Consider the following 57,671-nt stretch of genomic DNA (forward strand, 5'->3'; position numbering starts at 1 on the left):
AGATCAGACTGATCCTGGTTATCCTCCTGCTGCCGCCGATTGTCGTTTTCCTGGAGCGGAACTACGGCATTGCCTCCGGGATTATCAGCTTCGTCGTGCTGATCGGATTGCAGGCTCTGACGGGAATGCCGGTTGCCGAGTTCTGGCCACGCATCTACGACACGTTGATTGGAGCCGCCGCGGGACTGCTGGCGGCCTGGGTGCTGTTGCCAAGGCGGAGTTCGGATAGCGTTCACCGGCTCGCGATCGATTACATCACTTCCTGTTTTGACTACCTGAAGGGAGAGGGCCGGAGCGAGCAAGAAGAGAAGATGGAATATGCGCATCTGAAGTCGGCGGCAAACGGTCTGGTGACCGCCGCCCAAGACTACCGGGCGGAGCAATCACCCTGGGCCTCGTTTGCGACGTCGATGGACGAATTGGACATCATGGTCCTTGTGTTGGCCGACTATGTCGTTCTCTACCGCCAGGCTCGCATGACAATCGTGACAGAGGTTGGGAGCAATGATTTCGACCCACCACTGTCCCCGATTGTCGCCAGATTGGACAAGCGGATGCTTGATGAGTTCGAAGCCGTGCTGGAGGGGAGGGAAAAGCAGTCCGTTCCTGGTCTGATCGAACAATGGACGGACATGGTACCGCTTGTCGGCACCAGAGGAACGCAATTCATGACCGACTGGGTTGCGATGCTCTACTATGCGCGCAAGATTGTCGGATGCCTCGATGGTTTGAAGCGGGACAAGAAGTGGTCTTCTGCTCTGGCGCTCGATCAGTGATTTTGACAATAATCTTTCCTGGTTCGGGTCTTTTTCTGAACAGGTTCAAAGCTTTGGATTCTTAGGTTCAAGTTCAATCGATGCTTCAACTGTTTCTGCAATCAATCACGCGCGTCATCCGCTACGATCCCGGAGCTATGCGGCTGGTACGTGGCGCCCATTTGATGATGACCGTCGTTATTGCGGGTTTGCTTGCCAATCAGCTAGGACCGTTCGCCGACGGTTTGTCGGGGTTCACCCTTTCAGTGCTGGCCGCAGCCGCGGGTGCACACTGCCTTTTGTTCACGCCAATCTCGACCCGAAAGCAGGAAGTCAGCGATCTTGTTTGGCTTGGGGCTATCATGACCGGCCTTGCTTTCTTCGGGATGGCGGCAGGGCTTGCCGCGGGCAAGAACGCAGCCGTCGTGCTTCAATCCATATGGATTGCGATCATCGCCATCGGGTTTGGGATTGAGGGTTTCGGTCAGTTTTGGCTGCGTGCAGGGCGCATGATTTCGATCTTCTGGCTGTTCGTGATCATGTCGAGTGTCTCCGGTTTGCCCGGAATATGGCTGCCTGCGATGACGATTTTCGGCGTGGTACTGGCCTTTTTGATCCGCATCGGGTTCTGGCGGCCGTCGCCGGAAAAAACCTACGAGAGGGTTGAAAAGGCAAATCGCCAGGCGATGGCCGACTATCTGAAGCTGGCTGCAAACGGGCAATTGTCGATCGACAGGCGCCGCCGGCTAAATGTCTCCGATGTGGCAAGCCTGCGTGCCGAACTGGACCTCAGCATTGATCTGATAGACCCGGAAGCGGCACTCCGGGGCCTGTCTGTTGAATCAGCTGCCATGATGCAGTTGGCGCTGGAGGTCGTGCGTGATGCGATGGCGATGCTATCGCCCGAAAGCCGTACTGAACTGATCGAGAACGCCACCTTTCAAAAGGTCGTGGGCCAGCTGTACGTAAGGATGACGACCGGAGAAGCTCCGGGCGGACAGACACCGTTTGACGTTGACTGGCCGGAACTTGAGGTCGGGTTTGAGAAAGGCGACAAGTTTCAGCTGTTGAGAATCGCGCAGGCCTTCGAGCGGATTTGGAATCTAGCCGAGGGGACATCCCGACTGAGAGCGGACGAGGATGCCGAAGTTGAGGTCAAGTCTGCGTCCTGGTGGCAGCAGATATCCTGGCGGCTTGCCGTGCAGGCAAGTGTGGCTGCGAGCGTGGGCTACGGCATCGGGATCTACTTCAATCTGAGCCACGCCTATTGGGTCACGATCACGGTGATCGTGGTCCTGTGCGGCAGTCTTGGCGCGACGATGAAAAAGACAACACAACGTACCCTTGGCACGGCGGTCGGATTCCTGTTCGCGATCATGCTGGAGCCGGTGCTCTCGGGTTATCCCGATATAAGGGTTGTGCTGATCATCCTCCTGTTGCCCCCGATCATCGTTTTGTTCGAACGCAACTACGGCATCGCCGCCGGAATTATCAGCTTTCTCGTTCTGATTGGGCTTCAAACGCTTACCGGACTGCCTGCCGTTGAATTCTGGGCTCGCCTCTACGACACCTTGATCGGCGCTGCCGTTGGATTGACCGCTGCCTGGGCGCTTTTTCCCAACAGAAGCGGTGACAGTGTTGAGAAGCTGGAGACGTCCTATCTGAACACCTGCTCGGAATACCTGAAGGCGGAGAACGGGCAGGAGGAGGCGGACACTCTCGACTACGCAGAATTGAAAGCGACCGCCCACAAACTGCTGGCGACCGCTCGAACCTATCGAACCGAACGCGCTCCCTGGTCCTCCTTCACCAAGTCTTCCAGCAAGCTGGATACGCTCGTCGTCCTGCTGGCGGACTATGTCGCGCTGTATCGTCAGGCGAGAGCCAATGTGCAGGCGGATGCGGGCAAATACGCCACCGTCGAACCGGTTGAAACGCTGGTTGGCAGAATGGACAAGCGCATCCAGGATGAGATCAGCGCCGTTCTGAATGGAAAGGGCAAACAGACCGTACCGGGACTGGCCGAGGAATGGCGGGCGGCGATGCCGGAAACGACAGAGACCGACACGCATTTCATGACCGATTGGGTTGCGATGCTTTATTACGCCAGGAAGGTTATCCGCTGCCTTGATGGCTTCCGGCAGGATGTCGGCTGAGTTTGGTGAACGGCGGTGCGGGCAGCTGCCAACCGCCATAAACCTTTCACTTATTTAATGTGCAAGCCATTGTCGCGATACAATCTAGGAGGCAGACTGTGTTCTGTGTCACAATCTGAACGGGATGCTCGTGCGAAGTTTGTTTGTCAGCAACCGGGCGCCCGCCATTGCCCGGGAGGAGGTATTTGACGATGAAAAGTTTGAAAATAACTCGCGGAATGATTGTAGGTGCCGGTCTGTTGGCCGGAATAGGAATTGGGACAGCCCACGCGCAGCAGGCGCAGCCGGTCAATGCCGATCCGACACCGCCGCCGACTTACGACTTCGTGCAGCAGGCCGGTGAAATGAAATTCGACGGCAAGACCATGACGCTTACCGGCACGGATGCGGGGGTCTTGTTCTTCAGTGATCGGCCCTACCGCGTTGGCGGTCAGCTTTCAAACAAGGATTTCGCGGGTTTCTGGGAAGTTGAGGACGGGTTCAAGGGAGACCCGCCGAATGCTGTCGTCAGCATCCTGAGCGAGACCGGCAAGGTTCCTGCGCTGGTGGAATTGACGTCGGCCAAGACGGAAGGCTCTTCAATGGTCTATGGCGTCAAGGTATTGCGGGGCGAGCTGCCGGAAAGCGCCAAGGGCGTCGCTCTCTTCATTGATCGCAGTTCCAGGCCGCACCATCATGGCGCAACCTCCACGGCACCCGGATCTGTCGGTTTCGAGCCCTACGGTCCATATTGCTACCACGCGCCACAAGATCCGCGCTGTCGTGCATGGCACCATCCTTATCACCCCTACTATCCGCCTTATTACCCGCCATATCCGCCATATGGCCCGTATTACCATCCGGGCGCCTATGCTGCGGGTGTAGCAACGGGTGCAGCCATTGCCAGCGCGGCCCGTCAACCGACCTATTACTACTATCCGATCCCGACCGGTCCGTTGCCGCCTAACTGCTGGATCAATTCTCAGCACACTCAGATGGTATGTACGGTCCAACTGCAGTAAGGCAGTTGCGCAATCCCCCCAATGCCCGGCCCCGCGTTTGAAACGCGGGGCCTTTTTTTTACTGGAGTTGGTACAGGTGCGATCTGAAACGTTAGAACACCTCCCACTGCAATTCGCACGCGGTTCCTTGATTGGATGCCCGAGCACGGATCATTTTGTTTGATGCTTTTTTCAAAATGATTTGTTGGTCGAAAGGACAAATGCGGCCTACACCTCGGGACGGAAAAACGACAGGAGAATTCCATGACGGAACAGCTTGTACTATTGCCCGAGGAAATGCGCATCACGTCCAAGTTCAAGGTCCCGGGCAAAGTGGAAGGAGTGTTCCGGACTTCTTCGCCTGATGATTTTCAAACCGACGCGGTGGACGCGCTTGAACTGACCTTTGAAGGCGTCCCGGGGGACAGGCACGCCGGTTTTACCCGTCGATCAGGCGGACGTGAACCATGGTATCCACGCGGCACGGAGATGTGCAACGAGCGTCAAATCTCAATTCTCTCGCTCGAAGAACTCTCCTTGGTGGCCGGACGCATGGAGATCGCCGAAATCAAGTCCGAATGGATTGGCGGCAATATTGCGGTGTCGGGCATTCCAAATCTGACCCAGGTTCCTCCGCGCACGAGACTGGTGTTCGAGGGCGGCACCGTCATTCGCGTCGATGGAGACAATCCTCCCTGCCGCTTTTCCGGCGCGGCCATTGCAGCCAACTATCCGGACCGGGAAGGCCTGGATCTCCTGTTCCCGAAGGCGGCTACGCGTTTGCGCGGATTGGTGGGCTATGTCGAAATTCCCGGCTTGATCCGTCAAGGTGAAACTGTCACCGCTCACATTCCGGAACAGTGGATTTACGAACGGCGCTGAACCAAGGGTTCGAACGCTGCATTTCGCAACTCTCCCTGACTCAGGTCTCAGGTTCCTGGTCCAGAGAAACTTCCTTGTTGCAGCCCCAGTTGCGGAGGGTTTCGTTCATCTCCTCCGCAACAAAGTAACGCGCTGCGTCGCGGTCGTATCCCTCTTCTAGCAATGCGTCGTACTCCGTCATCTCATGGCGGATATGGCTGGTCGTCGCCTGCCAGAGCGAAATTGAAGGTGGCAGATGGCGCAAGTGGCCCGCCAGTGCAAGATCAAGAATGGCTTCCGCATCGCGCATGGGAACGCGCGGCAGCAAGGCTCTCAAAGCCTTGCGCAAGTCCTTTTGACGTTTGGTTCCACCGCGCATGTTTTCCCGTTACCACGACCTTGATCAAAAGGGGAGGTGTGGCCACTCGTTTACGCTCTGGATCTGTGCTTTTCCGCAGTTGCATCGAAACCGGCAAGCGGCAACCCGGCGACAGTCCTTGTCGCATGTGCGCTCTCGTGAACCTCATCAAAGGGAAGGGCGGGCGCAAAGAAGAAACCCTGAGCAAGTTTGCATTCAAGGACTTCCAACACCTCAAGCTGGCTGCTCTTTTCAACACCCTCGACAATACAGGACATCTGCATGGACCGGCACAGGTTCACGATTGAAGTGATGACATCTCCCGCGACCTGCTCACTGATGTCGGAGACAAAACTCCGGTCGATCTTCACGCAATCGATTGGCAGGCGGTGAAGATAGCCGAGGCTGGAGTATCCGGTCCCGAAGTCGTCCAGCGCCAGTTTGACACCCGCATTGCGCAACTTGCGCAGGCAGCTTTCTGCGGCTTCATAGCTGCCGATGACAGACGTCTCCGTGATTTCGAAGGTGATCAGTTTCGGGTCGATGCCGTTGCGGAGAATGGTTTCAAGCAGTGTAGCGACCGTCTCAGCAGACGTAATGTCGTGAGCGGAAAGATTGAACGAAAGATAGAGGTCTCCCGGCAGCGATTTGATCTGGCGGACAGCCTTTTCAAAGAGCGATATCGTCAGCCGGTTGATCAGTCCGGTTCGCTCCGCTATGGCGATGAACTGATCAGGTTCGACCTCCTCAAGAACCGGGCTGTGCCAGCGCACAAGTGCTTCGAACCCGACAACCTCCCGCCCGGGCAGCGAGACGACCGGTTGGAAATAGACCTTGAATTCGTTGTCGAGATCAGCGCATTGCAACGCGCTTTCGATCGCACGCTCGGATCTGATCTTGGCCTCATGGCTCTTTGAGTAAATTGTGGTGCGACCGCGTGAATTCGATTTTGAGTTATAGAGGGCGTAGTCGGACCGATCGAAAAGCACATGGGCCGATCTGCCAGCTTCCGGATAAATCGCAATGCCGCAGGACGCGCCGATGGTCAGCTGCAGTTCACCGAATCGATAGGGAGCGCTGATGCGCTCACAAATGGACTGGCTGACAGTCGCGGCATTCGCCGGGTCCCCGGTGAAAAGAATGCCGAATTCGTCGCCCCCCAACCGGCAGACCTCGATGTCGGGATGCTTCAGGGACTTCAACCGGTCTCCGACCTCGGCCAGCAACTGATCGCCGAGTTTGTGTCCATACGTGTCGTTGACCGGTTTGAAGCGGTCCAGATCCAGAACACCGACCGCAAACGTCCGCTCGGTGTTTTCGTCGTCTTCAATCAGGTTCTCCAGCCGATTGAAAAAATATCTGCGGTTCGGCAGCCCGGTAAGCGCATCGGTATGGGCGAGGCGTCGGTTTTCCTCACTGAGACTTTGGGTCTCTCGCTGTTTTGCTGCGAGTGCTTCCTGGGACCGGATCAGCTTGCAAAAGCCGGAATAGCCGTTCAGCAGGACCTTCAGGACAACCAGAAAGACGAGAAAGATGTTGAGTGCGATTGCAAAGTAAACGTCCTGATCGAGGCCTACGTAATAAACGAGGTATGGAACGGTCACGATGAGCATGACCAGGATAGCGGCCTGAGGCAGGTTCATCAGGCAGAAAACGCAGCCGATCACCGTAATTGCAATGAAAAGAGCGATATGACCGCGTTCTTCAGGGCCTCCGTATCCGTCCAGACTGAGAGACCATGCGATGTAGATGACGGCTATGACGCTTCCAAGCAGCACCGTTTGCCGCATCTTTTTGATGGCTTCGTCCGGTCCCGGCGATATTTTGCCTGCGCGTAGCCAGGCCACAAGCCTGAATGACGTGACTGCGAGCATCGGAATGAGCACGCCCACGGTCAAATAGAATGGAGCGATGTCGTAGTGGGTGTAGGACACCGCCACTGCATTGACCATCAGGAGAAAATAGAGAGCCGGAATCTGGGTTTTCAGCGCATTGTACTGTGCCTGAGCCAGTTGAGGATTCCGGGGGTCAATCAGCATCCAGCGTATGAAGCTGTTGACCTTGCTCATGACTTCGCCTGCCAGTGGCCAATGCTGAAAATAGACGCAAAGAATAATTGGCGCATGGATTCAATGATCCGTAGAAATTGTAAATCTTGAGGAAGAAAATAGCTGGTGGGATCTGAAAATCGAGTTAACCGAAGGCTGGCAATGACTGAAGCTTTCTGATGAGGACTACGGCTCCAGTTTGGGAATGGTTAAGACTTCCGTCAAAAACAGGCACAGGGCGTGGGTAGGAAAACAGAGTGGAAACGCCCATCGGGCAGAACAGCCACGGCACAGGCGAGGTGATTAATCGAAGGGTAATAAGGAAAGCTAACTATTTTTTTATGCGTGAATAGCATTATATTGGGGTCATGGCAGATCGAACGCGCACACGGCTATTAAATGCACTCAAGTCTTCCGGCCCGCAAACAGCTGCGGATCTTGCCAAAGGCCTCAATGTCACGTCGGTGGCGGTCAGGCAGCATCTGGATGGACTTCATCAGGATGATCTGGTGGATTTCGAAGACATCAAGGGCTCAGTCGGCCGGCCAAAAAGGGTTTGGGACCTGACAGCCGCCGGGCATCAGCAGTTTCCAGACAATCATTCCAATCTGGTGCTTGGCCTGTTAACCGGTCTCAATGATCTCTTTGGAGACGAAGGGCTCGAGAAATTGATTTCTCACAGGGAAGCTCACAGCCGGAAGTCGTATCAGGAAGCGATCGAGGGCGTGTCTGATCTTGCCGGGCGCGTGGACAAACTTGCTGAACTGCGCAGTCAGGAAGGCTATATGGCTGAGGTTATCGCACAGGACGATGGCTTCTATCTTGTAGAGAACCATTGCTCAATCTGCGCCGCCGCCACGGCCTGTCAGGGTTTTTGCCGGTCAGAACTCAGGTTGTTCAAGGATGTGCTGGGACCGGATGTGACTGTTGAGCGCACGGAGCACCAGTTGTCCGGTGACCGGCGCTGTGTATACCGGATCGAGCCGCGGCCTCAGCATTAACAACCGCGCGGGGCCAACTGGTCAAAAAAGAACTTTTCAGGAGTATTGCGGGTGTCAATCGCCGGACCGCTTTTGGCGCAACTTGTCGACCGTTACTTCCGACCTTTCGAAGCGCATTTGAAGCCGCTGGACCTGCCGGTGGCACCTTTGCCGGATGAAGGGCCGTTGCGCCTTGTGCTGCACTTCGCGCGGATGTTCAGGTGGCAATTGGTGATAGTCTCGATCCTTGCGGTGATTTCGGCAGGGTTGGGGCTCGCCGGCATTTGGGCCATCGCTTTTGTGGTGGACGGTGTGACCGGGCAGGGGGCCCGGATTTTCCTTCAGGAAAACGGCTGGTTGCTGCTCGGATTTTTCGTACTTTTCGTGGTCATCGATCCGCTCGCCTTCCTGTTGCGACAAACCTATGCCTTCCAGACGGTTCGTATTCTGTTGCCTGCCGCTATGCGCTGGCAGGCACACAAGGCGGTCGAAACGCAGGATCTGGCCTTTTTTGAAGACACCTTCGCCGGACAGGTAGCCTCGCGCATAGCGCAGGTAACGATGTCGGTCCACCGCCAGATGATGCTGGCAATCGAGACCATTCCTCGCCTCATCATTCAATTCGGCGGCTCATTCTTTCTCCTGCTGGCAATGGCCTGGCCATTAGCTGTGCCGGTGATGATCTGGATTTTGGCAAACATCCTGGTCGCCTGGTTGGCCATTCCCTCCTATTTGCAACGATCAGCCAAGGTTGCGGCTGCAAACTCCCGTGCAACAGGTGCAATGACAGATGTTTATTCCAACATCGCCATGGTCAAGCTGTTCGCCGCTGAAGATTCTGAAGCTGGGGCCATTCGCAAGGTGATCGGTGAAACCATCGATACAAGGCACAGTGAAAACCGTTCCTACATTTTGACGGACAGCGCGGTTTACTTCCTGAATGTGCTGTTGATCCTGGCGGTCGTGGTGATCGGCTTCATGGGGCTCATGGACGGTTGGGTCACTATCGGGGAATTTGTTGCCGGTCTTACGGTCACCCGCTCCCTTTCAGCGGCATCCTCGAGTTTCATCGGGGTTGGTCAATCGATTACGAGCACCCTCGGCACGATCAGGGATGCCATGCCGATCATGACCAGCCGCCCCGAGATCACCGATCGTCAGAACGCAGTGGTTCTCAAGGTTTCCAAGGGAGAAATTCGCTTCGAGGACGTCTCTTTCTCGTATCAGAAGGATCGGCGGCCGGTTTTGGAAGAGTTCAATCTCCAGATCCAGTCAGGTGAACGGGTCGGCCTTGTAGGGCTTTCGGGCGCCGGCAAATCGACCGTGATTTCTCTGCTCATGCGCTTGCGTGACGTTTCCAGCGGCCGGATTACAATCGATGGCCAGGATGTCCGGGAAGTCACTCAGGCTTCGCTGCGCAGTCAGATCGGTGTGGTCACCCAGGATATTTCACTGTTGAACCGCTCCATACGAGACAATATCCGCTACGGCAAACCGGAAGCTGAGGATGATGAAATCAGAACCATAGCGAAGGCGGCTGAGGCACTCGACTTCATCGAGGAGCAGCAAGACAGCAAGGGCCGCACTGGGCTCGACGCCCACGTAGGCGACCGCGGCGTGAAGCTTTCCGGTGGGCAGAGGCAGCGCATCACCATCGCACGCGTTCTTTTGAAGGACGCACCCATCCTGATCCTGGACGAGGCGACATCGGCTCTGGACAGTGAAGCGGAGCTGGCCATCCAGCAAAATCTTGCCCGCATGATGGAAGGACGGACAACACTTGCCGTTGCACACAGGCTATCGACGATTGCCGCGATGGACCGTCTTGTGGTCATGGACAAGGGCCGGATCATCGAAGAGGGCAGCCACCAGGAACTGCTCAGACGCGGTGGCCTTTACGCCATGCTTTGGGAGCGACAATCGGGTGGATTTCTGGCGCTTGGGGCAGCTGAATGAACGAGTCCCGGTGGAAAGACTGAGATTTCATCCTGAACTTCCACGCACTTATCTTCGCTTCAATATGACCCTGAGGTGCCATTGTTCGAAGGCGAAAGTGTTCGTTTTTTCTTTGTAAAGCTCTTTCATTCGACGGAAAAATTCTGTTTCCAGCCGGTCAATTTCTTCTTTCTTTCCAGAAGAGGAGGGCGCAAAGAGCTGATTTCTCAAGGTTGAGCTGGCAAAGGCATGTGTGAAGCCGCAGTAGCGCCGGGCGTAGTCTGCTGGGTTCTCAATATAGGCACCAAAGACATCCCCCCCTTCGACCTTGTTGCCAACCTTGATCAGTTCGATTTCATAAGCCGTGGCAAGCTCTTCATCCGTTTCAAATGGCTGTCTGGCTTCTTTTTCGCTCAGGAACCAGAAGCTGAAGACAAAATCATCGGCCGTCTTGGCATCAAGAAGGCCGTCTTTTTTCATGCTCGCCGTAACCGCTTGAAAGGCTCGATAAACTCCGCGACCGGAAACGGCCTTGTCGTTGGGATCTCCAGGTGACGGAACCGCACCAAGGGTCGAGACAAAGAGATATCCTCCGCTGTGCAACTCCTTGGCGCGATGCCGCAAGAATGTGGACCAGTCCTGAAGCGCTCTCTCCCGCATTTGCTTGTGCGCCTGTTCCGGCAGGTCGGCGAACCAGACCGTGTCCGGTGCGTTGATCTTGAATGGGGAACTGAGCCAGTGGCTGGCTGCGAAACATGTGGCAAGAGACACAGAAGCGGACGAGGCCATTTGGTTGAAGAAGGTGCCAACGGATGTGTTTACCTGCGGTGCGTCTTCTCCACCTGCATAACCGGACTTGCCGAACACGATGCCCATCAGGGCGTTCCAGTCGTTTCCCGGCTGATCTGCATGGCAGACCGTAACCGGCTTGCCCGGAGCTGATTGTCGCCAGGCTTCTATTGCCGGTTTCACTGTATCGATTGCACTCTGTCCGGGACCGCATCCGTAGTCGGTGATGTTCAGTCCACCCGGCAGATCGGACAACCTGTTTGCCAGTTCGAAAATGACATCCGAGTTTCGAAGCGTATCCTGTCTTTGAGCCAGGGAATTGTCGTCGTAATCGACCATTCCTTCGGTCGCTCTGTCCGGAACCGATTTCTGCGTCATGACAATTCCCACCTCTGCAATTGTAGCGATCTTGCCGATACGTGGCGCTGCGAGATCAAATCCGCTTGAGGATTGCTTTCAGGTGCCACTGTTCGCAGGCATATTCGTTGGTTTTTTCCGCGTAGAGCGCTTCGAAACGCCGGAAAAACTCCGCTTCAATCTCATCTGCGGTTCTCCCGCGGCCTGAAGACGGCTCAAACAGGTTTCGTCTGAGAGTGGTGCCGGCATAAGCACGCGTATAGCCGGAATATCGCCGGGCATATTCCAGCGGGTCCGACAGGCAATCCAGAAACAGATCACCACCATCGTCTACATATTCGGCCTCGATCGTGTCGATTTCATAGAGTTTCGACAACGAGTCACTTCGCTCGATGGTTTGCCGGGCTTCGTCAGCGGTAAGGAACCAAAGGCCGAAGACAAAGTTGTCCGCAACGTCGCGGTCCAGTTCGCCGTCTTCGACCATGGAAGCGACAACCGCCTGCTGAGCGCGGTAGTTTCCTCTTCCTGCCGCCGCGATGCCGTTGATTTCACCTGCTTCCGGCACAGCCCCGAGCGCTGATACAAACAGATAACCACCGGGTTGCAGTTCCTCAGCCCTCAGTTGCAGGAAGTTCACCCAGTCACTTTCCGCCAGCCGCCACATCTTCTTTCGCGCTTCACCGGTCAGATCGGCAAACCAGATGGTTTCAGGAGCATAAAGCCGGACGGATTGGCTGAGCCAGTGGCTGGCAAAAAAGCAGGTTGCGATCGTAACCGAGCTGTCAGGCATCATGCGCTCGTAAAAGGAGCCGACCGACGTGCGTACCAATGGTGCATTGGCATCATTTGCATAACCGTTGTCACCGAACACCAGACCCATCAGGGAGTTCCAGTCGTTTCCAGGCTGATCCGCGTGGCACACGGACAGGTCGGTGTGGGGGCGGGAACTCCAGGCTGAAAGCGCCGGACGAACGGTTTCGATCGCGCTTTGTCCCGGTCCACACCCATAGTCGGTGATGTTCAGCGGAAGGGATTGGGTGGCAACTCTTTTGGCAAGGTCGAAAATGACATCCGAGTTATGCAAGGCATTCTGCTTTTGAGCGCGAGAGTTTGCATCGTAGTCGACCATGCCTTCCGTGGAACGGTCTGGTGCTGTTTCCCGTGTCATGTGACCTCCCTGAAGCGACGGATAGACATGGAGCAAGTGTTTTCTTCAGTTGCAATGGTGACCGAAATAATCGCCACAAGGAAGAGCAGACCAATCAGGTCAAACTGAGCGGAGGCGTTTCTCGTCGATTGAAGGCGTCCGGATTTCTGAAAACTCAGCGCTTGAAGCTTTGAAAATTCATCCTTTCTGACTGCGGATACAGGTGGAGCGACATCGGCTGATCAAGTGAAGGCGAATCCATCGAAGCGTCACGGCATTTTCGACTTCTGAACTCAAGCGCAATTTGGGGTTGGTAGGTATTCATTGCTGGATAAGCAAAAGCTTCTCTGTCGCCTGTTGATTTTACGAAACCCAGCTGACAATACTCCCGCATGGACAAGAGAGATCGTGCCGTACTGTTCAGAGAGCGCCTGTCTGACGCGTTGCGCAGCCGGGACATGAACCGCAGCGACCTGGCTCGCGGAGCCAGATTGGATCGCTCGACAGTGTCTCAACTCCTGTCCGAAGACGCTCCACGACTGCCGAATGGTCAGGCTCTGGCTGCAATCGCCACTGCATTGAGTGTTTCGTCGGACTGGCTTCTGGGCCTTTCCACTCACCGGGGGGCGGCTGCGGAAATTCTCGACCAGGCGGTCCAGGTTGCAGAGACCGATCGTCACCCCGTGGACGAACACCTGCTTGCCTGGTACCGCGATGCCGTCGGGGCCAAGATCCGGCACGTTCCGGCTAACCTTCCTGATGTTCTCAAGACAGAAGCCGTACTCGCCTACGAATACGCCGGAGAAACGCTGCGCACGGCAGATCAGGCCATTACTGGAACGCGTGACCAACGTGCTCTTTTGGGTCGGGCCGATTCCGACATGGAAATTGCCCTCTCCAGAGAAGCGCTTGAAGGTTTTGCGCGCGGCGAAGGCATGTGGACGGGTCTGTCAAAGGATGCCCGGTGCGAGCAACTGGAAGTCATGGGGCACATCCTGGACGACCTTTATCCCTCCTTGCGCCTGCACCTCTTCGGTGCAAGCGATCGGTTTTCGGCCCCGTTTACCGTTTTCGGCCGGAAATGGGCGGCACTTTACATGGGGCAGCGTTATCTGGCCTTTTCGAACACACGCCATGTCCAGCTGTTCTCCGGTCACTTCGATGACCTGGTTCGCCACGCGGTCATTCGCTCCCATGAAGCAGGTGAGTTTGCCGCGGGCCTGGCCAAGGGGATCGAGTAGTCCCAAGCGTAGCCAGCCGCCGCGAATAGCCTCCCGAAGCATGCTCGGACGAGTGGCAGAGCAAGTTGCGTTGCTGGCACCTATGCAACACTTCCGCCAAGCCCGCTCATTCTGGAATTCCAGAACTGAAGACGAAATTGGTGACTGGGCCAGACGTTGATTGATTTTGTGTCTGAGTACAATCTTGTCTTGTGGCGACTAAAACATCACATGAAAACAGATAATTAGCAACGTGACCCACTACTCCTGTGGGTTGTGATGTAGCCATTTTTGTCCTTTTGGTGGCGATTCTGCTTGACAATCATTAACAAATGTCCACATATGTATACGTATCGATACAATTGGTGACATCGGGAAGCTCATGCCAAAAAGCATTCCAATAAGCGTCAGGTTGAACGACGACGACGTTGCGTTCCTGGCCAGCTATGAAGTTCAGGGCGCACGGACGCCGAGTGACAAGTTGCGAGAAATCCTGAGAGCTGCCCGGGAACGGGAAGAGGGTATTCAGGATGTGGCTGCTTGCGAGGATTTGCTGAGAACGATGATCCGTCCGGCGGAGAAAGGGGTTCGGCAATTACAGCGGGAAACAGGGCAAAGGTCTGACTTTGTCATCAAACTGTATGAACGCCTGCCCGAAATGTTCGCCGAGCTGATTGCCTCGGCTCCGGGACCTGGAAAGGACGCACAGGATCTGAAGAAGTTCGAGGCTGCGCTTTCGGCGGAACTGTTTTCGTTGATCGAAGAGATCTTCGATCTCGGATTGACGACGCCAAGTCGAACCTATGATCCGGATCTGATGGATCGAAGGTTGGTCCCGATATTGGAAATCACGCGGCTTCTTGAACAAAGGCGCCGTAGTGGAGACCGGGATGACACCTGAATGAAAAAACCGTCGTTGCGCGAGGAGTGACGTCCGCTGCAGCAACGTAATGAGACGAATTTTATAAGTGAAGCGGAAAGGAAGGAAAACATGGCAGAGGGTCTTGTCACACGCGTGAAGCGTTTAGTCTCCGGTGGCGTCAACCAGCTGGTGGATTCCATCGAAAACACTTCCCCCGAAACCGTGATGGCCGAAGCGATCCGCGAGGTTGACCGTGCCGTCGATCAGGTTCGGGACGAACTTGCCGGAGTTCTGGCGAACAAGCATCTGGCAAATACCCGTTTGGGTGAAACCACCTCACGCCACGAAGAGCTGCAGGGTCAGATTGCTCTGGCGGTAAAGCAGGGAAGGGACGATCTGGCCGAGGCTGCGATCGCTCGTCAGCTGGATCTGGAGGTGCAGATACCGGTTCTGGAATCTGCTGTTGCAGATGCCAACCGCGAAGAGAAGGAACTTGAAGGGTACATCAGCGCTCTCCAGGCAAGAAAACGCGAGATGGAAGCCGAATTGGCGAATTTTCGCAGGTCGCAACAGCAAAGCGCTACCGACGGTGCTGCCGCAGGAACTGCAGCTCCGAAAAACAGTGCAGAAGGCAAAACCCGCAAGGCCGAAGAAGCCTTTGATCGTGTCATGCAAGGGGCAACCGGTTTGCCTGGCGGTGCGTCTGTCGACAAGGCGGATGCCACCAAACTGGCGGAACTGGAAGACCTTGCCCGCAAGAACAGGGTATCTGAACGCCTGGCAGCACTGAAGGCGGCAGCGAGCGACGGTTAAGCATGGTTGACTTCATCTTGGCCAATCAGAACACACCTTTCGCCGTTGCTCTGGGGCTGATGATTGCCATAGCTCTGGCGGAAGGCGTGGGCACGCTGATGGGGCTGGGTCTGTCGAGCATGATCGACAGCCTCTTGCCCGAAGTCGATCTGCCTGACGTCGATGTCCCGGACATCGATGCTCCAGATTTCGATGCGGACATCGCAGGCGGCGCATTGCCGGGCGATCTGGAAGTGATTGGCGCCGGTGCGGATGCAACGGGTGCCGGCCAGGGGATCTTCACTCAGATTCTCGGATGGCTGTGCTTTGGAAAAGTGCCGGCATTGATCATTCTCGTGATCTTTCTGACCGGGTTCGGTCTGGCCGGTTACATCCTGCAGAGCGTGGTTCAATCCCTCAGCGGTTGGTTGCTGCCGGGCGTTGTCGCCTCAGCAGGTGCTTTTGCCGGTGCATTGCCTTTCACCAGGGTGACGGCCCTCGGGCTGTCGAAAATCATGCCCAAGGATGAAAGCGATGCCGTCTCCCGCACAACCTTTGTCGGCAAGCCTGCGCTGATCGTGCAAGGGAACGCGGAAAAGGGGCTGCCTGCTCAGGCAAGGCTGAAGGACATCAACGGCCAGAACCACTACTTGCTGGTCGAGCCGGATGTCGAAGGCGAAGTGCTCGCACAGGGAACAGGTGTCATCATCGTCCGCCAGCTCGGGTCTCGCTACACGGCGATCGAAAACACCAGTGCAGCACTGTCCGGCGCCAGCGAATGAGCGCGGCGCCGGGCCTCTCAAGTTTTACATAATTGATGGAAGGAGAAAGTGGTTATGGACCAGTTCGTAGGCATAATCATTCTCGTGGGTGTCGGGTTTATCGCCCTTCTTGCCGTTGGATTGATCGTTTCGAGACTTTATCGCCGGTCTTCAAAGGAAGTTTCGTTTGTAAGAACCGGCTTCGGCGGGCAACGGGTCGTCATGAACGGCGGAACGCTGGTGCTGCCCGTTTTGCACGACATCATTCCGGTAAACATGAACACGCTTCGCCTCGAAGTGCGCAGGTCCAACGATCAGGCTCTGATCACCAAGGATCGAATGCGTGTGGATGTGCTGGCCGAATTTTACGTTCGCGTACAGCCGACAATTGAATCCATTGCCAACGCAGCACAAACGCTTGGCCAGCGGACAATGAAACCCGAAGCCCTGCGTGAGCTGGTGGAGGGCAAGTTCGTTGACGCCTTGCGCGCGGTCGCAGCCGAGATGGCAATGGAGGAACTGCATGAGCAACGGGTGAATTTCGTTCAGAAAGTGCAGGCGGCGGTATCTGAAGACATCTTGAAAAACGGTCTGGAGCTCGAATCCGTTTCGCTCACCGGGCTCGACCAGACCAACAGGGAGTACTTCAATCCGGAAAACGCCTTCGATGCCGAAGGTCTGACCAAACTCACACAGGCCATCGAGGAGCGCCGCAAGAAGAGGAACGACATCGAGCAGGAGACGGAAGTCCAGATTCAGCGCAAAAACCTGGAAGCCGAGCAGGAGCGTCTTCAGATCAATCGGGATGAGGAATTCGCGAAGCTCGAGCAGCAGCGTGAGGTGGAGATCCGCCGGGCGGAACAGGCTGCGCTGATCGCCAAGCAACAGGCTGATCGTGAGCGTGAAGCCGAGGAAGCCAAGATCCTTGCCGGTCAGAAGGTCAAGGAAAAGGACATTGAATCCAACCAGGTGGTCACCGAGCGTCAGATCGCCATGGACCAGCAGGTGCGTGAGCGGGAAATCGCCAAGGAGCGGACCGTTGAGGCAGCCAATGTCGAAAAGCAGAAGCTGGTCGAATTGGCTGAGCAGGATCGTGACATCGCGGTTGCAGCCAAATCTCGCGAGAAATCGGAAGCTGAGGCTCAGGCTGACGAAGCCAGAGCGATTGCCGCGCGCGCTGCTGAGCAGGTGGCGACAGCTCGTGAAACGGAGGTTGCCGAGCGTGACAAGCAGATCGAGTTGATTGAAGCGCGCAAAGCGGCCGAGATGGATGCCGTGGCCATTACGGTCGGGGCGGAAGCCCAGAAACAGGCCGCGGTCGATCATGCGGAAGCGGTTCGTATTGCTGCGGAAGCTGAAGCTGCCAAACAACGCATCGAGGCCGAAGGTTCGGCTGCAGCCGACAAGCTGCGGGCTGAAGCTGAGAAAGCGCTTTATGAAGTTGAAGCTGCGGGTCAACGTGCGATCAATGAGGCTGCAAATCTGTTGTCGCCTGACCAGATCGCCATGCAGGTTCGCATCAAGCTTCTGGAGCAGCTGCCTGGAATCATTGCGGAAAGCGTCAAGCCGATGGAGCAGATTGACGGTATCAAGATCATCCAGGTGGATGGCATGACCGGTGGCGCCGGTGGTGCAGCGAACGGTTCGCACGCGAACGGCTCTGGTGGCGGCAACCTTGCCGATCAGATGGTGTCTTCTGCGCTGAAGTACCGCTCGCAGGCACCGCTGCTCGATGCAATGATGAAAGAAGTCGGCCTGGACGGCTCCGGTCTCAGTGGCCTTACGGCCAACCTGGGAACAGCCCCGGCAGCGGTTACGGACGAGACAACTGACATTGTCGGTGAAGACGAGCCGAATGGATCCTCTGGCGCGACATCTGTTGAGAACGGCGCCGTCGCTGCAAAGCCGCCAAAGGCAGATAGCGGAGAAAGCTCACTTCCCGCTTGAATGGGGGCGAGCTTCAAAGGTACTGGAGGGCCCGGCGATCAGCCGGGCCGACAAACTCATGTCAGCAACTCTCACGGCGGATTACTGGCCGTTCTATTCTTGCCGCTCTGGCTCTGTTGGACAATCCGATGGAAGGACCACCTGGCATTTGGAACTCGCTCAATGATGTCCCCGGTGATGATGCAGCGCCTTGGCGACTTCGATGGATTTGGCAGCTTCGAAACTGTTGGCAACTGCCATGTCCCAATAGGTTGAATATCCGGGAATGTCGTGAGCCTGATCGAGGAGGGCGCCTTTCTTCAGCCAGGTGAGGGCCGAGCTGGCCGGCATGATGGCCCGCTGGCCCTCCCGAACGAAGAAATGTTCGGGCTTGAACTCGCGTGGATGGCTGAGGCCTGATGCCGCCGTGAACGCCATCAGGGACTTCAGGGTGTTGCGGTGGAAGTTGGCGACGCGTTCAGCCTTGTCCGGCACCACCAGCGCCATCTGACGTTTCGGGTCCTGTGTCGCAACGCCGGTGGGGCATCGGTTGGTGTGACAGCTCTGGCTTTGAATGCAGCCAACCGCGAACATGAACCCACGGGCGGAGTTCACCCAGTCAGCTCCCATCGCTATGATTCCTGCAATGTCAAAGGCGCTGATCAGCTTGCCGCTGGCACCGATCTTGATGTCGTCCCGCAGGCCGGAGCCGACGAGGCAGTTATGGACGAAAGACAATCCCTGGCGAAGTGGAGTGCCCAGCCGATTGGCGAATTCGATCGGTGCGGCGCCGGTGCCCCCTTCTGCACCGTCAACGACGATAAAGTCCGGTTTGATACCCGTTTGCAGCATGGCCTTGATGATGGCCATGAACTCCCAGCGGTGACCGATGCAGAGCTTGAAGCCGACGGGCTTGCCTCCCGACAATTCCCGCAAGGTCTTGATGAAATCGAGGAGCTCCAAGGGCGTGGAAAAGGCGGAATGAGAAGCCGGTGAAATACAGTCCTGTCCGACTGGAACGCCGCGCGCCTCGGCTATTTCCTCCGTCACCTTGGAGCCGGGCAAAACACCACCGTGCCCGGGTTTTGCTCCCTGGCTCATCTTGATTTCGATCATCTTGATTTGCGGATTTGCAGCTTGCTTCTCAAATTTCTCCGGGTCGAAGGAACCGTCAGCCGCGCGGCAGCCAAAATAGCCGCTTCCCAGCTCCCAGACGAGGTCGCCACCACCTTCACGGTGATAGCGTGAAACGCTGCCTTCTCCTGTGTCGTGATAAAAGTTTCCGGCCTTTGCGCCCTTGTTGAGTGCAAGGATTGCATTCGCGGACAGGGAGCCGAAGCTCATGGCCGAGATGTTGTACAGCGATGCGGAGTAGGGGTGCTTGCAATCCGGACCGCCGATGGTCACGCGCAGCTCGTCGTGGTTTTCAGGCTTGGGACATATGGAATGATTTACCCACCCATAGGAACTGGCATAGACGTTCAATTCCGTGCCGAATGGCAGTACATCTTCGATATTCTTGGCCCTGTCGTAGACCATGGATCGGCGTTCTCTGGAGAACGGGCGGCCATCCTGATTGCTTTCAAAGAAGTATTGCCGGATTTCAGGCCTTATCGCCTCGAACATGTACCGGAAGTGCCCGGTAACCGGATAGTTGCGTAGTACGGCATGCTTGTCCTGGTGAAGATCCAGAAAACCGATGATGGAAAGAATGGCAAAAACCAGAAATGGCCAGAAAAAATGGCCGCTCCAGGCGAACATCAAAACAAAGCTGACGAAAGTCAGCGCCTGGCATAAGACAAAAACAAAATAGCGGGCGGGAAACACGGGCAGGTGACTCCTCAAGGTGAAAACCTGATTGCTTGCTTTTCTAGTTGTGTCAGGCCGCAAGCAAAAAGGGAAGGGTCAAGACCTGCAAGTCGGCAATGAAAAGGTGAATTTTTTGCAATGGTTAGCGGTATCGGCAGTCCGAGCGAGCTGTCTTCGGACATCCCTTTCAGGTGTAAAGACCTACGCAGGAACTCGAGTGAACTGATCCAGCAACAGATCGGCTGTTCCCGAAGCGCCCGGTTCCCTGGCAATGATGTCGGCAGCTTTCTCTGCTCCTGACTTGTAGTCCGGATTTTCCAAGTCCTTCAATGCCTTGGCAAGATTGTCTGAAGTCAGTTTCTTCTGTTTTATCGCGGCAGGACCGGCGCCGATCCGGTGAATGCGATCCCCCCAGAACGGTTGGTCACCGAACACGGGACAGACCAGTGAAGGTTTGCCCCAGCGGATCGCTTCATGCGTGGTTCCGGCACCGCCGTGATGCACGACTGCAGCGCAACGTGGAAACAGCCAGCTGTGTGGAGCTTTGTCGAGCAGATGGACACGATCGGCCAGGTTCGCCGGGAGTTTCTCCTTGACCAGGCCGCCCCATCCGGTCGCAAGAATCGCTCGCTTTCCGGTTTTGGACAGCGCCGAGAGCACCGTATCAGTGAGGTGTTGCGGGTCCTTGCTCGGCATGGAGCCGAAGCCAAGATAGGTGGGAGCGGGGCCGGACTGCAGAAACCCTTCTAACGCATCAGATGGCCTGTAGGCGGGGTCTGGCTCGGTAAACCAATAGCCGCATGGAAGGCACTCGGTTGGCCAGTCCTCCGGCGTTGGAACCAGAGCACTGGAGAACGCCTGTAGCGAGAGCGCCTTGCTTCCATCCGGCATATAGCCGTCGATCTGGTCTTGCGGATTGTTGATTTCGGCTGTCGCTTCATCCTGAAGCGACCGGACCAATGGACCGAGGCCTGCCCGCATCAGCCATCTGCCCAGGCCGTAGCTCTTTTTGTTCAGGTACGATCCGAGATCTGGAATACCAAACAGTGCGATCGGAAAGGCTCCGGTTGGAGCCGTAACCGGTTGAAGGGATGTTGGAAGGGCCGGGACGTTCAGTCTTCGCGCAACGAGGGTCAACACGGTAGCCTTCAGATTGAACAGGATCAGGACCGGCTTTTCATCGATTCCGATCTGCCAGAGCTTTCTGGCAACTTCCTTCTGGAGGTTCAGATTCTGCCGGGCAGCCTTGATCATCCCCTTGAGGGAAAACAAGGCTTCGCGGACTTCCGTGGTTTGCAAGAGTTCCTGGTAATTGATCGGAACGGGGCGGGCGCGGGCTCCAGCCGTTTCGATCATGTCTTCAAAACCTTCTCCGGTCGTCAGAACAACCTCGGCATTGCGAGCAGTCAATTCCCGTGCAAGAGCCACATAGGGCTGAACATCTCCACGGGTACCGAGGGAAGCGATCAGGACTTTGGGTCTTATATCGGTCATCGCGGGTGCCAGGAGACGGTTGGGGATAGAACAGAAAGGAAAGACACCCTTCAGATGGCGAGTTTAAATTCAAAATGCAACCGCCATCGCAAAGCCGAGCGCGCGTCTGTGCGAGTCGACGCGTCTCTCACAGGCGCGAGAGACAGCGAGTTTGAAACGTTGACGGAGATCGCCTAAGGCTTTTTCGCAAGCGCACTGACCTCAAGGGAAATCCATGCAAACCACATTTTCGCTTCGGTCAAACGGATCAGGCCTCTACGAGTTTACGCCAAGCGTTGCCGGCTGGCTTGCTGATGAAGGTGCCGACAACGGGTTGCTGACATTGTTCGTTCGGCATACTTCGTGCTCGTTGCTGATCCAGGAAAATGCTGACCCGGATGTTCAGGTGGACCTGCGCGCATTTTTTGAAAGGCTGGTCCCGTCTTCGGATCATCCCTCGATGAGCTACCTCATACACACCTATGAAGGACCGGATGACATGCCCGCCCATATCAAATCGGCTCTATTGCCTGTCTCTCTGTCCATTCCGGTCTCAAACGGTCAGATGGTGCTTGGCACCTGGCAGGGGATCTATCTGGTTGAACACCGCGCAAGGCCTCATCTCCGACAGGTGGCGGCACATTTTCTGAGAGATCGCTAGGCGGGCGACCCACGCATGCATGACCAAACCAGGTCTTTGGTCTTTTGTGCTCAGGCGCTAGGCAAGTGCTTACGTCCTCAGCGCCGGCAATCCAACGCCGGTGCTGTCGAAACCGCCGTCGGAAGCGACGACCTGGCCGGTGACATAGCTGGCCTGCTCAGAACACAGGAACGCGATCACTTCGGCAATTTCCATTTCCGTCCCGTATCTGTTGAGCGGAATGGCATCATGATAGGCGTCGATGATTTTCTGGCTGTGGACCGATTTTGCCATGTTCGTCCAGACAGGACCCGGGCAGACGCAATTGGCACGTATGCCATATTCACCGAGTTCGGCAGCCTGTTGCTTCGTCAGTTGAATGACGGCAGCTTTGGACGTGCCGTAGGCGACCCTCAAGGTTGAAGCTCTTAGCCCAGAGATGGAGCCGATATTGACGATGGAACCGCGTGTTTCCTTCAGTGCTGGAAGCGCTGCCTGTGACACCAGAAAAATGCCATCAAGATTCGTGGCCATCACGCGCCGCCACAAGGCAAAATTCGTCTCTTCGATCGGCCCGAACTCTGCAACCCCAGCGTTGTTTACCACCGCGTCAAGTCTGTCGAATTTCGAAAGAATGGCGGGGAGTGTTTCTTCAACCTGCTCGGCGATTGAAACGTCGCAGACAAATGGGGCAGCTTGATCCAGACCTTCAACTGCCTGAGACAGACCGGCGCTGTCGCGATCCAGCATGGCAACCTGCCACCCGCGTTCGAGCATCAGCTTGGATGTCGCAAGACCAATGCCTCTGGCCGCGCCGGTGATGAGGGCAACTTTTTGAGTCATATTCCACCAACTAAATTGAGAACACGCAATTGAGCGTAAAGGGACTGACGTCACGCTAGCAGTCCGGAGTGGCAATCTCAACGACGAGAAAACTCCGCTCTCTCATGCCTCACGTAAGGTGTCGCCAAGTGGTCTTCTGCGTGCATCGAGCTCTGTTCTCGATGAAACAATCAAAGGCCTCGGGAACAAAGCAAGGCAAGGAAACATAATTAAGTATCTGACAACGCTGCGTCACATTTCTGGAGTGCGGCCGTCGAGTGTTGTACTCTATCCTTTTCGAGGGGAGATGATGCGCGGCGTTTTACTTTTTATCTTTGCGTGTTTTTATGTGAGCACGAGCCATGGTTCGGAGACGGAACGAGTTGCTCTGGTCGTTGGCAACGCAAGTTACGAAAACGTCTCGAATCTCGCCAACCCGACGAATGACGCAGAAAAGATCGCGCTGGCGCTGGAGCGGCTTGGCTTCAAGGTGATCGTTGGCATCAATCTGAACCAGGCCGGTTTTATAGAGAAGATAAAGGAATTTTCCCGCGCAATGAGAGGCGCAAAGATCGCTCTCTTTTATTATGCTGGGCATGGACTGCAGGTGAGGGGACAAAACTATCTGGCGCCGGTCGACACCAGGCTGAATGACGAGGCAGATCTGGAGTTTGGAACGGTCCGCCTGCAGGCGATCATCTCGCAAATGGAAAGAGAACAGCGAACGAGCATTATCCTTCTGGATGCGTGCCGGGATAACCCGCTGACCAGAAATCTGGCGAGTTCGATGGGAACCCGATCAGCAGCCATTGGAAAAGGACTTGCACCGGTAGAAACCGGGATCGGGACGTTGATTGCCTATTCGACCCAACCCGGAAATGTTGCCTATGACGGAACTGACGTTCATAGCCCATTTACGGGTGCACTGCTCAGGTATCTCGAAACGCCCGGTGAGGATATCGCAGTCATCTTGCGCAGGGTGAGGCGTGACGTCCTGCGCGAAACCAAGGGCGTTCAGGTGCCCTGGAGCAATTCGTCGCTGACCGGGCCGGTGATCCTGTCTGTTCCCGACCCTTCAACGAAACCGGCCGTCGACACGATCGAGCTCACCTATTGGGAGAGCATACGCGACAGTGCAAACCTGGAATACTTCAAGTCCTACCTCAACAGATATCCGGAAGGAAATTTTTCCGACATTGCCCGATTGAAGGTTTCGGAATGGGAGCAGGGAACGCCAAACACAAGTCAGTCAGGCGAGCCGGCATCCTCATCAAAAAAAGCGCCTGATGCCGGAGAGTTCTCCGGCGCCGAAGCTGCAACCGAACTCTTCAAACTCGAAAGGGAAACCGCCGAAACCACACGTCGAGACAAACTGGCGTCGCTCGATGTCGCTCTCCTCAACCCAGCTGAAAATCTTGAATCGCTGAAAGAATTGTCCGGGTCAGCGCTCGCGCGGTCGATCCAGGCTGAATTGAATCGGGTTGGCTGCAAAGTCGGAACGGCCGACGGTGTCTGGGGCAAGAACAGCAGGAACGGCTTGAGGCGATTTTCCATCTACGCCAAAGCCGGTCTTCAGGAACTAGAGCCAGACCCGAAAGTGCTCGAAATGCTGAAGGACAAGAGCTTCCGGGTCTGTCCACTGGATTGCCCGGCCGGTTACGTTGAAACCGCCAACAAATGCTACAAGAAAACCGCACCGCGTACAGCCAAAAGCAAATCCCATAAAACCAGATACGGAAAATGTGTCGCCGACCACCGTTGGTACACCAGCTACCTGAAAGAATGCGAATAGCGAGAGGTTTTCAAAGGAGTTCTTTTTCAGAGCTGTGTCAGGGACTTGGACGCCAATATCTCACATGGATATGCAAACCCTGATCGCACCGGCATTGTCCCACAGCGCAATATCCTTGTCATTGATGCGAAAAGCATAAACGCCCGCTGGATCCCGGCTGTTGACTGCAAGGGCCGCAAATTCGGCAAACGGGACGATCCGCCCGACCTGATCTCGTACGAGCATTTCACCGAATGCATAGGACTGATCGAATTTGTAACCGTAAAGCGGTCCGAGATTCTGCGCATCTTGGCCGGAATACCCCCGAGGCCCGACAGGCTTGTACAGACCTGAGATGACACTCCAGCTTCCCGAAAAACTGACTTTCCGGATTTTGCCATCAGGAACGCTCAGGCGTTGCCAGCCTTTCTTTGCCTGTACGTCCACGCAATGGTCGGCTGCAATTGCAGTGGTGGTCGAAAGGATGAAAACAATCAGAAAGAACGGCAGAAAATGCATGACCGGATCCGCTTAATTACCTAAGGGAATTTGGCCGTTAACCGGGACAGAGGTCAAGTCATCGTGTCAAAAGCCATTTCGCCCTCACGCAAGGCTCACGCATTCTTGGCTTGTAAGTATGACGACGTCGCCCCACATCCTATGATGAACGATGAGGGTCGTTCCTCCCCTGACTTGTGCCGGGCTTCACAGAAGGCTCGGCACTTTCTTTTTGGGCTAACTGGGGAGAAACGCAGTCGAAATCCGTTTTCCTGCGGTCGATTACCGGTTTGCATTGGTTTCCTGGTCGCAATGCGTTATCAACGACCGGGCCGTTTGCAAGCGGCTCAGGGCGGAAAAACTGGATATGTCAGCCGTCGCCGGACTTGTTCGGCAGCTGCGATCTAAAGGAGGGCGGCCCGCGCCGTCGGACGGGGACGACGCGGGCTCTAACACCGGCCTGAAAAGGAGGGGCTCAGGTCGCGGTGTTTGCCGCAGCCGCCAGAAGAGCGGCAATCTGATCTTTGAGGTGAAGTCGCTTCTTTTTCAGGTCTTCCAGCACTTCATCTGCCGCCGGTTCCACATTGGTTTCGATACGATGCACTTCACGGTTTATCGTGTGATACTCGTCGGCAAGACGGGAAAAATGCGCATCGCCGGCTTTCAGCGCGCGCAGTGTTTCGGTTGCTTCCGGGAATTCTTCGTGCAGTTCGTGTGGAACGTGACTCATTCGTGCCTCCTTCTGAGATCCACAAAGTGCAACCTCACGATTTGGTGCACCTTGAGAAATATCAATTGGAACAGCTTTTATGACGGCGAGTTTTGTGGTGTCGGAAAGACAACGATTTATCAGGTGTTTGGAGGATTGGAGGCCTGACTGTGCAATCGTGGGGGACGATGAATTCGTGTCCTGATACGGGAAGAGACCGCCTCAAATTGCGAAAGACGGCCTCTGAACCACGTGCACATGTATTTAAATGTTACTCTTATAGATAAAATAGATTCTATATTTCGTGTAAAGACCCGATGTTCAATATAATCCGATTCTTGACGTGGGTTACGTCAACGGAAGTATCTTAATCTCTGTTTGCTCAGTCATTTATTGCTTTTTTAGCGATTTGTTGCTTTTCGGGAAAAAGTTTCTTCTTAGCGCCAGAGTTGCATAAGGGTGACATTCGGTGGCGAAGCCGCGCCAATGTTTGCCTTTGGAGAGCATCTGTCCTTTTCCATGAGACAATAGCGTCAAAGGCTCAATCCTGACTTCATTGAAAGAACGAGGGCAACTCGTCAACACAATGGTTCGGAAGGCACGTGATTGTGTCAGTACAGCCAAAGGTGGAGGCAATCCGGACCGAATTTTGTGAGTGAATTCGATCGTTTATTATTCACTGATTGGAAAGTCTCCTGACAGAAAGCTGTCAGGAGCCGGTTGATAAGGTGATGTTCATCACAGCAACCCTGGAGACTTTCAATGACATTCGCTCCCGATCACTTCACAGTCTGGATGGAGATCCCCGTTTCGGATCTGGATAAGGCGATCAGTTTTTATAATGACGTTTTCAAAACGGAGCTCAAGCTTGTCACCGATATGGGACCAAATCACTTTGCGATGTTTCCGACAAAGGATCCGAACGGAATTGCCGGACACCTGTATCCGGGAAAACCGGCTGAAAAAGGAACAGGCCCGACTGTCCATATTGCCTGTCCTGACAGCCTGGAAGAAACCATGGAGCGGTTCGCCCGGGCAGGAGGAGAGGTCGTTTCCGACCCGGTTCCGATTCCCGCTGGCCGGTTCGCCTATGGCGTTGACCCGGATGGCAACTCGATCGGTATGTTTTCTCCCACCTAGGGAGCAGCTAGGATGCTTTCTCCGTAAGGAGATTGCTTCATGAGACGCGCCGACCGCCTTTTTCAAATCGTGCAGTATTTGCGCGGCGGCCGGCTTGTCCGGGCTCGTCAGCTGTCTGAATGGCTGGAAGTATCCGAACGAACCATCTACCGCGATGTGGCCGATCTGCAGGCCTCTGGCGTCCCGATCGAGGGGGCTGCGGGTGTCGGCTACATCATGCGAGATGGATATGAGTTGCCACCTCTCATGTTTACGCGCGACGAAATCGTAGCCCTCCTTGCCGGTGCGCGGCTGATCCGCGCCTGGGGTGGTGCTGCAATGGCTCGCGCGGCTGAAGAGGCGATGATCAAGATCGATGCCGTCATGCCCGAGAAAATGCGGGTTCGGCAGAACGAAGTCGAGATCCATGCCTTTGCGCCCGAGATGACACCGCAAGTCAGAGGGCATATCGACTTTCTCGAAGCTGCCGCTGATGCTCGCAAACGGTTGTCGATCGCCTATTGTGATAGCAAGGGCGATGCTTCGCAGCGTGTGATCCGGCCGCTGGGGCTCTGGTTCTGGGGCAAGGTCTGGACGCTGGTTGCCTGGTGTGAGCTGCGTCAGGATTTCAGGATGTTCCGGCTCGACAGGATCTCAGAGGTCCGCGAAACCGGTGAAAGATTTCATGCCGAACCTGGCAAAACGCTCAAGGATTTTTATCGGCAGATGGAACATACCGAAGACGGAAAGTCGGGCGCATAGCCGCCCGGTCTTCGTCCTTTGCGGTCTGTTGCTTCTTCAGATCAGCTTTGGAATGTTCATCGGAGTGACGATCTGGATGTCACTTTCCGAAGTGAGAGGGGGATCCCCCAGTCCGTGAAATGCAAGTATGTGCCGAAAGGCGGAACGCATGTCGGCACGCAGGTCGTGATGCAGGACGAAGGTCAGCCGGTCGCCACGCAGCAGGTCCAGATTGTCTTCGTCAAGATCGTGGGCGATGAACACGGAAGGACTGTGACCGGCATCTTCCAGCGCTTTCAAGACAGCCATGTTTCCGCCACCCATTGAGTAAACGCCGGCAATTTTCATGCCGGTTCGAGTGTTTTCGCCGACCTCATGGCCTGTGGCCGGGTTCAACCCGCCGCCACCGCTGGCGTCGATGAGTTTCAAGTTTGGCTTGTGACGTAAGAGTTCGGACTTGAAGGCCTGGAAACGATCCTCTTCCCCCTGAAAAGCGTGCTGACTTAGCGTTGTGAGCACAGCCTCGTCACCTGACCGCAGGAATGTTGCCATCAGGTATGCAGCGGTCTGACCTGCATGAGTGTTGTTCAACCCGGCATAGGCAAGACGGTCAGAACCGGGAATATCCGTAAAGACCGTCAGGACAGGTATATTCTTCGCGGTCAGCGCGGCAATCGCGCGTCGTGTTTCAGGTGTGTCGCGAGCTTTCAGGCAGACACCCTGCGAACCGCGCTTTCGAAGCCTTTCAAGAATGGCAACACAGTCTTCCTCGCTCATGGTTTCAGCCACGGTAAAGCGCGGACGGATTGCAGCAGGTCGGAAGTCGGCGAGGATATCATCGACGGCGTGCCGGATTTCTCTGGTGAAACGGGTCGGCGCTTCCACGACGATGTCGATGAAGATGCGTCTTCCCTTCGCGGCAAGCTGGCTTTCCTGCCGTGTCAGTTCTTCGATTGCATCCTCTACGCGGCGTCTGGTTTGGGGGCTGACATGCGCACGATTGTTCAGCACACGATCAACCGTTGCAGTGCTCAAACCTGCTTGCAGGGCTATTTCCTTGACTGGGAACCGGTGAGTCATTTGATGGATTCTTGATGGATTTTCAGATCAGCTGCAAGCCCGGTTTTGGTATTCTTGAAGTCGAATTTGACGTTGGGAGGAACAAATGGATCGTCAGGTTGAATTGGACGGCTATTTTGAGACGGCACATTGCGACATTGAAGACTTCAAGAAGCTGGTCGATCGCAAACTCGTGGAAGGTGACGTTCCACAGGCGCATGGGATCGAGGCCAACATTCCAGTCTATCGCATCGACCGAATGGCTTCGGTCCTGGAAGGGCAGGCGAGCCGCCGGCGTTTGATGGCCGAGTGGGCCAGGGTGCTGAAGGACTTGTCCGGTGTGCTCGTCCTGAAAAACGCCTATTCGGACAAAGCTCCGCTCGATGCTGCAACGCAGATTTACAACCAGATCATCGAGGAAGAAAAAGCGTCTTCAGGCGGGGGGGCTGACCACTTCGCTGCAGCAGGAGCCAATGACAGGATCTGGAACTCCCTCCAGAAACTTTGCCTGAGAGCACCGGATGTCTTTGCAGACTGTTTTGCCAATACGGCCATCAACACGGTTTGCGAGGCATGGCTGGGTCCGAATTACCAGATGACGGCGCAGATCAATCTGGTTCGCCCTGGCGGTGCGGCGCAGCAGGCCCACAGGGATTACCATCTCGGTTTTCAAACAGCAGAAACCAGCGCCAGATATCCGGCCCACGTTCACGATCTGTCGGCCGTGATGACATTGCAGGGCGCGGTCGCTCATACCGATATGCCGTTGATCAGTGGCCCGACGAAGTTGCTTCCGTTTTCACAGCTGTATCGGCCCGGTTACATGGCCTACCGCCTTGATGAGTTCAAGGAGTTCTTCGAAACAACCTACGTGCAGCTGCCTCTGGAGAAGGGCGATGCGGTTTTTTTCAACCCTGCTCTGTTTCATGCAGCTGGTGCCAACACGAGTGCGGACATTCAGCGCATGGCAAATCTTCTGCAGGTGTCGTCTGCCTTTGGCCGGGCAATGGAGGCGATAGATCGGCAGGCAATGAGCCTTGCGCTCTATCCGGTGCTGCAGCAAAAGATAGCGTCAAACCAACTGGGAGCTGCGGAAATAGAGGCGGCTGTCTCGGCCTGCGCTGAAGGCTACTCTTTCCCGACCAATCTGGACAACGACCCGCCGGAAAGAGGTCTTGCACCAGAGACCCAGAAGCAGCTTCTCCTCAGGGCGCTGGGCGAAAACATGTCAGCCGAGGAATTCTCGCAAGCTCTGGCCGCGCAGGCGGGCAGACGCAAACCGTGAGCAGCTTGGGAGGTCATCTCAGCGCGGCATAACCGTTGCCGTAGATTTCCCGAAGAAGTTTGCGTTTGATGGCCCGGGCGTAGTCGTCGTAGTCAGTGGCAATTTCGACAAAGGCACCCGGGCCCCTGATCACAAAGCTCTCGTAGTAGCGCGCGGGGATGGTGTTCGGTCCGGCTATGACCAGACCGTTTACGGTAATGCCCTGGAAGTCAAAGGCGTTATAAGCACTTTCGGGTCCGAAACCGTCGTTGTTGATGCCATCTCCGGCCACATCGATGACTTTGCGCGCGCACGGCCTCGGTGCTTGCCTCATCTGCACAGAAGCATATCCCAGCGCATAGCCGATGGCCGTTGGAAACTCAGTGAAGCCTCTGGGTGTTTTTCTCAGCGTTTCGGAGGCAGTTGCGGCGCTTGCTCCGTCGTTCAGAAATTGCCAGTTCAACTGCTGAAGCTGCTGGTAGCGCCCGCTCCACTCGAAACTGTTGATCCAGATCCCACCGACTGCCTCGATCGCCTGAACCACATCGGTATCGCTCAAAGCATCGGCCAAACCATTCAATTGCAGCCGGTGTTCACGCGCATCCACACTCGCAGATCCGTCCATTGCCAGAACAAGAGCAAGAGAGCAGGAAAAGGCCTGGCTTGCGCCGAGGCAGATCGTGGAGATTGACGCCAGACCAGCCACGGCGAAGCGAAAGGCAGCAGATGTCTGGTTTCCTCGTTCCTCTGGACGATCTTTCATAGCCATGGCCTCACCAGTCCTTCGGCAGTTTATCAAGTCTTTTCGCAAGCTGCCTGGAAAAACGGCTTCGCATCAACTCACGGCAAGTAAACCTAAACGACTGGTTCAGCTTGCGTTCAGGTGAAATTGACTACACCTTGCGCACTAATTCGTGAGCAGAACCGGAATCGGACACGTGAAACAGATTTTTGCCTTTTTGATCCTGACGTTCCTGGCCGTATTGCCGGCCGAGGCCGCTTGCCTGTCGCAAGCCCAGGCCCGTGATGCCGTGGCCAGCGGCAAAGCAGCGTCCCTCGGGTCGGTCGCGGGACGTGCCGGAGGAGAGATCGTCAAGGCTCAGCTTTGCCAGCAAGGCGGCGGCTATGTCTACGTTCTGTCGGTTCTGAAAGGCGGCAAGGTGACGACGGTCACAGTTCCCGCCAACCGGTAACTGCTAGAACCGGCTCCTATCGAACCGGCTTTCTTTTGGACGCTGGTACTCTCAGTCAATGAAACAAGAAGTCAAAATTCATGCGCATCCTTGTTGTTGAAGACGATACAGACCTGAATCGACAGCTGGTAACGGCCCTTGAAGAGGCTGGCTATGTTGTCGACAGCGCGACGGATGGAGAAGACGGGCACTTTCTCGGCGATACGGAACCCTATGACGCCGTCGTTCTTGATCTTGGTCTTCCCACGCTTGATGGTTTGTCGGTTCTGGAGAACTGGCGCAGGGACGGGCGCACGATGCCTGTTCTCATCCTGACGGCACGTGATCGATGGTCGGACAAGGTTGCGGGCATCGATGCCGGTGCGGACGATTACGTTGCCAAGCCTTTTCATATGGAAGAAGTGCTGGCCCGCGTGCGCGCACTGGTGAGGCGGGCTGCCGGTCATGCATCAAATGAACTGACCTGCGGTCCGGTGCGCCTGGATCTGCGTGCAGGCCGGGTGACTGTTGACGGCAGCCCGGTCAAGTTGACCTCGCACGAATACCGGCTTTTGTCCTATCTCCTCCACCATCAGGGCAAGGTGATTTCCAGAACCGAACTGACGGAGCATCTCTACGATCAGGACTTCGACAGGGATTCCAACACTGTTGAGGTTTTTGTAGGCCGATTGCGCAAGAAGATCGGCTCGGACATGATCGAAACGATCCGGGGTCTCGGTTATCGGCTTGGAGCTGCTGGTGACGAGTGAGGCCAAGCCAGCTGCAGCGGGGCACCCCGCCGCCAAGCCTCAGAGATCGCTTGCTTCGCGCCTTGTCATCGTTGCGGCGGTCTGGTCGACCATTGCGCTCGCCCTTGCTGGTGTCTTTCTGGTGGGCCTATACGAAAGAGCAAGTGAACGTGCATTCGACGCGCAGCTTGAGGTGCACATCAAGGCGTTGATCTCCGGCATGCTGGAGACGAGTGCCAATGAGGGCAGGGCGACACAGACCGTCACTGCGCCAACCTATCGTGGTGATCCGCGCTTTTCGCTGCCGCTTTCGGGTTGGTACTGGACGGTTCGCCGCGCAGACAGTCCGCAAATTCTTTACTCCTCCGAATCGCTGCTCGGCGATCCGCTGAACGCCCCGCCTATCGGTGATGAGGAAGTTTCAGCCGGATACAGCACGGGCCCGACCGGCGATGAAATCAGAGTTCTGCAACAGCGAATTTTTCTGGGTGACGAGCCCTATGTCATCGCTGTTGGCGCAGCGACAGCCGGGTTCTGGGCGGAAGTTTCCGAGTTCGGAAGGCTTGTGACCCTTACATTGTGCATTGTCGGTGCCGGTCTGATTCTGGCGATCTTTTTGCAGGTTCGCATCGGCCTTAAGCCGCTGACCAGATTGCGTGCGTCGCTCTCCGCTGTTCGGCAAGGCGAGGCTGAGCGCATCGATGAAGCCTTGCCCAGGGAAATCGCCCCTCTTGCTGTGGAACTGAACGCCTTGATCGTGTCCAACAGAGAGATTGTGGAGCGCGCCCGTACCCATGTCGGCAATCTTGCACACGGGCTCAAGACACCCCTTTCGGTCATCGCCAATGAAGCCAGATCATCCGGTGGACCGCTGGCCGAGAAAGTGTCGGAGCAGGCCGAGGTGATGTCGACACAGATCCAGCACCACCTGGAAAGGGCGCGAATGGCCGCGCAGCGCCGGGTGATCGGTGTTTCCTGCGAAACCGAACCGGTGCTTTCACGGCTCATCCGGGCCATGGGCAAGATTTATCAGGACAAGGGCGTTCTGGTGGACTTTGAACAGAGCGCGCCGATTCGCTTCAGAGGAGAGGGACAGGATCTCGAGGAGATGAGCGGCAACCTGATCGACAACGCCTGTAAGTGGGCGGCTACCAGGGTCGAGGTGAATGTCGCTCCATTGAATGATCCGGCAACGAACCGGGATATGTTCGTGATCACCGTTGAGGATGATGGTCCAGGCCTCACACCTGAACAGCGCGCAGAGGCGATCAAGCGAGGCCGGCGGCTGGATGAAACGGTCCCCGGAACGGGCCTTGGCCTGTCGATTGTGGCCGATCTGGCAGCTCTTTACGGCGGCTCGTTCGAGCTCGACGGGTCCGAGTTTGGAGGCCTGAAGGCAAAGCTGACATTGCCTGCATTGACGCGTGAATAGCTTTATCTGAAACACAGGTGCGTGTAATTGAACCTACTGTGAATGAGTGTGACGAAGATCACAGGTGAAAAGTCTGGACTGTGGCCAAGTTCGGCCACAAATGGAAAATATCACTGATTCTGTTACCGGCTCAGGCCGGTTTTCACGCCCTTGGGAGCCCTCACGCATGCGTTTGCGCACCGCCACCTGTCTTGCTCTTGCCGCGGTTTTGTCCGGCTGTTCTCTCACGTCCGGTCCCAATGAAGCTGGCTCCTTGGGAACTTTTTTCGGTGATCCGGGCACAAACGTGACAGATTCTGAGGCAACGACAGCCATTTCCGTTCTGGTGAACAACGAATTTGGCAATGCGCTGGATCCTTCCGACCGGAAGGCTGCCGAGGATGCTCAAAACAGGGCGCTCAAAGCGCGTGGCGTTGGAGTTTCCGTCGCTTGGCAGAACGAACGCACCGGCCGAAGCGGTCAGGTTCGGCCCGGCCCGGTCTACTCGGTCAACGACACGAGCTGCCGCGAATTTACGCACGAAATGGTGTTGCAGGGGCGAACCTTGCAGGCGCGCGGGACGGCTTGTGAGACCGATCGAGGCGGCTGGCAGGTGATCGGCTAGGTCACGCCCGGATTTCGAGGTATTCGTGCGTTTTAATCCCTAGGTTTATTCTCAACACTTGCTTAAGCCTTGTAGCGGTATCATCGCACGGATGTGGATTGCGATGTTGACGCCCTGAATGAGCTATTCCGATCAGCTTGAAACCAAATTGAAGACCTATTTGAGCAGCCTCAGCCCAAAGGCGGTTGAGGCTCTGGTCCGCAATTTGGAAAAAGCAAAGGCGCAGAAAGACAAGGATCCTCACCTCAACCTCATACTGACTGCCGCTGTTACCTTGCTGCGCAAGCCCCAGTCCGGAACTCTCGACATACCGGGAGGGGAGCACAGGCGGGGTCAGGTCCAGAGGTTGTTCTTTTCACCGCTGGAAGACTTTCTTATCAACGAAACCTTGCCGAACCGCCAGGAAGGGCGTGTCAACAGGGCCGTTCTTGACCGGGTGTGGACCTGGCTGGGCCGGGATGTGATACCCGGCGATGTTCGGATGGTTCTCGATCAGGCAGGCAACAGCACCGTTAGCGGTGAGCGAGTGGATGCCCTTGTTCAGGCCCTTAGAACCCGGTCCGTTGAAGCGGTCAGCGAAGCGTTGCGCAAGAGCGAAATTTCGGAAAAGGAGCGTCGCCGCATAGGCATCGAGCTAGGTGGCGAGCGCGGCATTGCAGAACTTCTCGACATTCAGAAAATTTTTGCAGCCGAACGCTGGCTGATGCCCTTTCTCCAGAACATTCCGGATCGTGTCAACGAACACCGGCTGAAACAGGATCTGGATGTTTTGCGTTTGGTCGACAAGTGTTCAGCTCGCTTTCCCGACCATATTCCAGTGATCGCGGCCGCTCTCGTCGAGCGCGCAGACACACCGTCTGCTCTGTGTACCTTTGCAGGCCGGTTGGCCGGTGACGAAGACCCGAAGGTCATAGCCAATTCACCGTTCGCTCCCTTTGTCGATGTTGTGATGAGCGAAGCTGAACGACTTCAGATTCTCGCACTGGAACACCGGAACAACAATCCGGACCCGGTCGCGTTCTCCCAGGCGCTGGGCGAATATCATTCACTGGTGCGCGGCGTTGAGCGGGACATGGATCTGTCGCTGAGCGGCAAATGGCACAAGCGTTTGTCTGAAACCAAACGCCATATTTCCAGCGAAGTGACGCGGGAGCTGAACAATGCGCACGGCGCTATCCGGCGCGCGCTTCAGGTGCCGAAGTTCGACAAGAACGGTGTGTTGCGGACGGACCAGGAGGCTATCGACGAAGCGGTTCGAATACTCCGGGTGGTCACCATGTCGCGCAATGCATCGGAGACGCTGGCAGTTAATGACGTCGGCAAGCGAACGCGGCAGGCAGTGGAACAAACGCTTGAAATCGTCACACGGTCTCTGATCACGGACCTCGGCAAGGCGCGTGGGCAACAGCTGGAAGCTCAGTTGGCGGCTGCGGATGCGGCCATCATGCTTTCAGAGATCTACTTCGGCTCGGAATATGCCGCTCAACTGCGCCGAAGCCGGCAATCAGCGGTGTCCAAGGCCAAGAATAACGGAAAAGACGCGGCACCAAGTGCCGAACGAAAGCTTGTCGCAAGCGCGTTGGCGCGTCGATAAGTTCCGATTTTTCCAGGTTGCATGGTCACTTACATTGCTATTGACCAAACTCAATGTGAACTCCGCGACTGCCGGTCACACTGTAACAGTCTTGCAATTGCCCCGATTGAACTGTCTATAGTGCCGCCATGGTTTTCTGGATCTTAATCGCCGTAATGACAGGGGTAGCGGCCCTGTCGGTGCTCGTTCCGTTGTCACGAACGAAACGTTCACCTGAGTCTTCTGCAGCAAATGCTGATGAAGGCGTTTATCGTGAACAGCTGGAAGCAATCGACAGCGAGCTGGATCGCGGACTGATCGAACCCGAAGCTGCCGAAGCTGCAAGGACCGAGGTCGCCCGCCGGCTTCTGGCCGCGCATGAAAAGAATACCGGCAAAACTGAAGTCGGTGCTCAAGGAGCGCGGTTGAGAATGGCTCAGGTGTTGGCCTTGCTGGCGCTTCCGGTCATGGCTCTGGGGATCTACATCGCGCTAGGGTCGCCAGATCAGCCTGACCTGCCGCTTTCAGCCCGACTTAATGCCCCGGCGGAAGAACAGTCCGTCGACGTTCTTGTTGCACGTGTTGAGCGTCATCTGTCGGAAAATCCGGAAGATGGCCAGGGATGGGCGGTGATTGCACCGGTCTATCTGACAATCGGCCAACCGGAAGCTTCCGCACGGGCCTACGCCAACGCGATTCGCCTTCTCGGTGCCCAGGCAGACTGGCTGACCGATATGGGTGAGGCGATGACGATGGCCAATCAGGGGCTGGTATCGGCCGACGCGCGCGTAGCGTTCGAGCGGGCTGTCACCATGGAACCTTCAGCTGTCAAACCAAGATTTTTCCTCGCGATCGCCCTTGGCCAGGAGGGGGACAAGGATGCTGCGATCAAGGCGTGGGAAGACCTGCTTGAGGGAGCAGATGAAACTGCTGCCTGGGTAGGAGTGGCCCGGCAACACCTTGCGAAGTTGCAGGGTGCGAACCCGTTGATCGCTGCGCTTGGCGGGCCGTCCAGTCAGGACATTGCGGCTGCCGAGGAAATGAATGCCGATGACCGGCAGGCAATGATCAAAGGAATGGTCAGTGGTCTGGCAGAGCGGCTCGGGAGCGAAGGAGGGACACCTGAGGAATGGAATCGCTTGATTCGCGCATACATGGTCCTGGGGGAGAAGCAGAAAGCTGAAAGCGCGCTGGAAAGTGCGCAGGCAGCGTATGCGGATAAACCCGAGCAATTGTCTCTGATCAAGGACACAGCTGACCAGCTTGGGTTAACAGGGTCTTAGATAGCAAACCGTACGCGGACTGACTGCGTACGAAGCCACAAGAAGACTTCGGACGGAACAAAATGACACGCAAACAAAGAAGGTTGACCCTCATTGGATCAGCAGGAGCGGTACTCGCAGTGGCGCTTGGATTGATCCTGTTTGCCCTGAACGATCAAATCGTCTTTTTCCAAAGCCCGACGGACATAACGCAAAGCACGATACCCTCAGGCCAACGCATACGGCTTGGCGGGCTCGTTGAAGAAGGTTCCGTCGTCAGATCCGACAATGCCGAGGTGAGCTTCCGGGTGACCGACATGGCGAATGCGGTGTCCGTGACCTATAAAGGTATCCTGCCGGACCTCTTCAGAGAAGGTCAGGGTGTGGTCACTGAAGGGATCATTAGCTCGGACGGCGTCTTTGTTGCCGACAGCGTGCTGGCCAAGCACGACGAGAACTATGTGCCCAAGGAAGTTGCCGAAGCTCTGAAGGAACAGGGCCACTGGCAAGGCGGAGAGGGTGACGCCCAGTAGCGGCGTCGATCAATTGAAACAGGACGCGAACCTCCAATGATAGTCGAATTCGGACATTACGCGCTGGTTCTGGCATTAGCCCTGACGCTTGTGCAATCAGTGCTGCCTCTCTGGGGTGCTCTTTCGGGTGACAACCGTCTTATGGCGGTGGCTCCACCAGTTTCGATCATGCTCTTTCTGCTCGTTCTGGTCTCGTTCGTGGTTTTGACAGCTGCGTATCTCAACTCGGATTTTTCCGTCCTGAACGTTCTGGAAAACTCACATTCCGCGAAACCGCTTCTTTACAAGTTCACCGGTGTCTGGGGTAACCATGAAGGCTCCATGATGCTGTGGATCCTGATACTGGTGTTCTTCGGTGCGCTGGTGGGCATGTTCGGAGGAAATCTGCCTGCAGATCTGCGCGCGGCAACCCTGTCTGTTCAGGCCTGGGTGTCGGCAGGTTTTCTCCTGTTCCTGCTGGTAACGTCGAATCCGTTCATGCGAGTGGTCAACCCGCCGCTGGAAGGAGCTGACCTCAACCCGATCCTTCAGGATATCGGCCTGGCGATCCATCCACCGCTGCTTTACATCGGCTATGTCGGGTTCTCGATCACGTTTTCCTTTGCCGTTGCCGCACTCATTCTGGGCCGGCTGGACGCTGCCTGGGCGCGGTGGGTGCGTCCGTGGACACTTCTCGCGTGGTGTTTCCTGACCCTTGGCATCGCCATGGGGTCCTACTGGGCCTACTACGAACTCGGCTGGGGTGGCTGGTGGTTCTGGGACCCGGTCGAAAACGCCAGCTTCATGCCCTGGCTGGCAGGTACGGCGCTGCTCCATTCCGCGATTGTCATGGAAAAGCGCGAGGCCCTGAAAGTCTGGACCGTACTGCTGGCGATCTTCACATTCTCTCTGTCGCTTCTCGGCACGTTCCTGGTCCGCTCCGGAGTGCTCACTTCGGTCCATGCCTTTGCGACCGACCCGGCACGTGGTGTGTTCATTCTTGCTCTTCTTTGCATCTTCATTGGTGGCTCTCTGTCGCTCTATGCCTGGCGCGCACCGATGCTGAAGCAAGGTGGTCTGTTCGCACCAATCAGCCGTGAAGGCGGACTGGTTCTGAACAACCTGTTCCTGACGGCTGCCACGGCTGCTGTCTTCGTGGGAACGCTGTATCCACTGGTTCTGGATGCCGTGACAGGTGAGAAGATCTCTGTGGGTGCTCCCTTCTTCAACCTGACCTTTGGCCCGTTGATGATCCCTCTGCTGATGGCTGTTCCATTTGGGCCGATTCTCTCCTGGAAAAGAGGCGATCTGCTTGCGGCCACGCAACGGCTTTACGCTGCGCTCGGTCTGGCGCTGCTCATGACCCTGTTCACATTCTGGCTCTGGGGCATGGAAAAGGTACTCGCGCCTTTGGGAGTTGGACTTTCCGTCTGGGTAATGGCAGGTGCCGTTGCAGAGATCGTTACGCGCGTGAAGTTCTTTGAAATCGGTGCGAAACGCGGATTTGCCCGTCTCTATGGTCTGCCGGGCTCAGCCTGGGGAACGGCAATCGCTCACTTCGGCATCGGCGTGACTGTTCTAGGCATTGTAACGGCGTCCGCCTTCCAGGAAGAGCGCATCGTCACAATGCGGCCGGGCGACACCGTGGATCTTTCCGGATACGAAGTCACATTCGATGGCGCTGCACCCCGTCGGGGACCGAACTACACCGAGGAAGTTGGTCATTTCACCATCCGCAAGGACGGTGCCTATGTCACGGAACTCGATCCTTCAAAACGTGTCTATACGGCGCGTCAGATGCCGACCACCGAGGCTGGAATCCACACCTTCGTGTTCTCGCAGCTCTATCTGTCTCTCGGCGAAAGCAGAGGTGATGGTGCGGTCGATGTCCGCGTCTACTTTAAGCCCCTGATCACGTTGATTTGGATCGGCAGCGTCATAATGGCGTTCGGCGCGGCAGTCTCGATGGCGGATCGGAGGCTCCGGATCGGAGCTCCGAAACCGGCAGCCAAACGCAAGGCGGTTCCGGCCGCAGCTCCTGCGGAGTGACAGATGATACGCTCACTACTGACCACATTGGTTCTATGTTTTGCAGTACTTGTTGCACCTGCGAACGCCGTCACACCTGATGAGGTTCTGGACGATCCAGCGCTCGAAGCCCGGGCGAGGGCGCTTTCGGCAGAACTTCGCTGCATGGTGTGTCAGAACCAGTCGATTGACGACAGTGATGCGCCCCTCGCAAAGGACCTTCGGGTGCTTGTGCGAGAGCGCCTGGTGGCCGGTGACAGTGACGGGCAGGTGATTGATTACCTGGTCGACCGGTATGGAGAGTTCGTCCTGCTGAAGCCACGGCTTGCCTGGCATACCATCGTCTTGTGGGCTGCAGGTCCGGTCGCGCTTCTGGCGGGTTTTCTGGCAATCATCCTTGCACTTCGCAGCCGGACAAAGCGTCTCCAGCAGGTTGCAATGCCGGGTCAGTCCAAACTGTCCGAGGAAGAAGAGCGCCGCCTCCAGTCGCTGCTTGAGGACCGGGAATAACCCTGTCAGCGCTTTGCGCTGACGCAATCCAATCGGTAAGCGCAAATCTGCATCACGGCCTTCACACCAAGCCGTGATTTGCACGCCATGCCTTCATGCTTACCTCTGGCCAAGTGATCTAAAGACGGCAAGACTATCAAACTGGTTCGGGCATTTGACCCCGAGCCACTTGTAATTGCCTGTGGCATGACTGGAGGGCTGGAAGATGGTGAACCGTCCGCTGAAACTGGAATTCGATGGTGCCCATGGCGCCAAACTGGCTGCGCGTCTCGACCTGCCTGCTGGCGAAGTACGTGCATTTGCCCTGTTTGCGCATTGCTTCACCTGCTCCAAGGACATCCCGGCTGCCCGGCACATCGCCGGAACATTGGCGGCTGATGGTATCGCGGTTCTAAGGTTTGATTTCACTGGACTCGGCGGCAGCGGCGGTGATTTTTCCTCAACCGGGTTTTCCTCGAATGTCGAGGATCTGAAACTGGCAGCCGATTTCCTGCGGAAGAACTATGAAGCTCCGCAGATCCTGATCGGCCATTCGCTGGGCGGAGCGGCGATTCTTTCCGTTGCAGCTGATATTCCCGAAGCCCGTGCAGTGGTAACCATAGGAGCCCCTTCGGATGCCGATCACGTCATCCATAACTTCAAGGGAGCCGTTGAGGACATTCGAGCTCAGGGAGCCGGCGAGGTTGACCTGGCTGGTCGCACCTTCACTATTCGCAAGGAATTCCTGGACGACCTGGAAGCGCAATCGGTTCGTGACAAGGTATCGAGACTAGGCAAGGCGCTTTTGGTCATGCATGCCCCGCTCGATGAAACGGTGGGAATTGAAAATGCCAGCAACATCTTCATCGCTGCGAAACATCCCAAGAGCTACGTTTCTCTCGATAAGGCCGACCACCTTCTAAGCCGAAGCGAAGATGCAGCCTATGCAGCACGCGTGATCACAGGGTGGGTGAGCGGATATCTCGACAAGCCCGTTGCTGCGGAAGCGGCCGAGCCCAAGGACGGTGTCGAAGTGGTGGAAACAGGGCAGGGTAAGTTCCAGTCAATCGTCGTCAGCGGTCAGCACAGGCTCATCGCGGACGAACCGACAGATTATGGCGGACTGGACAGCGGGCCGTCACCTTACGGCTTTCTCTCTGCGGCCCTTGGCACCTGCACGGTCATGACGCTGCGCATGTATGCTGACCGCAAGGGATTGCCGGTCGAGCGCATTGGCACTCAGGTCCTTCACGGCAAGGTGCATGCCTCGGACTGCGAGGATTGCTCGGAAGATCAAAAAGCCAAAGGTGGCAGGATCGACAGGTTCGAACGCCTGATAACGATAGACGGTGACCTGGACGCTTCAACGCGTTCGCGGATGCTGGAAATCGCCGACAAGTGCCCGGTACACAAAACCCTGGAAGCAGGTGCTGCGGTGGTGACACGCGAAGTGCCGATTGAGGACTAGTTCCAGCTGAAGTTACGCAGGCGGTTACGCCGCCTGCGACTGAAGCGTGCTGAGCCGGATCTTCATGAATGACAGCAGACGCCGTGCGTCCTTGTCCGACAGGGACTTGTAGTTCTCGATCCAGTTTTCGACCGTCGACTGCGGCTGCTTGTTATGCATTGCACGCGCCCGGCAAAGCGACGCGTAGTCGTTGTTCTCAACGCCCATCGCACGGCAGAGCACAGAAATTCCGGTCGCGTCGTAGCGGACCATAACGTTGGTTACATACTTTTGCTCCAGACCGGCCATCTCGGCGAGCAGGAAGCAGATGTCGAACAGATTGTTCGACAGCGACAGCTTCGTGATGGCCTTGCTGAGCGAACGTTGTCCGGCTCGGATTTCCTTCAAGGTGGCTTTTGCGTTGATGCGCGTTGCTTTCCGTTCAAGTTTGGAGCTTGCCACCACCTTACTGGCTTCGTGGAAGAGGTCGCGAACAAGCTCTTCGTTGTCCGCACGCATCTGACGAACCTTGGCCTGTTGCTGTTCAGGCATCTGGTTGATCAGTTTTTCATATTCGTCCTCGGTGATATCCGAGCGTTCCATCAGGGCATCGCGGATCTTGTCGTCGCGCTCTGCGAGCTTGATAAGCAGTCTGGAGCCCCAGTCAGAAAACTCAGCACCCGAGTTAGCTGCAACCGACCGCTTGACCGGGCTTTCCCCGCGCTCCAGCAGAACATCGGTGACCTTCGCTTCCAGGTTTTCGCGCTTGGAGATCGCAAGCAGGTGACCCTGACCCATGGTCTTTGCCAACTGCAGTATGTCTTCACTCTTCAGCGCGTTGGATGAGGTCAGCATGGGGCGCGCGATGTCGATTTCCTCGCGAGCGAGGGCAGAGGCAACCTTGTGTGAAGTACTGTCAATCGGTGCGAGTTGTTCAGAAACTTCCTTTTTCTGCTCCGGTTCCATCGTGGGGAGCATGCTCTCCAGAACGGTATTGAACAGAGTGATTTCTTCTGTCTGATAACTGTCTGCCCCGGTTACGAAAAGCTCGGTTACATGCTCAACCAGCTGGTGGCGTTTTTCCGGGGTGCTATCTTTGGCAAGACTAAGAAGGTCGTCGATCATCTAGGGCCATCCGTTTTTCTAACGTCATGACTACCCCATAGACAGTTTACAAGTGGATAAAACCCAGTCAAAAATTCAGTACAATATGATTTTTATCCGTAATACTGACAATCTTAGTCGAAATTTATTTTGTTCTCTTGCCCTTGAGCACCGATCAATTGGAGGTATTTGTTGCAACGCAATAAGTAAGTGCAATTAACCCAGACAATCACAGAGTTTTTCTGTCAATTTGCCATTGCCATCTATGTGCAATCAGGCAGCCTGTTCCCGCTTTGCAGAGTTCAGCTTCGCCTTCATGAGCGCGAGAAGACGGCGGGCATCGGTTGCATCAAGCATGTGATAGTTGGTCAACCACTTGCTGCCGGTGCTTTCTGGAAACTTCAAATGCTTGCAGCGTTCCTTGCAGATCGCCTGGAACTCCTTGGCCTCGATGCCGGTCGCACGGCACACCGTTGCAATGCCGGTGGCATCAAAACGAACCATCAGATTGTGCACGTACTTGCTTTCAAGGCCCGAGAAAAAGGCGAGCAGGGCGACAGCGTCCAGGAGATTGTGTTCCAGTGCCAGATGATAGATAGCCTTGTTTAGCGTCGTCTTGCCAAGGCGAATACCCATCAACCAGGCTTTGGGACTGATCTTTGAGGGTCGTTTTGCAAGCTCCGACCCGGAAGCGATTTCCCCATCGTCCCGGAACAGGTCTTCAAGCAACTCTTCGTTTGATTTGCGCAAATGCCGGATACGGTCGCCGAGTTGTTTGGGCATGTCTTTCACAAGAGTTTCAAACTCCTGCATTTCCATCTCGGCGCCGAGGTTGGCAGCAAGGGTGTGTTTGACTTCCTTGCTGCCTCTCTTGATCAGGAGTTCGGAAATATTCCTGCTGACATGGTCACGCTTGGCCATCGCCAAAAGGTGCCCCTGGCTCTCGGTCTGGGCAATCTTGGCGAGACTTTCGTCGGTCAGGGAGTGGGATCGTTCCAGAATTGGCTGAGCAATCGGCAAGTCGTCACTCGCCATCGCTGCCGCAAGTTTGGAGGAGGTTGCCTGGACTTCCGCAAGACGCGTCGACATCTGCTGGCGCGCCCCTTGCTCAAGGGAATCATACACACCCTCCAGCATGTTGTTCAGAAGATGAGTTTCCTCAGAACCAGAGTCTTCACTTCTAGCAACAAGCAAGCCGGTGACGTGTTCAGCCAGCTCATGTTTCTTTTCTGAAGTTGTGTCCTTGGCAAGTTGAAGTAATGCGTCAGTCATGGTGATACCTTGTCACCACAAGTTTCCCTGAATTTTCTTTACAACCAATGAAAATTTGCAATGGAAATGTTGTGAACGACAAGATAACTAGTTGACCCAAGGGCATCTTTACGCCATGGGTCGGCTATGAGCGCTGTACCTATCCTTTATTCCTTTCGCCGGTGCCCCTATGCCATCCGGGCTCGCCTGGCGATAGCCTCCAGCGGGCAAACAGTCGAATTGCGTGAAGTCGTTCTCAGGGACAAGGCGCCTGAGTTTCTGGAAACTTCACCGAGCGCAACAGTTCCGTGCCTGAAGTTGCTGGACAGCGTTCTGGATGAAAGCCTTGATGTCATGCTCTGGGCATTAAGGGTTTCCGATCCGGAAGACTGGCTGAAGCCGGACAAAGGCAATCTGGAAGCGATGCTCAGCCTCATCGAAGAATGCGACGGCCCATTCAAGAAACACCTCGATCGCTACAAGTACCATACGCGATATGAGGGAGCGGACCGGGCGGATGAGCGTTCGGCCGCATCTGCGTTTCTTCGGCAGCTCGACAGCATGCTGCAAGATCAGCCATGGCTCTTCGGTCAGCGGTCTTCTCTCGCTGACTTTGCGATCCTTCCCTTCGTCCGGCAATTTGCAAATGCAGATCGTGATTGGTTCGACGGCGAAAGTTGGAACAACCTGAAAAGCTGGCTGACAGCTTTTGAGAGCTCTTCCCGTTTTCAGTCCGTCATGCCGAAATGGGAAAAGTGGCAGGACGGCCGCGAGCCGGAGTTTTTTCCTGCTGGTTGATCCGGACAATCTTGATAACCCGCGCCTGTGAAACTGTGCGCTTTCCAGGGTTTCGGAACGAGAAACCCGAGCGTCCGAGCGCTTCATGCAGTGGCGAAAGATCTTTTCTCAAAAGAGAAGCGGGTAAAAAAGCCAACCTTACAAAATCGTAATGCCACCGACAGGCGCTCGTAAGGCAGGCGTACCTATTTTTCTTCCTGAGCCTGGAACGCGAATCCCCGTGCGTGTTCTTGAAACGGCCGCAACGAATTTTGATAGAGGAAGAAAATATGGAAAACCGTCGGACAGTCTCTCCTTTGCGGTCCCGCCGTGCCAAATTGCTGGCAGGAGTTGTCGCGCTCGGCACAGCTGGTCTTTTGACCGCGCAAACAGTCGTTCCGGGCCAGTTGGCCCAGGCTGAACCCGTCCGTGTCGATGCAGCAGCGCCGTCGGACTTTTCTGATGTCGTGCGCACAGTAAGCCCCGCCGTGGTGAGTGTTCAGGTGAAGCAGGCCGCTGAGCCGCGCATGATGAACTTCCAGGGCGGCGATAATTTCCAGGAGTTCTTCAAGGGACTTCCGGAAGGCAACCCGCTGGAGCGTTTCTTCCGTGACTTTGAAGGCCGCGGTGGTGAACAGGGACAGAACCAGCGCCGTATGCCGCGTCAGTACGGTCTGTCGCAGGGATCCGGTTTCTTCATTTCCAAGGACGGATATGTCGTAACCAATCACCATGTGATCGACCGCGGAACCGAGTTCACAATTATCGACCAGAATGGCGATGAATATGACGCGACGCTGATTGGAGCGGACAAGCGGACCGATCTGGCATTGCTGAAAGTGGATGCCGACGAGGACTTCACATACGTGGATTTCGCTAGGGAAGCACCGCAGGTCGGCGAATGGACGGTTGCGATCGGTAACCCGTTCGGTCTCGGTGGATCCGTGACAGCAGGCATCGTATCTGCTCGCGGCCGCGATATCGGAGCCGGTCCTTATGACGACTTCATTCAGATCGACGCTCCGGTCAATCGTGGCAACTCCGGCGGACCTGCCTTCAACATGAAAGGTGAAGTGATTGGAGTGAATGCGGCGATCTTCTCGCCGTCCGGTGGCAATGTCGGAATTGCCTTCGCAATCCCGGCTTCGACCGCGCAAGATGTCATCATGGAGCTGAAGGATGACGGCACAGTTGTCCGCGGCTGGCTAGGCGTTCAGATCCAGAACGTCACCGATGACATCGCGGAAAGCCTTGGCCTTGGTGAGGCCCGCGGCGCACTTGTCGCGGAAGCGCAGGAAAACAGCCCGGCACAGAAGGCTGGCCTGCGCTCGGGCGACACGATTCTGGCTGTCGACGGCACCAGCGTGGAAGGTCCGCGCGAGCTGTCCAAGATTGTCGCGGCATATGACCCGGATACGTCGGTGGACGTCACCATCTGGCGTGATGGTGAAGAGCAGGACATCAGCGTGACGCTTGGTCGCCTGCAGGAGCAGGAAAAGGTCGCCGAGGCCCAACCTCAGGTCGAGGACGGCAAGACCAGTCTGGATGACCTTGGACTCGTTGTAACCACGAAGGCGAAAGCCGGACTGGAAGGTGAGGGCGTTGTCATCACCGAAATCGATCCCGATGGCCCGGCTGCCGAAAAGCGCCTGAGCACGGGTGACGTGATCCTGGAGATCGCCGGAATGAAGGTCAATGACCCGGCGGACGTCATGAAGGCACTCGACAAGGCTGAAAAGGATGGCCGCAAGGCGGTTCTGATGCGGATCGAGAGCAACAACAACACACGGTTCGTGGCACTTCCCATGAACCTTGCGTGATCAGGAACCGGTTCAGCAAGAGCTGGAGCCTGAGCGACAAGACCGGCTTGCCCTCTGCCCCCAACCCCGACGGGCCGGTCTTGTCCCAGGGTTTTGGAGATGAACCCTGATGGTCTGGCGGCGGCGCCTCACATCCATCGCCGCCGTCAGCCATTTTCTTTTTGTGCAACTCAAGGTAAAAAGGATGTCATGTTGCGGATTCTAGTTATCGAAGATGACCCGGAGGCGGCGAGCTATCTCGTCAAGGGTCTAAGTGAATTCGGTCACACGGCCGACCATGCTGCAGACGGTCAGACCGGTCTGCAGATGGCGCTCGACAGCAACTACGACATCCTGATCGTGGATCGCATGCTGCCGAAAATGGATGGACTGTCCATTATTCAGGAGCTGCGAAGAGAAGGTAATCACACACCTGTTCTCATCCTCTCCGCGCTCGGCCAGGTGGATGATCGCGTAAAGGGCCTGAAGGCCGGTGGCGATGACTATCTGCCAAAGCCCTTTGCCTTCACGGAATTGCAGGCACGTGTGGAAGCCCTTGCAAGGCGGCCGCAATCTGCCAGCCAGGTTGAGACCACATATCAGGTTGGTGATCTGACGCTTGATCGCATGGCGCATTCCTGCCGCCGCGGTGAAACCGATATTCCACTACAACCACGCGAGTTTCGCCTGCTTGAATATCTCATGCAGCATGCCGGTCAGGTCGTGACCCGCACGATGCTGCTGGAGAATGTCTGGGAGTACCACTTCGATCCGCAGACAAACGTGATCGATGTTCACATCTCGCGCCTGCGCGGCAAGATCGACAAAGGCTTCGATACACCGCTGCTGCACACCATCCGAGGTGCCGGATACACGATCCGTGACGCGGCTCACTAGGTTTACAAAAACGACAGCTTTCAAGCTGTCTCTCCTTTACATCGCCGTATTCACGGTGATGTCCGGCGTTTTGCTGGTGTATGTTTCGGAAAACACCGATCATCTGATGTCCGAGCAGGTCGTTCAGGCGGTTGATGCCGAGCTGAAGGGCTTGTCGGATGTGTATGTTCGCGGAGGTGTCCGCGACCTTGTCCAAACCATCGACAGCCGTTCACGACACCCGGACGCCAGCCTTTACCTGCTTACCGATTTCTCCGGAAATGCATTGGTTGGCAATATCGCCCGGCTACCGACCGTCGTGCTTGAAGAAGCTGATGGTGGGCTGCGCCGGGTCCGCTACACCCGGCTTGGTCAAGATACCGAAGACGTAGAACGTCAGGCCATGGTGCGCACGTTCGAACTGCGCGGAGGCTTCCGGCTGCTCGTTGGCAGGGATCTTGGCGAGCAGCTGCATTTCGCCAATCTTCTGGGCAATGCTCTCCGTCTCTGGCTCATTGTGGTCGTTGTCATGGCCGCGATCACCTGGCTGTTCGTCAGCCGCCGGGTCATGAAGCGCATAGATGATATCTCGGCAACCAGCCGGATGATCATGAACGGCGACCTTTCGGAAAGGCTGAGCATTGCCGGCAACAACGACGAGTTCGACAGATTGGCGGTCAACCTGAACGCCATGCTCGACCGGATCGAGTTGTTGATGCAGTCGATGAAGGATGTCACCGACAACATCGCCCATGACCTGAAGACCCCTTTGACCAGATTGCAGACCCGCATCGAAATCGCTCTGCGCGAGGCGAAGGGTGAGGAGGGTTACCGCGGCGCTCTGGAGGCCACTCTCGACGAAACCGACCAGTTGCTGCGCATCTTCAATGCCTTGCTCCGGATTGCGCGTATCGAATCCATGGCGCCGGGTTCCGTGGTGGAACCCGCCGACATGAATAATTTGATCGCCCAGGTCGCGGAACTGTACGAGCCTCTGGTTGAGGATGAAGGGGGAACGCTTGAGATTGACATGCCGCCAGACCTTCATGCCGACTGCAACAGGGACCTGATCAGCCAGGTGATGGTCAATCTCATCGAAAATGCCCTGAAATATGGTCGGCCGGAAACGGGTGCCTTGCGAATCCGGCTTGGCGGCAAGGAAGAAGACGGACGCGTGATCCTGTTTGTATCAGACAATGGTCCGGGAATTCCGGAAGAGGATCAGGCACGGGTGAAAGACCGCTTCGTTCGCCTTGAGGAAAGTCGGTCGGAACCGGGAACAGGTTTGGGATTGAGCCTGGTCAAGGCCGTTGCGAGCTTGCATGGTGGAGACTTGCGCTTCAAAAATGAAGATCCGGGACTTTGTGCCTGGATTGATCTGGCGCCGGTGAAACCGGCAAGCAGCGGGAGCGGGAATGCAGAAGCCGGCACAGGGCGTAAAGGGGAGCCAAACAGCGAATGACGGCGCGGCGGGAGCGCTGGTCGACCGGATTGCCGTTGTTCCGACAACACCTGAACCCGAAAGGGCAGGGCTTTTCCTTAAAGATCTGACCGAGCACCCCGAAGCTGGGGCATCGCTCGAGGCCCTGATCAAGACCAAGAAAAATCTCAAAGGCTTTCTGAGCGGTATCATCGGGAATTCGCCTTACTTGCGCGACCTGATGCTTGCCGATCCGCCCCGGCTGTTGAGCCTGCTGAGCGAAGCTCCTGAGGCACGCGTGGACCGTATTCTGGCCGAGGCGCCTGTATCCTGGACGGAAGACGAAACCGGGACGATGCGAGCTCTCAGGCTTCTCAAGCAGGACCTGGCGCTGACCTTGGGGTTGGCTGACATTTCCGGAGCGATTGATCTGGACATGGTGACAGGTTCACTGGCCGGGTTTGCCGATGCAGCGCTCACAGCCGCCATTCGCTTTTGTCTCAGTGATCTGGCGCGCAGAAACAAGTTCACCCCTCATGATCCTGAACGACCGGAAGTCGACAGCGGTCTGATCGTGCTGGCCATGGGCAAGCATGGCGCCAACGAGCTGAACTATTCGTCCGATATCGACCTGATTGTTCTCTACGACCCGGCGAAGGCACCCATGGCAGGGGGCGCAGAGGCGCCGGTTGAGTTTGTTCGCCTGACCCGACGACTGGTCAAGATCATGCAGGACAGAACGGCTGAGGGCTATGTTTTCCGCACGGATCTGCGTCTCCGCCCGGACCCTGGGGCAACGCCGCTCGCAATGTCCTTGCCGGCCGCACTGGTCTACTACGAATCTCTCGGTCAGAACTGGGAGCGGGCCGCATTGATCAAGGCGCGCCCCTGCGCCGGAGACATGGAGGCCGGCAACGCATTCCTGCACGAGATTGCTCCGTTCATCTGGCGCAAATATCTGGACTTTGCGGCAATCGCGGACGTTCAGTCGATCAAACGGCAGATCCACATGCACAAAGGCCACAGCGCAATTGCTGTTGCCGGACACAACGTCAAGCTTGGGCGCGGCGGCATCCGGGAAGTGGAATTCTTTGTTCAGACACAGCAGCTTATCGCCGGAGGTCGAAACCCTGCTCTAAGAGGGCGCCGTACACTGGAGATGCTTGAGGCGCTTTGCCAGGCTGACTGGATACGTCAGCAGGCAGTGGACGAAATGAGAGAAGCCTACCGGTTTTTGCGAGACGTTGAACACCGCATCCAGATGCTCAACGACGAACAGACACAGCTTCTGCCGAAGGATGAAGAGGGAATGATGCGGATCGCCGCATTGATGGGATTTGAAAGCCTTGCATCGTTCGAGAACGAGTTTTTGGGGCACCTGAGAAAAGTCCAGCATCACTATGCTGAATTGTTCGAGGATGAACCGGCTCTGTCCTCCGAACTCGGAAATCTTGTCTTCACAGGTGACGATCATGATCCCGGCACGCTGGAAACGCTTGCCGGACTGGGGTTCAAGCAACCGGCGGAAGCCGCAAGCATTGTTAAGGCATGGCATTTCGGGCGTTATCCCTGCACGCGCTCGACCAAGGCCCGTGAGCGTCTCACCGAGATGCATCCGGCTCTGATTGGCGCACTTGCCGCGACCGACAATGCCGATGCTGCACTCCTGGCCTTTGACAGCTTCATGTCGAAGCTGCCTGCGGGTGTACAGCTCTTTGCGTTGCTGAGATCCAATCCTCAGTTGCTAACTCTTCTGGCAACGGTCATGGGCGCAGCGCCAAGGATGGCTGAAACCGTCTCCAAGAGAGTGCATGTTCTGGACGCGGTACTGGATCCGGCCTTCTTCGGAGCAATGCCGAGTGTGGAGGAATTTCGGGCCGGGCTGGATCGGACGCTGGCGCAGGCTCGGTTCTACGAAGAGGCTCTGGACAGGGCGCGCATCTTTGCGCAGGAGCAGCAATTTCTAATCGGCCTGCGGTTGATTTCAGACACATTGACGGCGGATCGAGTTGGCTTTGCACTGGCGCGCTTGGCCGAAGTCGTCGTCGGTCGTCTTTTGACCCAGGTAATCTCACATGTCGGCGAATCTCACGGGGTCGTGCCGGGTGGCAATGTCGCGGTCGTGGCAATGGGCAAACTCGGCGGGCGGGAGATGACCGCGTCGTCGGACCTTGACCTGATACTGCTCTATGAAGCTCCGGAAGATGCGAAGCAGTCGGATGGAAAACGTCCGCTGGCGATCTCGCAATACTATATTCGCCTGACCCAGAGACTGGTAACGGCACTCTCCGCGCCAACTGCGGAAGGTTCGCTTTATGAGGTGGATTTCCGCCTGCGCCCGTCCGGCAATGCGGGACCTCTGGCAACGAATCTCGGCGGTTTCATCTCTTATCAGAAGAAAGATGCCTGGACTTGGGAGCACATGGCTCTCACGCGCGCCAGGGTGATTGCTTCAACGACACCCGAGTTCGCAGAGAAGATCTCGGAGAACGTCCAGGAAACTTTGACGCAACCTCGCGACAAGTCGAAACTGGCAGATGAAGTCCGCGCCATGCGGGCGCGGATCGAAAAGGAGAAGGGCACCAAAGACATCTGGGACCTGAAACAGGTCGCCGGCGGTCTGGTGGATATCGAATTCCTCGCACAGTTCCTGCAGCTGGTGCACGCAAGCGAGAACCCTTCGGTTCTGGCTCAGGGAACGGAACAGGCTCTGGAGCACCTCCGGGACGCGGCGTTCCTCGATCCAGGAGATGCAGAATTACTTCTGGAGGCACTGCGCCTCTATCAACGTCTTACACAGGTGCTGCGACTTGCATTGTCCGGGAAGTTTGATCCCGCCGAAGCTCCTGGCGGTGTGCTCGATCTGCTTGTTCAGGCATCTGGCAGCCCAACGTTCAAGCACCTGGAATCCGAACTTGTGGAACTGCAGGAAAAAGTCCGCGCAACGTTTGTCAGGCTTGTGGGGGAGGTGGAGGCGGTAGAGGGCTGATCGCGCGCTAGCCGTTTTGTTGCTCGTCTGCCAAGGGCAGTGTGAAACTGACGGTCGTGCCCTTCTTGACCTCGGATTCAATAGTCAGCTTGCCGCCGTGCAGTTCGACCAGGGAGCGCGCGATGGCGAGCCCGAGACCTGAACCCTGATGGGTTTTGGTGAACTGGTTCTCGACCTGGACGAAGGGTTGGGCGAGGCGTTCGATATCGCGTTCCGAGATGCCTATGCCCGTATCAGTTACTTCGAAGCGTAGTTTGTCGCCGCGTGGGCGCGCCTTCAGGGCAACCGTTCCGTTGTCCGGTGTGAACTTCACGGCATTGGCAAGCAGGTTGAGCAAGATCTGCTTCAATGCCCGCTTGTCGGCATGGACGTGAGCATCTTCGCTGACATCCGCGGTGACCGTAATATTCTTCTCTGTGGCGGCCCCTGTAACGATGCGTCCGGCATCGGCCGCGGACGCGGCCGCGTTGACGATTTCGGTTTCGATGGACATGCGACCGGCTTCGATTTTGGACATGTCGAGGATGTCGTTGATCACGTTCAGAAGATAAGTGCCGGAAGAATAGATGTCCTTGCAGTAGTCGGAATAGCGATCGGTTCCGATCGGCCCGAACATCTCCTGCGTCATGATGTCGGAGAAGCCGATGATTGCGTTCAGCGGAGTTCTCAATTCATGCGAGATGTTGGCCAGAAATTCGGATTTTGCCTTGTTGGCAGCTTCAGCGTTGGTCTTTTCTTCCTGGTACTTGTCGGCCAGATCGACCAGTTGCCGAGCCTGTACTTCAAGCGTTTTGCGAGATTTTTGCAGATCGGTAACGGTTGCCTTCAACCGCTTTTCCGAATCCATCAGCTTTTCTTCGTGCTTCTTCAGCGCGGTAATGTCAGTGCCAACGGACACGAACCCGCCGTCTTTCGTGCGGCGTTCGGAAATCTGTAGCCAGCGGCCGTCCTCCAGCTGTGCTTCGTATGACCCTTCCGGAGCGCCGCCGCGTTGCGTAACGGTCACCGGCTGCGGTGCGACTTCGGAATTGGAAGCCGCCGCCATGACATCCTTGTACGGCGTGCCGGATTTGACTGCCGAGTTGGGAAGGCTGTGCAGGGATTGGTAGTTCGAGTTACAGATCACCAGTTCGTTCTTTGCGTTCCAGAGAACGAATGCTTCCGAGATTGTCTCGATGGCGTCACGCAGGCGCAGGTCAGCCATCCGGCTTTGCTCAGCCAGTTGATGCTGCTCGGTGATGTCGATGCAAATGCCGATTAGGTGTGGTTCGGCGCGGCCTGGTTCGGACTGAATTTCACCACGGGCACGCAGCCAGATCCAGCTGCCGTCGGCATGGCGCATGCGAAAGGTCTCGTCGACGAGCGTCTCGCCACTCTCCAGAAGGTGTTCTGCCAGCCCCAGAAGATCGATGTCGTCCGGATGCGTGATGTCGGAAACATCGGCAAAACTCAGGATGTCGTCCTTGGGTTCCCTTCCGAGGAGTTCGTAGAGCGAGGAAGACCAGAACATCCGGCCGCGGGAAAGGTCCCAATCGAACAATCCGCAGCGTCCATGGGTGAGGGCGGTGTCGATGCGCGCACGCGTGGCAGCATACATATCGTCAGCATGCTCTGCCCGCGTCGCCTGGCTGAAGAAGCCGTAGACCACTGCCAGGAGGACCAGGGAGGTGCCGACGAAAAGGGTTACGTTGGCCGAAAGATCGTCGCGCCAGTTCGAGTAGATCGCGCTTTCAGGCTGTAGAACTGCGACCATGCCCAATTGGCCGTCCAGATGGTGAACTGTTGCCAGAACCTGCTCTGCACCATCAATGCCGCCAAGGTCGACAGGAACGGAAAGAACCCCGGCACGTGCACCGAAAACGGTCAGGGGCTGGGAGGGGGCGAGCAGGTCGGTGATCGGGCGGCTTTCCAGTGCGGGTCGAGCCGGAGCAGATGCAACGATAGTACCGGCCTGATCTGCGACCAGGAAGAGGCGGGCGTTGCTCGTGGCACCTGGTGGAAGACTGTCTGCGAGAAGGCGCTTGAGCGTCGTTCGATATCCGCGTTCGGGTAAAATCTCTTCTTCCGTGTTGAGCCTTGTCGCGACAACGGTTGCCATCAGGCTGAGAGTTGTCTGGGCCGCGTTTCGGGTCTCGGAAAATTCGGAAGCCAGGTCGCCCGTCCTGAACACCGCAAGGATCAGAATGAACAGAATGGCCAGGGCGGGAATGATCCGCCGCATAAGGCTGTCGGAGCGCAGCACGCTGTCTCGAAAGGCGCCAAGAAGAGTATATAGCGGCGAGCTGATGTTGCTCGCGCTTTTCTTCTGAATCGACTCCTTATCGCCGCGCCGCGCAGTTGCGTCGCCAGCCAGTGCTCGCGCCATAGGAAGTGTGCCTCAAAATCCGCCTCATCGGAGCTTGCTCCGAATCACTTCCATTTGAATCAAATCGTTTGTTTTTGTCCACCCCTGTCGAAGAAGAAAATGGTTAACGCGTATCCGCTTTTTCTGCTCACTTGTTAACCTTTTTCAGTATTTCGGACTATTGCAGGGTTCTGTCGACGATATCCCTACTGTCTCTCGATAGTTCTTCGCATGAAGAAATCTTCATGAGTGCAGTTTCCGCGAGGGCAGATCGTTGTGGATCAAGAGCTCGCCAGGACCGGAAACTGGTCAACAACCGTGAGGCAACTTGAGGATTGCGTTTGTCGAGTTGCAGAACAGCCTCTGCGATCAGTTCAAATCCTTGTCCGTCGGTACGCGCAAACTGAGTTGGATTGCCGGTGGCAAAGGACTGCAGCAGCGAGCGGACCCGGTTCGGATTGCTTGCGTCATAAAGCGGGTCGTTCATCAGATCTTGCACCTTTTGCAGGGTTTTGTCTCCAGGTGCAGTCGCCTGGGTCATGAACCACTTGTCCATGGCCAGAGTGCTTGTTTCATGTCGGTTGCGATAGTGTGCCAGCGCGGCTTCCTTTTGCTTCATGTCGTCATGAACGAGAAGCGTCAATGCAGCGAGCCGGTCGGTCATGTTGTCTGCCGTTGCAAACCAGTCCCAGACGATCTGCGCGGCATCTTCGCGGCCAGACATTGCAAGATAGTGCAGAGCCCGGTTTGAGAGCGCGCGTTTGCCGGAGTTCTCCGCGTCCGGCGAATAGTCACCCTTGGAAGCAAAGTCGGTTACAAAAGGCAGCAAAGCAGGAGCGTGTGAACGGGCAATGGCTTCCCGTAGCATTCGTCTCGCCTTCAGAATGGCGTCGGGATCAACATTCTTGCCGATTTCTTGCGCGATATCTGCTTCGCTCGGAAGTGTGAGCGCCTGGGCCCGTAGCGCAGCATCCAACGACGGGTCAGACAGCACTGCGCCGAAGACTTCAATGACGTCTTCCGTTGGCACGCAAGTTTCTTCCTGACGAATGCGTGCTGTCAGACGCACCAGGTCCTGCATTGCCAGGCTTTGTACGGCTTGCCAGCGATTGAAGGGGTCGTTGTCCTTGCTTGCAAGGAAAAGAAGATCTTCAGAACCCAGTTGCTGATCAAGCCGGACTGGAGCGGAAAAGCCGCGAAGCAGCGACAGGACGGGTGGTGTGGGGATGTTGTTGAATGTGACTTCCTGGCGGGCCTTGTCCAGAAGCAGGACGTCACCGGAAATCTCGGCCCCGGCATGGGACGCGACGGCGATGTCGTCACCGTTCGGACCAATAAGACCGAAGCGAAGCGGAATGACGGCCGGCTTGCTCGTTTTCTGCGAGGGGACAGGTGGAATTTCCTGGCTTAGCGAAACGGTGAACGTTTGCTCTTCCGGATCGTGCCTGGTCTTCACGGAAACGACGGGCGTTCCTGCCTGTTCGTACCAAAGGGCGAATTGGCTGAGGTCGGTGGCTGCGGCGTCTTCAAAGCACTTCAGGAATGCTTCGATCGTTGTGGCTTCACCGTCGTGCCGCTTGAAATAGAGATCGAGACCGGCGTGAAACTTCTCGTCGCCCAAAACCGTCTTGAGCATGCGTACGACTTCTGCACCTTTTTCGTAAACGGTCGCCGTATAGAAGTTGTTGATCTCATGATAGACGCGCGGCCGGACCGGGTGGGCCAGCGGGCCGGCATCTTCAGGAAACTGGTGTGACTTCAGCAGTCTCACATCTGCAATGCGTTTGACCGGACGGGAGCGCATGTCGGACGAAAATTCCTGATCGCGGAAAACCGTCAGGCCCTCCTTGAGACACAGCTGGAACCAGTCGCGGCAGGTAATGCGATTTCCGGTCCAGTTGTGGAAATACTCGTGCGCGATCACGGCTTCAATGTTTGCGTAATCCTGATCCGTTGCTGTTTCCGGGTCAGCCAATACGTATTTGTCATTGAAGATATTGAGGCCCTTGTTTTCCATCGCGCCCATGTTGAAGTCGGACACGGCAACGATGTTGAAAACGTTGAGGTCATATTCCAGGCCGTAAACCTCTTCGTCCCAGCGCATGGAACGCTTGAGCGAGTCCATGGCCCAACCGCACAGATCCTCCTTGCCATGTTCGACAAAAATGTTGAGCTCCACCTGCTTGCCCGAAACTGTGACGAACTCGTCAGGAACCTTCGCAAGGTCGCCAGCCACGAGGGCAAACAGATAGGCGGGTTTGGGGTGCGGATCGTGCCAGATCGCAAAATGCCGGTCCCTTTCAGAGACATCGCCGGCTTCGATCAGGTTGCCGTTGGCGAGCAGGATCGGGCAGCTTGTCCTCGGAGCTTCGAGGCGGGTCGTATAGACTGCAAGTACATCGGGCCGGTCGAGGAAATAGGTGATCCGCCTGAAGCCCTCGGCTTCGCATTGCGTGCAGAAAGTTCCGGATGACCGATAAAGGCCCATCAGCTTGGTGTTGGCCTCCGGATTGATTTCCGTCTCGATCGTCAGATCAAAGGGAGTTGCAGGCGGCTTCATGATTTCAAGCCGCTCGGGGGAAGCTTCAAACGCATCTTCGGAAAGCGCTGCGCCATTCAGTTTGAGAGCAGTCAGTTTCAGCTCATCGCCATCCAGAACCAGCGGTGTGCCGACGCTTGTGTCATCCTGTCCGGCGACGGTCAAAGTGGCGGTCACTCTGGTTGCGGCAGGATCAAGTAGAATGTCCAGATAGACCTTATCGATGCGGTATGCGGGCGGTTGATAGTCTTCCAGCCGGATGGCCGGCGCCGTTTCGGAACGCATCGAAGTCTCCTGAAATTGTTATGGACAAGCAGTACTTGGCATTTGATTACGCGTTATCATGATAGCGGAATGAGGCAAAGTCCTGTTTCCGCTTCTCAAAAAATTGCGGCAATGATGCACAGGGTCCCGTGAATTTGTGATGGGGTTTTGACCTTGGGCAGCGCTTTGTCTATGTGATGAACGCTGAAAGTTACAGGGACCTATTTTATGAGCCGTTTGGACAGTTTTATACGCCGCATGACTTCCCAGAAAATTTTGCTCGAGTATCTGGTGGACAAAGTCAACGCAGTTGAAGGTCCGGTGCTCGAACTCGGGCTGGGTAATGGCCGAACCTACGATCATCTGCGGGAAATTTATCCGGAGAAAGAAATCTTCGTTTTCGACTTCGCGATGAACTGTCACCCGAGCTGCGCCCCTGACGCCGAGCACATGATCCTGGGTGATATCCGCGACACGCTGGCCTTTTGCGGTCCTCGGGTAGGGGCAAAGGCGTCATTCGCTCATATCGACATTGGTTCGGCAGACCCGACCAACGATCTCGCCATCGTCAACTGGCTGGCGCCCCTGATCAACGAGCGGATGGCGGTTGGTGGTTTCGTCCTGACGGCACTCGAGCTCGATCTGCCGAATTTCGAGACGCTGGACAAACCCGATGGCATTCATCCCGGGCGCTATCACATTTACCGCAAAGCCTCGGAAGCCTGAGACCGTCCTGTTGAACTGAAGGAAATTCACATGACCGCGCCGTTGAAGGGCATCAAAGTTGTCGAGCTCGCCCGCATTCTTGCCGGGCCATGGGTCGGGCAGACATTGGCCGATCTCGGTGCGGACGTGATCAAGGTCGAAAGCCCTCAGGGCGATGATACCCGGGGGTGGGGGCCTCCCTTCGTCAAAAACGGGGATGGGGACAACGAGGCGGCAGCCTACTTTCATGCGTGTAATCGGGGCAAGCGCTCCATTACCGCCGATTTTCGATCAGAGGAAGGGCAGGAAGTTGTCCGCCGGCTTGTCGCTGAAGCCGATATCCTGGTCGAGAATTTCAAGGTCGGCGGTCTGGAAAAATACGGTCTTGATTATGAGAGCCTGAAGCAGGTCAACCCGCAACTGATCTATTGTTCCGTTACCGGCTTTGGTCAGGATGGTCCCTATGCGCACCGGGCAGGTTACGACTTTATGATCCAGGGCAT

At 56.2% G+C, this 57,671-nt stretch carries 48 protein-coding genes (2 of these 48 cut by a window edge); 33 read left to right on the forward strand and 15 right to left on the reverse strand.

Features of this window, described 5'->3' with window-relative positions; all coding sequences use genetic code 11:
• From ABLO27_RS00815 to ABLO27_RS00830, 4 genes are all read left to right on the forward strand, one after another.
• Positions 1-776, forward strand: partial view of an FUSC family protein gene (locus ABLO27_RS00815; protein WP_353029883.1) — the 3' portion only. It extends 1,309 nt beyond the left edge of the window; only the last 776 of its 2,085 coding nucleotides appear in the window; its start codon lies off the left edge, out of view; the stop codon is at positions 774-776.
• Between the two features lie 80 nt (positions 777-856).
• Positions 857-2,911, forward strand: coding sequence for an FUSC family protein (locus ABLO27_RS00820; protein WP_353029884.1), 2,055 nt, complete (start codon positions 857-859; stop codon positions 2,909-2,911).
• 191 nt (positions 2,912-3,102) lie between these two features.
• On the forward strand, positions 3,103-3,912 hold the full coding sequence (locus ABLO27_RS00825) for a hypothetical protein (RefSeq protein ID WP_353029885.1): 810 nt from the start codon (positions 3,103-3,105) through the stop codon (positions 3,910-3,912).
• A 243-nt stretch (positions 3,913-4,155) separates the two neighbouring features.
• Positions 4,156-4,773 carry an MOSC domain-containing protein gene (locus ABLO27_RS00830; RefSeq protein WP_353029886.1) on the forward strand — a complete coding sequence of 206 codons (618 nt, stop codon included), beginning with the start codon at positions 4,156-4,158 and terminating at the stop codon, positions 4,771-4,773.
• Between the two features lie 40 nt (positions 4,774-4,813).
• Here ABLO27_RS00830 and ABLO27_RS00835 read toward each other — a convergent pair whose 3' ends face one another.
• Positions 4,814-5,131, reverse strand: coding sequence for a DUF2293 domain-containing protein (locus tag ABLO27_RS00835; RefSeq protein WP_353029887.1), 318 nt, complete (start codon positions 5,129-5,131; stop codon positions 4,814-4,816).
• A 50-nt stretch (positions 5,132-5,181) separates the two neighbouring features.
• Positions 5,182-7,179: a putative bifunctional diguanylate cyclase/phosphodiesterase gene (locus ABLO27_RS00840; RefSeq protein ID WP_353029888.1), complete on the reverse strand. Its 1,998-nt coding sequence runs from the start codon at positions 7,177-7,179 to the stop codon at positions 5,182-5,184.
• Positions 7,180-7,526: 347 nt separating this feature from the next.
• Here ABLO27_RS00840 and ABLO27_RS00845 point away from each other — a divergent pair, with 347 nt between their 5' ends.
• Positions 7,527-8,159: a helix-turn-helix transcriptional regulator gene (locus ABLO27_RS00845; RefSeq protein WP_353029889.1), complete on the forward strand. Its 633-nt coding sequence runs from the start codon at positions 7,527-7,529 to the stop codon at positions 8,157-8,159.
• A gap of 51 nt (positions 8,160-8,210) precedes the next feature.
• Positions 8,211-10,094 carry an ABC transporter ATP-binding protein gene (locus ABLO27_RS00850; RefSeq protein ID WP_353029890.1) on the forward strand — a complete coding sequence of 628 codons (1,884 nt, stop codon included), beginning with the start codon at positions 8,211-8,213 and terminating at the stop codon, positions 10,092-10,094.
• Between the two features lie 48 nt (positions 10,095-10,142).
• Here the strand turns inward: ABLO27_RS00850 and ABLO27_RS00855 are convergent, their stop codons facing one another.
• Both ABLO27_RS00855 and ABLO27_RS00860 read right to left on the reverse strand, forming a co-directional pair.
• Complete coding sequence (locus ABLO27_RS00855) at positions 10,143-11,240, reverse strand: hypothetical protein (protein ID WP_353029891.1); 1,098 nt, start codon at positions 11,238-11,240, stop codon at positions 10,143-10,145.
• A 55-nt stretch (positions 11,241-11,295) separates the two neighbouring features.
• Entirely contained in the window at positions 11,296-12,387 is a 1,092-nt protein-coding gene (locus tag ABLO27_RS00860; RefSeq protein WP_353029892.1) for a hypothetical protein, read from the reverse strand.
• A gap of 371 nt (positions 12,388-12,758) precedes the next feature.
• On the opposite strand from ABLO27_RS00860, the gene ABLO27_RS00865 reads away from it, so the two are divergent.
• From ABLO27_RS00865 to ABLO27_RS00885, 5 genes are all read left to right on the forward strand, one after another.
• Positions 12,759-13,607, forward strand: a complete 849-nt coding sequence (locus ABLO27_RS00865; RefSeq protein WP_353029893.1) for a helix-turn-helix domain-containing protein — start codon at positions 12,759-12,761, stop codon at positions 13,605-13,607.
• 361 nt (positions 13,608-13,968) lie between these two features.
• The gene (locus ABLO27_RS00870; protein ID WP_353029894.1) at positions 13,969-14,487 is read left to right on the forward strand and encodes a hypothetical protein; all 519 of its coding nucleotides are present in this window, start codon (positions 13,969-13,971) and stop codon (positions 14,485-14,487) included.
• A 90-nt stretch (positions 14,488-14,577) separates the two neighbouring features.
• Positions 14,578-15,261: a PspA/IM30 family protein gene (locus tag ABLO27_RS00875; protein ID WP_353029895.1), complete on the forward strand. Its 684-nt coding sequence runs from the start codon at positions 14,578-14,580 to the stop codon at positions 15,259-15,261.
• 2 nt (positions 15,262-15,263) lie between these two features.
• Positions 15,264-16,022, forward strand: a complete 759-nt coding sequence (locus tag ABLO27_RS00880) for a YqiJ family protein (RefSeq protein ID WP_353029896.1) — start codon at positions 15,264-15,266, stop codon at positions 16,020-16,022.
• Between the two features lie 54 nt (positions 16,023-16,076).
• A complete protein-coding gene (locus tag ABLO27_RS00885) occupies positions 16,077-17,948 on the forward strand; it encodes a flotillin family protein (protein WP_353029897.1) in 1,872 nt (623 codons plus the stop codon).
• Positions 17,949-18,107: 159 nt separating this feature from the next.
• On the opposite strand, the gene ABLO27_RS00890 is transcribed toward ABLO27_RS00885, so the two are convergent.
• Together ABLO27_RS00890 and ABLO27_RS00895 are read right to left on the reverse strand one after the other, a co-directional pair.
• Positions 18,108-19,754, reverse strand: coding sequence for an FMN-binding glutamate synthase family protein (locus ABLO27_RS00890; protein WP_353029898.1), 1,647 nt, complete (start codon positions 19,752-19,754; stop codon positions 18,108-18,110).
• Between the two features lie 183 nt (positions 19,755-19,937).
• Entirely contained in the window at positions 19,938-21,230 is a 1,293-nt protein-coding gene (locus tag ABLO27_RS00895; protein ID WP_353029899.1) for a glycosyltransferase, read from the reverse strand.
• A gap of 214 nt (positions 21,231-21,444) precedes the next feature.
• Between ABLO27_RS00895 and ABLO27_RS00900 the strand changes: the two genes are divergently transcribed.
• Positions 21,445-21,870, forward strand: coding sequence for a secondary thiamine-phosphate synthase enzyme YjbQ (locus tag ABLO27_RS00900; RefSeq protein ID WP_353029900.1), 426 nt, complete (start codon positions 21,445-21,447; stop codon positions 21,868-21,870).
• A gap of 69 nt (positions 21,871-21,939) precedes the next feature.
• On the opposite strand, the gene ABLO27_RS00905 is transcribed toward ABLO27_RS00900, so the two are convergent.
• Positions 21,940-22,692, reverse strand: coding sequence for an SDR family NAD(P)-dependent oxidoreductase (locus tag ABLO27_RS00905; protein WP_353029901.1), 753 nt, complete (start codon positions 22,690-22,692; stop codon positions 21,940-21,942).
• A 328-nt stretch (positions 22,693-23,020) separates the two neighbouring features.
• Between ABLO27_RS00905 and ABLO27_RS00910 the strand changes: the two genes are divergently transcribed.
• Positions 23,021-24,463: a caspase domain-containing protein gene (locus ABLO27_RS00910; RefSeq protein WP_353029902.1), complete on the forward strand. Its 1,443-nt coding sequence runs from the start codon at positions 23,021-23,023 to the stop codon at positions 24,461-24,463.
• A 60-nt stretch (positions 24,464-24,523) separates the two neighbouring features.
• Here ABLO27_RS00910 and ABLO27_RS00915 read toward each other — a convergent pair whose 3' ends face one another.
• Both ABLO27_RS00915 and ABLO27_RS00920 read right to left on the reverse strand, forming a co-directional pair.
• Complete coding sequence (locus ABLO27_RS00915; RefSeq protein WP_353029903.1) at positions 24,524-24,961, reverse strand: hypothetical protein; 438 nt, start codon at positions 24,959-24,961, stop codon at positions 24,524-24,526.
• Between the two features lie 454 nt (positions 24,962-25,415).
• A complete protein-coding gene (locus tag ABLO27_RS00920; RefSeq protein WP_353029904.1) occupies positions 25,416-25,670 on the reverse strand; it encodes a YdcH family protein in 255 nt (84 codons plus the stop codon).
• A gap of 741 nt (positions 25,671-26,411) precedes the next feature.
• On the opposite strand from ABLO27_RS00920, the gene ABLO27_RS00925 reads away from it, so the two are divergent.
• Complete coding sequence (locus ABLO27_RS00925; RefSeq protein ID WP_353029905.1) at positions 26,412-26,789, forward strand: VOC family protein; 378 nt, start codon at positions 26,412-26,414, stop codon at positions 26,787-26,789.
• 39 nt (positions 26,790-26,828) lie between these two features.
• Complete coding sequence (locus ABLO27_RS00930; protein WP_353029906.1) at positions 26,829-27,530, forward strand: helix-turn-helix transcriptional regulator; 702 nt, start codon at positions 26,829-26,831, stop codon at positions 27,528-27,530.
• A 36-nt stretch (positions 27,531-27,566) separates the two neighbouring features.
• Here the strand turns inward: ABLO27_RS00930 and ABLO27_RS00935 are convergent, their stop codons facing one another.
• Complete coding sequence (locus ABLO27_RS00935) at positions 27,567-28,589, reverse strand: LacI family DNA-binding transcriptional regulator (protein WP_353029907.1); 1,023 nt, start codon at positions 28,587-28,589, stop codon at positions 27,567-27,569.
• A gap of 85 nt (positions 28,590-28,674) precedes the next feature.
• Here ABLO27_RS00935 and ABLO27_RS00940 point away from each other — a divergent pair, with 85 nt between their 5' ends.
• On the forward strand, positions 28,675-29,853 hold the full coding sequence (locus tag ABLO27_RS00940) for a phytanoyl-CoA dioxygenase family protein (protein ID WP_353029908.1): 1,179 nt from the start codon (positions 28,675-28,677) through the stop codon (positions 29,851-29,853).
• 13 nt (positions 29,854-29,866) lie between these two features.
• Here the strand turns inward: ABLO27_RS00940 and ABLO27_RS00945 are convergent, their stop codons facing one another.
• The gene (locus ABLO27_RS00945; protein ID WP_353029909.1) at positions 29,867-30,601 is read right to left on the reverse strand and encodes a DUF1194 domain-containing protein; all 735 of its coding nucleotides are present in this window, start codon (positions 30,599-30,601) and stop codon (positions 29,867-29,869) included.
• A gap of 169 nt (positions 30,602-30,770) precedes the next feature.
• Here ABLO27_RS00945 and ABLO27_RS00950 point away from each other — a divergent pair, with 169 nt between their 5' ends.
• The 10 genes from ABLO27_RS00950 to ABLO27_RS00995 all read left to right on the forward strand — a co-directional run bounded on the left by ABLO27_RS00950 (position 30,771) and on the right by ABLO27_RS00995 (position 41,121).
• Positions 30,771-31,025: a PepSY domain-containing protein gene (locus ABLO27_RS00950; RefSeq protein WP_353029910.1), complete on the forward strand. Its 255-nt coding sequence runs from the start codon at positions 30,771-30,773 to the stop codon at positions 31,023-31,025.
• 80 nt (positions 31,026-31,105) lie between these two features.
• Positions 31,106-31,774 carry a response regulator transcription factor gene (locus tag ABLO27_RS00955; protein ID WP_353029911.1) on the forward strand — a complete coding sequence of 223 codons (669 nt, stop codon included), beginning with the start codon at positions 31,106-31,108 and terminating at the stop codon, positions 31,772-31,774.
• Complete coding sequence (locus ABLO27_RS00960; protein WP_353029912.1) at positions 31,764-33,185, forward strand: ATP-binding protein; 1,422 nt, start codon at positions 31,764-31,766, stop codon at positions 33,183-33,185. The genes ABLO27_RS00955 and ABLO27_RS00960 overlap by 11 nt, the downstream gene beginning before the upstream one ends.
• 166 nt (positions 33,186-33,351) lie before the next feature.
• On the forward strand, positions 33,352-33,789 hold the full coding sequence (locus ABLO27_RS00965; protein ID WP_353029913.1) for an RT0821/Lpp0805 family surface protein: 438 nt from the start codon (positions 33,352-33,354) through the stop codon (positions 33,787-33,789).
• Positions 33,790-33,907: 118 nt separating this feature from the next.
• The gene (locus ABLO27_RS00970; RefSeq protein WP_353029914.1) at positions 33,908-35,383 is read left to right on the forward strand and encodes a hypothetical protein; all 1,476 of its coding nucleotides are present in this window, start codon (positions 33,908-33,910) and stop codon (positions 35,381-35,383) included.
• A 128-nt stretch (positions 35,384-35,511) separates the two neighbouring features.
• Positions 35,512-36,645 carry a c-type cytochrome biogenesis protein CcmI gene (ccmI, locus tag ABLO27_RS00975; protein WP_353029915.1) on the forward strand — a complete coding sequence of 378 codons (1,134 nt, stop codon included), beginning with the start codon at positions 35,512-35,514 and terminating at the stop codon, positions 36,643-36,645.
• Between the two features lie 62 nt (positions 36,646-36,707).
• Complete coding sequence (gene ccmE, locus ABLO27_RS00980) at positions 36,708-37,157, forward strand: cytochrome c maturation protein CcmE (RefSeq protein WP_353029916.1); 450 nt, start codon at positions 36,708-36,710, stop codon at positions 37,155-37,157.
• 36 nt (positions 37,158-37,193) lie between these two features.
• Complete coding sequence (locus ABLO27_RS00985; RefSeq protein ID WP_353029917.1) at positions 37,194-39,185, forward strand: heme lyase CcmF/NrfE family subunit; 1,992 nt, start codon at positions 37,194-37,196, stop codon at positions 39,183-39,185.
• Positions 39,186-39,188: 3 nt separating this feature from the next.
• Positions 39,189-39,674 carry a cytochrome c-type biogenesis protein gene (locus ABLO27_RS00990; protein ID WP_353029918.1) on the forward strand — a complete coding sequence of 162 codons (486 nt, stop codon included), beginning with the start codon at positions 39,189-39,191 and terminating at the stop codon, positions 39,672-39,674.
• Between the two features lie 205 nt (positions 39,675-39,879).
• A complete protein-coding gene (locus ABLO27_RS00995) occupies positions 39,880-41,121 on the forward strand; it encodes a bifunctional alpha/beta hydrolase/OsmC family protein (RefSeq protein WP_353029919.1) in 1,242 nt (413 codons plus the stop codon).
• 24 nt (positions 41,122-41,145) lie between these two features.
• Here ABLO27_RS00995 and ABLO27_RS01000 read toward each other — a convergent pair whose 3' ends face one another.
• Both ABLO27_RS01000 and ABLO27_RS01005 read right to left on the reverse strand, forming a co-directional pair.
• Positions 41,146-42,225, reverse strand: coding sequence for a DUF2336 domain-containing protein (locus tag ABLO27_RS01000; RefSeq protein WP_353029920.1), 1,080 nt, complete (start codon positions 42,223-42,225; stop codon positions 41,146-41,148).
• 252 nt (positions 42,226-42,477) lie between these two features.
• Complete coding sequence (locus tag ABLO27_RS01005) at positions 42,478-43,476, reverse strand: DUF2336 domain-containing protein (RefSeq protein WP_353029921.1); 999 nt, start codon at positions 43,474-43,476, stop codon at positions 42,478-42,480.
• Positions 43,477-43,602: 126 nt separating this feature from the next.
• On the opposite strand from ABLO27_RS01005, the gene ABLO27_RS01010 reads away from it, so the two are divergent.
• From ABLO27_RS01010 to ABLO27_RS01030, 5 genes are all read left to right on the forward strand, one after another.
• Complete coding sequence (locus tag ABLO27_RS01010) at positions 43,603-44,253, forward strand: glutathione S-transferase (protein ID WP_353029922.1); 651 nt, start codon at positions 43,603-43,605, stop codon at positions 44,251-44,253.
• Between the two features lie 269 nt (positions 44,254-44,522).
• Positions 44,523-46,052, forward strand: a complete 1,530-nt coding sequence (locus ABLO27_RS01015; protein WP_353029923.1) for a Do family serine endopeptidase — start codon at positions 44,523-44,525, stop codon at positions 46,050-46,052.
• Positions 46,053-46,241: 189 nt separating this feature from the next.
• Positions 46,242-46,928 (forward strand): response regulator transcription factor, encoded by a 687-nt coding sequence (locus tag ABLO27_RS01020; RefSeq protein ID WP_353029924.1) that lies wholly within the window; start codon positions 46,242-46,244, stop codon positions 46,926-46,928.
• Positions 46,912-48,369 (forward strand): sensor histidine kinase, encoded by a 1,458-nt coding sequence (locus ABLO27_RS01025; protein ID WP_353029925.1) that lies wholly within the window; start codon positions 46,912-46,914, stop codon positions 48,367-48,369. The genes ABLO27_RS01020 and ABLO27_RS01025 overlap by 17 nt, the downstream gene beginning before the upstream one ends.
• Positions 48,323-51,316: a bifunctional [glutamine synthetase] adenylyltransferase/[glutamine synthetase]-adenylyl-L-tyrosine phosphorylase gene (locus tag ABLO27_RS01030; RefSeq protein ID WP_353029926.1), complete on the forward strand. Its 2,994-nt coding sequence runs from the start codon at positions 48,323-48,325 to the stop codon at positions 51,314-51,316. The genes ABLO27_RS01025 and ABLO27_RS01030 overlap by 47 nt, the downstream gene beginning before the upstream one ends.
• Before the next feature lie 7 nt (positions 51,317-51,323).
• Here ABLO27_RS01030 and ABLO27_RS01035 read toward each other — a convergent pair whose 3' ends face one another.
• Positions 51,324-53,681 carry a PAS domain-containing sensor histidine kinase gene (locus tag ABLO27_RS01035; protein ID WP_353029927.1) on the reverse strand — a complete coding sequence of 786 codons (2,358 nt, stop codon included), beginning with the start codon at positions 53,679-53,681 and terminating at the stop codon, positions 51,324-51,326.
• A gap of 157 nt (positions 53,682-53,838) precedes the next feature.
• Positions 53,839-56,484 (reverse strand): aminopeptidase N, encoded by a 2,646-nt coding sequence (pepN, locus tag ABLO27_RS01040; protein WP_353029928.1) that lies wholly within the window; start codon positions 56,482-56,484, stop codon positions 53,839-53,841.
• A 207-nt stretch (positions 56,485-56,691) separates the two neighbouring features.
• Between pepN and ABLO27_RS01045 the strand changes: the two genes are divergently transcribed.
• Positions 56,692-57,189: a class I SAM-dependent methyltransferase gene (locus ABLO27_RS01045; RefSeq protein WP_353029929.1), complete on the forward strand. Its 498-nt coding sequence runs from the start codon at positions 56,692-56,694 to the stop codon at positions 57,187-57,189.
• Between the two features lie 30 nt (positions 57,190-57,219).
• Positions 57,220-57,671, forward strand: the 5' portion of a protein-coding gene (locus ABLO27_RS01050) for a CaiB/BaiF CoA transferase family protein (protein ID WP_353029930.1). Its footprint extends 727 nt past the window's final position; only the first 452 of its 1,179 coding nucleotides appear in the window; it begins with the start codon at positions 57,220-57,222; the stop codon falls past the right edge of the window.

The organism is Roseibium sp. SCP15 (assembly GCF_040329435.1).
In the GTDB taxonomy this organism is placed as follows: domain Bacteria; phylum Pseudomonadota; class Alphaproteobacteria; order Rhizobiales; family Stappiaceae; genus Roseibium.

Coding starts and splice junctions, on each gene's coding strand:
- ABLO27_RS00915 (WP_353029903.1), bottom strand. CDS start 24,961: ATGCATTTTCTGCCGTTCTTTCTGATTGTTTTCATCCTTTCGACCACC.
- ABLO27_RS01010 (WP_353029922.1), top strand. CDS start 43,603: ATGAGCGCTGTACCTATCCTTTATTCCTTTCGCCGGTGCCCCTATGCC.
- ABLO27_RS00955 (WP_353029911.1), top strand. CDS start 31,106: ATGCGCATCCTTGTTGTTGAAGACGATACAGACCTGAATCGACAGCTG.
- ABLO27_RS00825 (WP_353029885.1), top strand. CDS start 3,103: ATGAAAAGTTTGAAAATAACTCGCGGAATGATTGTAGGTGCCGGTCTG.
- ABLO27_RS00930 (WP_353029906.1), top strand. CDS start 26,829: ATGAGACGCGCCGACCGCCTTTTTCAAATCGTGCAGTATTTGCGCGGC.
- ABLO27_RS00985 (WP_353029917.1), top strand. CDS start 37,194: ATGATAGTCGAATTCGGACATTACGCGCTGGTTCTGGCATTAGCCCTG.
- ABLO27_RS00845 (WP_353029889.1), top strand. CDS start 7,527: ATGGCAGATCGAACGCGCACACGGCTATTAAATGCACTCAAGTCTTCC.
- pepN (WP_353029928.1), bottom strand. CDS start 56,484: ATGCGTTCCGAAACGGCGCCGGCCATCCGGCTGGAAGACTATCAACCG.
- ABLO27_RS00865 (WP_353029893.1), top strand. CDS start 12,759: ATGGACAAGAGAGATCGTGCCGTACTGTTCAGAGAGCGCCTGTCTGAC.
- ABLO27_RS01045 (WP_353029929.1), top strand. CDS start 56,692: ATGAGCCGTTTGGACAGTTTTATACGCCGCATGACTTCCCAGAAAATT.
- ABLO27_RS01015 (WP_353029923.1), top strand. CDS start 44,523: ATGGAAAACCGTCGGACAGTCTCTCCTTTGCGGTCCCGCCGTGCCAAA.
- ABLO27_RS00990 (WP_353029918.1), top strand. CDS start 39,189: ATGATACGCTCACTACTGACCACATTGGTTCTATGTTTTGCAGTACTT.
- ABLO27_RS00970 (WP_353029914.1), top strand. CDS start 33,908: ATGAGCTATTCCGATCAGCTTGAAACCAAATTGAAGACCTATTTGAGC.
- ABLO27_RS00965 (WP_353029913.1), top strand. CDS start 33,352: ATGCGTTTGCGCACCGCCACCTGTCTTGCTCTTGCCGCGGTTTTGTCC.
- ABLO27_RS01030 (WP_353029926.1), top strand. CDS start 48,323: ATGCAGAAGCCGGCACAGGGCGTAAAGGGGAGCCAAACAGCGAATGAC.
- ABLO27_RS00880 (WP_353029896.1), top strand. CDS start 15,264: ATGGTTGACTTCATCTTGGCCAATCAGAACACACCTTTCGCCGTTGCT.
- ABLO27_RS00860 (WP_353029892.1), bottom strand. CDS start 12,387: ATGACACGGGAAACAGCACCAGACCGTTCCACGGAAGGCATGGTCGAC.
- ABLO27_RS00895 (WP_353029899.1), bottom strand. CDS start 21,230: ATGACCGATATAAGACCCAAAGTCCTGATCGCTTCCCTCGGTACCCGT.
- ABLO27_RS00885 (WP_353029897.1), top strand. CDS start 16,077: ATGGACCAGTTCGTAGGCATAATCATTCTCGTGGGTGTCGGGTTTATC.
- ABLO27_RS01020 (WP_353029924.1), top strand. CDS start 46,242: ATGTTGCGGATTCTAGTTATCGAAGATGACCCGGAGGCGGCGAGCTAT.
- ABLO27_RS00920 (WP_353029904.1), bottom strand. CDS start 25,670: ATGAGTCACGTTCCACACGAACTGCACGAAGAATTCCCGGAAGCAACC.
- ABLO27_RS00840 (WP_353029888.1), bottom strand. CDS start 7,179: ATGAGCAAGGTCAACAGCTTCATACGCTGGATGCTGATTGACCCCCGG.
- ABLO27_RS01005 (WP_353029921.1), bottom strand. CDS start 43,476: ATGACTGACGCATTACTTCAACTTGCCAAGGACACAACTTCAGAAAAG.
- ABLO27_RS00830 (WP_353029886.1), top strand. CDS start 4,156: ATGACGGAACAGCTTGTACTATTGCCCGAGGAAATGCGCATCACGTCC.
- ABLO27_RS00995 (WP_353029919.1), top strand. CDS start 39,880: ATGGTGAACCGTCCGCTGAAACTGGAATTCGATGGTGCCCATGGCGCC.
- ccmI (WP_353029915.1), top strand. CDS start 35,512: ATGGTTTTCTGGATCTTAATCGCCGTAATGACAGGGGTAGCGGCCCTG.
- ABLO27_RS00855 (WP_353029891.1), bottom strand. CDS start 11,240: ATGACGCAGAAATCGGTTCCGGACAGAGCGACCGAAGGAATGGTCGAT.
- ABLO27_RS00900 (WP_353029900.1), top strand. CDS start 21,445: ATGCAAACCACATTTTCGCTTCGGTCAAACGGATCAGGCCTCTACGAG.
- ABLO27_RS00875 (WP_353029895.1), top strand. CDS start 14,578: ATGGCAGAGGGTCTTGTCACACGCGTGAAGCGTTTAGTCTCCGGTGGC.
- ABLO27_RS01035 (WP_353029927.1), bottom strand. CDS start 53,681: ATGGCGCGAGCACTGGCTGGCGACGCAACTGCGCGGCGCGGCGATAAG.
- ABLO27_RS01000 (WP_353029920.1), bottom strand. CDS start 42,225: ATGATCGACGACCTTCTTAGTCTTGCCAAAGATAGCACCCCGGAAAAA.
- ABLO27_RS00835 (WP_353029887.1), bottom strand. CDS start 5,131: ATGCGCGGTGGAACCAAACGTCAAAAGGACTTGCGCAAGGCTTTGAGA.
- ABLO27_RS00940 (WP_353029908.1), top strand. CDS start 28,675: ATGGATCGTCAGGTTGAATTGGACGGCTATTTTGAGACGGCACATTGC.
- ABLO27_RS00870 (WP_353029894.1), top strand. CDS start 13,969: ATGCCAAAAAGCATTCCAATAAGCGTCAGGTTGAACGACGACGACGTT.
- ABLO27_RS00820 (WP_353029884.1), top strand. CDS start 857: ATGCTTCAACTGTTTCTGCAATCAATCACGCGCGTCATCCGCTACGAT.
- ABLO27_RS00905 (WP_353029901.1), bottom strand. CDS start 22,692: ATGACTCAAAAAGTTGCCCTCATCACCGGCGCGGCCAGAGGCATTGGT.
- ABLO27_RS00945 (WP_353029909.1), bottom strand. CDS start 30,601: ATGGCTATGAAAGATCGTCCAGAGGAACGAGGAAACCAGACATCTGCT.
- ccmE (WP_353029916.1), top strand. CDS start 36,708: ATGACACGCAAACAAAGAAGGTTGACCCTCATTGGATCAGCAGGAGCG.
- ABLO27_RS00925 (WP_353029905.1), top strand. CDS start 26,412: ATGACATTCGCTCCCGATCACTTCACAGTCTGGATGGAGATCCCCGTT.
- ABLO27_RS00935 (WP_353029907.1), bottom strand. CDS start 28,589: ATGACTCACCGGTTCCCAGTCAAGGAAATAGCCCTGCAAGCAGGTTTG.